Source organism: Pseudomonas sp. HMSC065H01, from assembly GCF_001815235.1.
GTDB classification, from domain to species: Bacteria; Pseudomonadota; Gammaproteobacteria; order Pseudomonadales; family Pseudomonadaceae; genus Pseudomonas; species Pseudomonas aeruginosa.
In genome coordinates this window covers 117855-171957 of record NZ_KV819862.1, presented here as the reverse complement: position 1 = coordinate 171957, position 54103 = coordinate 117855, and the positions used below count along the sequence as shown (strand labels likewise).

Below are 54103 nucleotides of genomic sequence, written 5' to 3'. Positions count from 1 at the left end.
CGCTCGGCCTGCTCCGCCGGCAGGTTGCCAAGGGCGCTCAGCTCCGGGTCGGGGCGGTCGTCGCCGGGCACCGGGATCAGCAGCGCGCCGCGCTCGGCCAGCGCCACCAGTTGCTCCACGCCGTAGCGCCAGTAGCCGATGCCGCCGTGCAGCGAAAGCAGGATCACCCGCGCGTGCCGCAGCACTTCCTCGACGTAGAGGTCCACCGAGGCGTGGTTCTGCAACTGCATGGGGTTGGCCAGGCGCAGGCTCGGGTAGTCGTCCGGCAGCGCACGGGCGGCCTCGGCCAGCAATGCGAGGTGCGAATCGCCGCTGCAGAGGATCACCAGCTCGGCGGGAGTCTGGGCCAGGTGGGCGATGCCGTCGTCGGGAACGAAGCCGCCGGGTTGGGTGCGCAACAGGTGCATGGACGTTCTACCGGTAGGACGCAAGAAGCTGGGGCCGGCGAATCGCCATCGCCGGCCCCGGCCGGGGATCACGGATCAGGCAAGCGCTGTGCGCAGCTGGTTGGCAATGGCGGCCTGGTCCAGCTCCTGGCCGATCACCACCAGCCGGGTGCTGCGGACTTCGTCGGCCAGCCACTTGCGGTCGAAATGCCTGTCGAAGCGCTTGCCGACGCCCTGTACCAACAGGCGCATGGGCTTGCCCGGAATGGCGGCGAAACCCTTGATGCGAAGTATGTCGTGACGCTCCACCAGCTCGCCGAGGGCCTCGAGCAGCGCAGCTTCCTCCACCTCGGGGAGATCGACGTGGAAGGAGTCGAACTCGTCGTGGTCGTGGTCCTCGTGGCCTTCGTGGTCGTGGTGGGTCGGCCGGCCGTCGATGTGCAGCTCGGCCTCGGCGTTGAGTCCCAGCAAGACCGGCAGCGGCAGCTCGCCCCGGCTCGCCTCGACGATCTTCACCGCCGCCGGCAGCTCCCCGGCGATCTCCGCGCGGACCCGCGCCAGGGCCTCGGCGTCGAGCTGGTCGGCCTTGTTCAGGATCACCAGGTCGGCACTGGCCAACTGGTCCTCGAACAGTTCGTGCAGCGGCGATTCATGGTCGAGGTTGGGGTCCTGGCGGCGTTGCTGGTCCACCTGCTCGGGATGGGCGGCGAAGGTACCGGCCGCCACCGCCGGACTGTCGACCACGGTGATCACCGCGTCGACCGTGCAGGCGTTGCGGATTTCCGGCCACTGGAAAGCCTGCACCAGCGGCTTGGGCAGGGCCAGGCCGCTGGTCTCGATGAGGATCTGGTCAAGGTCGCCGCGGCGCGCCACCAGCTCGCGCATCACCGGGAAGAACTCTTCCTGCACGGTGCAGCACAGGCAACCGTTGGCCAGCTCGAAAACGCGGCCCTGCGCCTCTTCTTCGCTGCAGCCGATGGAACATTGCTTGAGGATCTCGCCGTCGATGCCGAGTTCGCCGAACTCGTTGACGATCACCGCGATGCGCCGGCCTTCGGCGTTGTCCAGCATGTGCCGGAGCAAGGTGGTCTTGCCGGCGCCGAGGAAGCCGGTGACGATGGTGACGGGGAGTTTCGCCAGGGTTTTCATGGGCAGCCCTTGTTCAGCTCGGCGGGCATGCGGACGAGTGGCGCGGACGCAGGGGCCGCGCAACGGATTCGCCACCGGATCACCCCGCCCGGTTGTATGGAAGTCTTGTCCCCGGGCATCGCGCCACGGGATCGACGAGGCAGGTCTCCTGGCTCACGGTCTGGCGTCTCCGCCGGTTCCCCGCCTTCCCGCGTCACGCAGTGGCATTGGGGAACGATCGCCGTTCACAGTTGCGGGGGCAGCCGCGGCATCGACCGCGTTCCCTCTTAGCCCCGCCGTCGCCGGCGAGGAACCTCGAACCGGCAAGGCTACGCAGTGCGCGGGCCAGGGTCAATCGGGCCGGTTGACGCCCGGCGGTCCTTCATGCTGTCCTAGGCGGGTTGTCCCAGGTGTCTCGTGCCGGCGCGCACGAGGTGAAACGGGAAGCCGGTGACGCTCTCCGAGCCAGTCCGGCGCTGCCCCCGCAACGGTAAGCGCATCGCGCGCGAGCCCGGAGACCGGCCTGGAACCTTTCGTTTGATTCACCCGCGGTGGGCGGGCGCAAGCGTGAAGCGGGCCGTCCGGGCCTGTTCCTCGTGCGTACTCCTCTGCCACGCCCATGCCAATCCAGAGGGAACGCACCATGTCCAGCAGCACCCTAGCGCACGCCAGCTCCACCACCTCCCTATCGAAGCGACTGAGCCTGGCCATCGGCGCCGGCCTGCTCGGCGCGCTGCTGGTCTATTTCGCCGGTTTCTCGCACATCGACGCGGTACACAACGCCGCCCACGATACCCGGCACAGCTCCGGCTTCCCCTGCCACTGAGTCGCGAGGGAACCAGAATGATCAAGCGCATCGCCCAGACCGCCGGCTTCGCCGGCCTGCTCGCCGCCCTGCTGCTGACCCTGCTGCAGATTCTCTGGGTCACCCCGCTGATCCTCGAGGCGGAGACCTACGAGAAGAGCGAGCCGGTCGCGGCCCAGCCCCACGAACACGCCCCCGGCGTCGCCGCCCATGTCCACGACGAGGAGGCCTGGGAGCCGGAGGACGGCTGGCAGCGTACCCTCTCCACCACCGGCGGCAACCTGGTGGTGGCGGTCGGCTTCGCCCTGATGCTCGCCGGCCTCTTCACCCTGCGCGCGCCGGGCCAGACCTGGCAGGGCCTGCTCTGGGGCCTGGCCGGCTACGCGGTGTTCTGCCTGGCGCCGTCGCTGGGCCTGCCGCCGGAGCTGCCGGGTACCGCCGCGGCCGACCTGGTGCAACGCCAGTACTGGTGGATCGCCACCGCCGCCGCCACCGCGGTGGGCCTGGCCCTGCTGGTGTTCGGCGGCAACTGGCCGCTGAAGCTGGTCGGCGCCGTCCTGCTGGCGCTGCCGCACCTGTTCGGCGCGCCGCAGCCCGAGGTCCATGCCAGCCTGGCGCCGGAAGCCCTGGCCCAGCGTTTCGTGGTCGCCTCGCTGGTCAGCAATGCGCTGTTCTGGGCCGCCCTCGGCCTGGCCGCTGCCTGGCTGTTCCGGCGCAACAGGGGCGGCGTCGACGCCTGACCGCCTGCCACCCGCGACCCTTGCCGGTCGCGGGTCCATAGTGCCTCTCCTTCCATTTCCTCCGGTGCGCGCATGCCCCTGCCCATCCCCAGCCTGCTGATCGCCGGCATCGGCTGCCGCCGAGGCTGTAGCGCCGAGCATCTGCGCGCGCTGCTGGAGCGAACGCTGGGCGAACACGGGCGCAGCCTGGCCGAGCTGGACGCCCTCGCCAGCATCGACGGCAAACGCGACGAACCCGGCCTGCGGCAACTGGCCGCGCTGCTCGAACGCCCCGTGCATTTCCTCGCACCCGCCGTCCTGCACGACTACGAGCCGCGCCTGCTCAGCCCCTCCGCCGTCGCGCTGCGCGAAACCGGCTGCTCCAGCGTCGCCGAGGCCGCCGCCCTGGCCCTGGCCGAACGCCTGGGTGGCGGTCGCGCCGATCTGCTCGGCGCGAAACGCAGCGACGATCGGGCGAGCATCGCCCTGGCACGTCTTCTCACCGAACGAGAACTCCCATGACCGTCTATTTCATCGGCGCCGGTCCCGGCGACCCTGACCTGATCACCGTCAAGGGGCAGCGCCTGATCCGCCAGTGCCCGGTGATCCTCTACGCCGGCTCGCTGGTTCCGCAAGCGCTGCTCGAGGGGCACCAGGCCGGCCAGGTGGTGAACACCGCCGAGCTGGACCTCGAACAGATCGTCGAGCTACTCGCGCAAGCCCATCGCCGCGGCCTCGACGTAGCCCGCGTGCATTCCGGCGATCCCTCCCTGTACGGCGCCATCGGCGAGCAGATCCGCCACCTGCGCGAACTCGGCATCCCCTATGAGATCGTCCCCGGGGTCACCGCCACCGCCGCCTGCGCCGCCCTGCTCGGCTGCGAGCTGACCCTGCCCGAAGTGTCCCAGACGCTGATCCTGACCCGCTACGCCGCACGCACGAAGATGCCGGAAGGCGAGAGCCTGGGCGACCTGGCGCGCCACCGGGCGACCCTGGCGATCCACCTGGGCGTCGCCCACCTGGCGAAGATCGTCGAGGAACTGCTGCCGCACTACGGCGCCGACTGCCCGGTCGCGGTGATCCACCGGGCCAGTTGGCCCGACCAGGAACAGGTTCGCGGCACCCTCGGCGACATCCTGCCCAAGGTCGCCGCCAGGAATTTCCGCCGCACCGCGCTGATCCTGGTCGGCGAGGTGCTGGCCGCCGAAGGCTTCGCCGACTCTTCGCTGTACCGCGCCGAGCATCGACATCTCTATCGACCCGGCGAATGAACCGCCGTCCTTAGGTTCGGCGCCGACCACCGGCAGCACGCCTAGACTCGTCACAAGGCTTGCGACAGCGGGCCGGCACGGCTAGCGTTCAGCGCTGGCCCCTTTTTTCCTGAAGCCTTCGGACACCCATGAAACGATTCCTCCTCGGTCTGGTTCTGCTGCTGGCGGTCGCCGCCGGCGTCCTCTACTTCGTCCCGGCTACCCTCCTCGCCAGCGTACGCACCGTCGAGCGCGGTCTCGCCGGTCTCAGCGAGCACAGCGTGCAGGTCGACAACCTGGAGATCGCCTACCTGGAAGGTGGCTCGGAGAAGAACCCGACCCTGTTGCTGATCCACGGCTTCGGCGCCGACAAGGACAACTGGCTGCGCTTCGCCCGGCCGCTGACCGAGCGCTACCATGTGGTCGCCCTCGACCTGCCCGGCTTCGGCGACAGCAGCAAGCCGCAACAGGCCAGCTACGACGTCGGCACCCAGGCCGAGCGAGTCGCCAATTTCGCCGCCGCCATCGGCGGGCGCCGCCTGCACCTGGCCGGCAACTCCATGGGCGGGCACATCGCCGCGCTCTACGCGGCGCGCCATCCGGAACAGGTGCTATCGCTGGCGCTGATCGACAACGCCGGGGTGATGCCGGCGCGCAAGAGCGAACTGTTCGAGGACCTGGAGCGCGGCGAGAATCCCCTGGTGGTGCGCCAGCCGGAAGACTTCCAGAAGCTGCTCGACTTCGTGTTCGTCCAGCAACCGCCGCTGCCGGCGCCGCTCAAGCGCTACCTCGGCGAACGCGCGGTAGCCGCGTCGGCGTTCAACGCGCAGATATTCGAACAACTGCGCCAGCGCTACATCCCGCTGGAGCCGGAACTGCCGAAGATCGAGGCACCGACCCTGCTGCTGTGGGGCGACCGCGACCGCGTGCTGGACGTCTCCAGCATCGAGGTGATGCGTCCGCTGCTGAAGCGGCCCAGCGTGGTGATCATGGAAAACTGCGGACACGTGCCGATGGTCGAACGCCCGGAGGAAACCGCGCAGCACTACCAGGCCTTCCTCGACGGCGTACGGAACGCCCAGGTGGCCGGTCGCTGAAAACGCGAACCGGCGCCTGGGCGCCGGTGCGGGGGAGCGGGAGCCGTCGCGAGGACGGCTCGGATCCAGGCCTCAGGCCTGGATCAGGTTGGCGATCTGCACGTCCGGGTTGACGTCCTGCTCGTAGTCGACCCCAGCGACCTCGAAACCGAACAGGTTGAGGAACTCGCTCTTGTAGCCGGCGAAGTCGGTCAACTCGTAAAGGTTCTCGTTGGTTACCTTGTCCCACAGCTCCTCGACACGGGACTGCACTTCCGGCTGCAGTTCCTTGTAGTCGGCACGCAGGCGGCCTTCCTCGTCGAGGCGCGGCTCGGCGCCGTACAGGCTCTCCCGGTACAGGCCGTCGACCTGCTCGATGCAACCTTCGTGGGTGCCCTGCTCCTTCATCACCTTGAACAGCAGCGACAGGTACAGCGGCATCATCGGGATCGCCGAGCTGGCCTGGGTCACCACCGCCTTGAGCACCGAGACGCGCGCGTCGCCGCCCAGCGGGGCGAGCTTGTCGCGGATACCGAGGACCTTCTGGTCGAGATCCTTCTTGGCCGCGCCGATGGAACCGTTCCAGTAGATGTCGTGGGTGATCTTCTCGCCCAGGTAGGTGAACGCGGTGGTCTTCGCGCCGTCGGCCAGCACGTCGGCCTCCAGCAGCGCGTCGATCCACATCTGCCAGTCCTCGCCGCCCATCACCGCAACGGTATCGGCGACCTCCTGGTCGCTGGCCGCCTCCAGGACCACGTCCTTGATCACTTCCTTGTCGGTGTCCAGGCCACGGAAGCTGACCGACTTGCCGATCGGCTTGAGGGTCGAGGAGAACACTTCGCCGCTCTTCGGATGGGTACGGCGCGGCGCGGCCAGGCTGTAGACCACCAGGTCGACCTTGCCGAGATCGCGCTTGATGGTCTCGATGGTCAGCCGCTTCACCTCGTCGGAGAAAGCGTCGCCATTGATGCTGCGGGCATACAGGCCTTTCTCGTGGGCGAACTTCTCGAAGGCCGCCGAGTTGTACCAGCCGGCGGTGCCCGGCTTGCTCTCGCTGCCCGGACGCTCGAAGAACACCCCGAGGGTATCGGCGCCGGAACCGAACGCGGCGGTGATGCGGGCAGCCAGGCCATAGCCGGTGGAGGAACCGATGACCAGGACCTTCTTCGGTCCGTTGACGACGGGGCCCTTGGCCTCGACGTAGTCGATCTGTTGCTTGACGTTGGCCTCGCAGCCTGCCGGATGGGTAGTGACGCAGATGAAGCCACGCACGCGCGGTTTGATGATCATGAAAACCTCGGTTGCTAGATGCCGGAAAAGCACATTCAGGAGCTAGAGACGTCGCGCATTGTAAATGAGACACCTCCGCTTGGGCGGACCGAAGGCAGGAATCGTGACCAAAGGGTCACGCGTCGCAGCCCGGACATAAAAAAACCCGCTCCGGGGAGCGGGTCTTGTCGGCTTGGAATCGGGCTCAGACGGCCTTTTCCAGCTCCGGTACGGCGTCGAACAGGTCGGCGACCAGGCCGTAGTCGGCGACCTGGAAGATCGGAGCCTCTTCGTCCTTGTTGATCGCGACGATCACCTTCGAGTCCTTCATGCCCGCCAGGTGCTGGATGGCACCGGAGATGCCCACCGCGATGTACAGCTGCGGGGCGACGATCTTGCCGGTCTGGCCGACCTGCATGTCGTTCGGCACGAAACCGGCGTCGACCGCGGCGCGGGAAGCGCCGACTGCGGCACCCAGCTTGTCGGCCAGGGCGTAGAGGATCTTGAAGTTGTCGCCGTTCTGCATGCCGCGGCCGCCGGAGACCACGATCTTGGCAGCGGTCAGTTCCGGACGGTCGGACTTGGCCAGCTCTTCGCCGACGAAGGCGGACTTGCCGGCATCGGCCGGGCCGGAAACCTGCTCGACGGCAGCCGAACCGCCTTCGGCGGCGACGGCGTCGAAGCCGGTGGTACGCACGGTGATCACCTTGACCGCAGCCGAGGACTGCACGGTAGCGATGGCGTTACCGGCGTAGATCGGACGCTTGAAGGTGTCGGGGCTGACCACTTCGACGATCTCGGAGATCTGGTCGACGTCCAGCAGCGCGGCGACGCGCGGCAGGAAGTTCTTGCCGTTGGTGGTAGCCGGGGCCAGCACGTGGCTGTAGTTCTTGCCCAGCTCGGCGATCAGCGGTGCGACGTTTTCCGGCAGTTGGTGGGCGTAGGCGGCGTTGTCGGCGACCAGCACCTTGGAGACGCCCTCGACCTTGGCGGCGGCTTCGGCCACGGCGGCAACGTTCTGTCCGGCGACCAGCACGTGGATGTCGCCGCCAATGGCCTTGGCAGCGGCAACGGTGTTCAGGGTGGCAGCCGCCAGGGCCGCGTTGTTGTGCTCAGCGATAACCAGGATAGCCATTAGATTACCTTCGCCTCGTTCTTCAGTTTCTCTACCAGTTCAGCCACGGACTTGACCTTGATGCCAGCGGAGCGTGCAGCCGGCGCCTCGACCTTCAGGGTCTTCACGGTGGAAGCGGTGGAAACGCCCAGGGCGTCCGGGGTCACCACGTCCAGCGGCTTCTTCTTGGCTTTCATGATGTTCGGCAGCGACGCGTAGCGCGGCTCGTTCAGGCGCAGGTCGGTGGTGACGATGGCCGGCAGGTTCAGCGCGACGGTCTGCAGACCGCCATCGATCTCGCGGGTCACGTTGACCTTGTCGCCAGCGACCTCGACCTTGGAGGCGAAGGTGCCCTGGGCGTAGCCGGTCAGCGCGGCGAGCATCTGGCCGGTCTGGTTGTTGTCGCTGTCGATGGCCTGCTTGCCGAGGATCACCAGCTGCGGCTGCTCCTTGTCGACCACGGCCTTGAGCAGCTTGGCCACGGCCAGGGAGTTCAGCTCGTCGTTGCTCTCCACCAGGATCGCACGGTCAGCGCCCAGCGCCAGCGCGGTGCGCAGTTGCTCCTGGGCGGCGGTCGGGCCGACGGAGACAGCGACGATCTCGGTAGCCACGCCCTTCTCTTTCAGGCGCACGGCTTCTTCCACGGCGATTTCGCAGAAGGGGTTCATGGACATCTTGACGTTGGCGAGGTCGACGCCGGAGTTGTCCGCCTTGACGCGGACCTTGACGTTGTAGTCGACCACTCGTTTGACTGCTACAAGAACCTTCATGGATTCCTCGTTATTCTCCGGTGAATAAGGATGTCGCCAGACAGGCCTGGCCGGTGATGCTCGCCGGCCGGAAACCGACACTCTGCTAGACAGCGACCGCAAAACCGCCCGTATCTTGACCGGATCACCCTTTTCGGTCAATACGGCAAAAGGGTGGTTTCCCCCCCTCGAATGCCGATTCTATCAGGCTTCCAAAGAATTCAAACAAACGTTTGTATTGGACCTGCCCATGCAGCTATATATAATGCGCCCGCTCTGATCAGGGAAAGATCTCAGCCACCAATAAACAGATACCGTGAGCCTTGAGTAGGAGATCGATAGTGGAACGCGAATACATGGAATTCGACGTCGTCATCGTCGGCGCCGGCCCCGCCGGTCTGTCCGCCGCATGCCGACTGAAGCAGAAGGCCGCCGAAGCCGGTCAAGAGATCAGCGTCTGCGTGGTCGAGAAGGGTTCCGAAGTGGGCGCCCACATCCTCTCCGGCGCGGTGTTCGAGCCGCGCGCGCTGAACGAGCTGTTCCCCGACTGGAAGGAACTCGGCGCGCCGCTCAATACCCCGGTGACCGGCGACGACATCTACGTCCTGAAGAGCGCCGAGAGCGCTACCAAGGTGCCCAACTTCTTCGTGCCCAAGACCATGCACAACGAGGGCAACTATATCATCTCCCTGGGCAACCTCTGCCGCTGGCTGGCCCAGCAGGCCGAAGGACTGGGCGTGGAGATCTATCCGGGCTTCGCCGCCCAGGAAGCGCTGATCGACGAGAACGGCGTGGTCCGCGGCATCGTCACCGGCGACCTCGGCGTCGACCGCGAAGGCAACCCGAAAGAAGGCTACTACACCCCCGGCATGGAGCTGCGGGCCAAGTACACCCTGTTCGCCGAAGGCTGCCGCGGGCACATCGGCAAGCAACTGATCAAGAAATACAACCTGGACAGCGAGGCCGATGCCCAGCACTACGGTATCGGCATCAAGGAAATCTGGGACATCGACCCGTCCAAGCACAAGCCCGGCCTGGTGGTCCATACCGCCGGCTGGCCGCTGAACGACGAAAATACCGGCGGCTCGTTCCTCTACCACCTGGAGAACAACCAGGTGTTCGTCGGCCTGATCATCGACCTGTCCTACAGCAACCCGCACCTGTCGCCGTTCGACGAGTTCCAGCGCTACAAGCACCACCCGGTGGTCAAGCAGTACCTGGAAGGCGGCAAGCGCGTGGCCTACGGCGCCCGGGCCATCTGCAAGGGCGGCCTGAATTCGCTGCCGAAGATGGTCTTCCCCGGCGGCGCGCTGATCGGTTGTGACCTCGGCACCCTGAACTTCGCCAAGATCAAGGGCAGCCACACCGCGATGAAGTCCGGCATGCTCGCCGCCGACGCGATCGCCGAGGCCCTGGCCGCCGGCCGCGAAGGCGGCGACGAGCTGTCCAGCTACGTCGATGCGTTCAAGGCCAGCTGGTTGTACGACGAACTGTTCCGCAGCCGCAACTTCGGCGCGGCCATCCACAAGTTCGGCGCTATCGGCGGCGGCGCGTTCAACTTCATCGACCAGAACATCTTCGGCGGCAAGATCCCCGTCACCCTGCATGACGACAAGCCGGACTACGCCTGCCTGAAAAAGGCCAGCGAAGCGCCGAAGATCGACTACCCGAAGCCGGACGGCAAGCTCAGCTTCGACAAGCTGTCCTCGGTGTTCCTCTCCAATACCAACCACGAGGAAGACCAGCCGATCCACCTCAAGCTGGCCGATGCGAGCATTCCGATCGAGAAGAACCTGCCGCTCTACGACGAGCCGGCCCAGCGCTACTGCCCGGCAGGCGTGTACGAAGTGGTGGCCAACGACGACGGCAGCAAGCGCTTCCAGATCAACGCGCAGAACTGCGTGCACTGCAAGACCTGCGACATCAAGGACCCGGCGCAGAACATCACCTGGGTGGCGCCGGAAGGTACCGGCGGGCCGAACTACCCCAACATGTAAGGCAAACGAAAAAGGCTCCCTCGGGAGCCTTTTTTCATGCTGCGCCTGTCAGTCCGGCTGCGGGCCGAGGGGAAAGAACTCGCCGTGGCTCCAGACGCCGAGCCATTCGATGCCGTCGATCCGGCGCGGCACCGCCAGCTCGACCAGCTGGTAGAACACGTTGCGATGCACCAGCGCCTCGAGGTTGTCGCGCACCCGCAGGTAGGGCGTGGGTTCCTGGGTGCGGGGGTCGATCTCGACGCGCAGCGGATGCCCGGCGTCCGCCTCGACCTCGTCCTCGACGTTGGTGGCGAAGCGCAGTACCTGCGCCCCGCCCTCGCCCTGCACCTGCAGGGTCACCGCGACGAAGGGCGCATCGTCGACGCGGATACCGACCTTTTCCACCGGAGTCACCAGGAAATAGTCGTCGCCGTCGCGGCGAATGATGCTGGAGAACAGCTTCACCATCGGCTTGCGTCCGATCGGCGTGCCCAGGTAGAACCAGGTGCCGTCGCGGGCTATGCGCATGTCGATGTCGCCGCAGAACGGCGGATTCCACAGGTGCACGGGCGGCAGGCCCTTCTTTTCGCCCCTGGGGATCTGCGCCAGCAGGTCGTTGGCCTTGCCGGTATCACTCATAGCCTGTTCCTCGACTGTTCAGGCCCAGCAATTCCTGGGCGTATTGCTCCAGCGGGGGACGCAGCAGGTCTTCCGGGGTGGCGTCGTAGAACGTCAGGAAACCGCCGCGGCTGCGGATGGTCGCGCTGTCCACCAGGAAACGGGTGCTGGTCTCGATCAGCATGACCTGGATGACACTGCGATCGCGCCCGACCCGGCCGAGTTCCTCTTCGTCTTCCCACTCCTCCCAGTTGCCGATCCTGTTGTCGCCCCGGGCGAAACGGCAGTACAGCAGGTAGTGAGCGCCGGCGGCACGCGCCTCGCGCATCGCGTCGTCCAGACCGAGCGGCGCCTTGGCGCGGCGCACCAGCGGGAAATACTCGACGAAACCTTCGAAGGCCTGCTCGGCCACCACGTTCGGCCGCGCGTACCGGTAGCCCGGCGGCACGAACGGGCCCTGGCCGATGTAGATGAAGGAGTCGGCCTGGATCCGCCGGTTGTTGCTGCGCTGGCTGGCGCTGTGATCGAGCACCCCGGCGTCGCGCAGGTAGTAGTCGGCGCCGTCGGCCAGGTCGCTGGGCTTCATGCAGGCGGACAGGCTGCCCAGGAGGAGCATCGCCAGGGCGATACGGAACAGGTGCGACATCGGTCATCTCCCCTGCCGGCGTCGGAAAACCGGCGAATGACGAGCCGATGCAGCTTCCGCGCCATCACGGGCCACGCTGCCACTCCTGGCGCAGGGCAGCGTGCTGCGGCTGCTCGATGGCCTGGCGGACCTCGGCCAGCAGGCGCGCCTTGTCGGCACCCAGTTCGCCCTTGAGCACCAGATAGTTGGAAGCGTGGTCGCTGCGAAATACCGTGTCTTCGAGCTCCAAACCCTGCAACAGGCGTTCGACCTCGACGAACAGGGCACGCCGATCCAGCGCCTCGAAATCGGCGAAGCCAGCACGGAAACGCTGCTCGCCGGTAGGGAAACTCACCACCAGGGTCGACAGGTACTCCGGCTGGGCGGCGTTCATCAGGCGCGCGGAGTTGTCCGCGTGCTGCGCGCTCAGGGTCATTCCGCCCAGACCGTTGAGGATCATCACCGAACGACTGATCCCCGCCTCGCCAAGCTTTTCCAGCGCATCCAGGGTAGAGGAATAGGTCTCGCCCTTGTTGACCCGCGCCAGCACTTCGTCGTCGCCGGACTCGGCGCCGACATAGGCCATTCGCAGCCCGGCGTCGGCCAGTTCGCGCAACTCGTCGACCGACTTCCTGCGCAGGTTGCGCGGCAGGCAGTAGCTGGATACCCGCTCCACCTCCGGCAAGTGCTCGCGAATCGCCTGCAGCACCGCGAGCAGCCGGCGGGTCGGCAATACCAGGGCGTCGCCATCGGCGAGAAACACCCGCTTGACGATCAGGCGCTCGCCGCAGCGGCGGATCTCCTCCAGTACCTCGTTCTCGTCGCGGGCGCGAAATTTCTTTTGCGGCTGGGTATACATCTCGCAAAAGCCGCATTTGTTCCAGGAACAGCCATTGGTCACCGGGAGGATCAGCGAATGCGCCTCGCTCGGGGGCCGGAACACCGGTTCGATGTAGTGGATGGGGAATTCACGGACACTCATCGGAGAACTCCTGAACGAACGTGGAGCCGCCACCGGGACGGTGCCACCGGCGGATTCGCCGGAAATGGGCAGCCGACGTCCCGCCGGCGGATCGATGGGCGACGAGTATATCCCTGCCGGCAAAGAGTGCGCGGGGCGCAGTGACTGCGTCCCGGCACCACAGGTATCAGGCGCTGGGAGCGTCGCCTTCGCGCTTGCGCTTGTTGCCCATGCGCACGCCGATATCCATCAGGAAGTGGAAGAAACCTTCCTGGTCTTCCAGCACCTCGCGCCAGAACGGCGAGTGGTACAGCGCCACGGCGCCATGCACCAACGCCCAGGCAGCGCAATAATGGAAGTACGGCGGAACGTTCTCCAGCTTGCCGTCGGCGATACGCTCCTTGATCAGTTGGGTCAGGCGTTCGAAGTTGGAGGCGCGGATCTTGTGCAGCTCCTCGACCATCTCCGGCACCTGGCTGGTCTTCACCACCTTCTCTTCCAGGCGGTCGAACAGGCGGTAGCGCTGCGGATCGCGCATGCGGAACTCGAAGTAGGCGCGCGACAGGGCCTCCTTGTCGCGGGCTACGTCTTCGGAATGGAACAGGGCGGCGAGATCGCGCTCGTAGTCCAGCATCAGGCGCAGGTAGATCTCCGCCTTGGACTTGAAGTGCTTGTAGATCGTGCCTTTGCCGATGCCGACGGCATCCGCGATCATCTCGACCGTTACGCTGTCTTCCCCCTGTTCGAGGAACAGCTTGAGGGCGGTATCGAGAATCTCCTGTTCACGGCGACGAAATTCACGAACTTTGCGAGGCTCTTTCTGCATAAAAAGACTGTCAGGTCAAAATGAGTCAAAAATCGAAGCCGCGTATTATGCCTATTCAGCACGAAAATGCACGGAACATCCGACGATGAATTGTTACCAGGACGAATTCGACCAGACCAACGGTCTGCGCTACCTCAACCACGCAGCGGTCGCACCCTGGCCTAGACGCGCCGCCGACGCGGTGAGCGCCTTCGCCCGGGAGAACGTCGCCCACGGCGCCAGCGACTATCCGGAATGGCTGAAGATAGAACATCGCCTGCGCGAGCGCCTTGCCCGACTGCTCAATGCGCGCGCCGGCAGCGACCTCGCCCTGGTCAAGAACACCTCCGAGGCGCTTTCCTTCGTAGCCTTCGGCCTGGATTGGCGAGAGGGCGACCAGGTCGTCATCGGCAACGAGGAGTTCCCCTCCAATAGAGTGGTCTGGGAAGCCTTGCGCCCGCGCGGCGTCGAAGTGGTCGAGGTCGGTCTCGCCGGCGACGATCCCGAGAGCGCCCTGCTCGCCGCCTGCGGCCCGCGCACCCGCCTGCTGTCGATCAGCGCGGTGCAGTACGCCAGCGGCCTGCGCCTTGACCTGGAGCGCATCGGCGCGGGATGTCGCCGCCGCGGGGTGCTGTTCTGCATCGACGCGATCCAGCAGCTCGGCGCCCTGCCCTTCGACGTACAGGCCTACGATTGTGCCTTCGCCATGGCCGATGGGCACAAGTGGATGCTCGGCCCCGAAGGGCTGGGCGTCTTCTATTGCCATCCCGAGCAGCGCGAGCGCCTGGCGCTGCACGAATATGGCTGGCACATGCTGGAACATGCCCTCGATTACGAGCGTCGCGACTGGCAGCCGGCGCGCAGCGCCCGGCGCTTCGAATGCGGCAGCCCGAACATGCTCGGCGCGATGGCCCTGGAGGCCAGCCTGGGGCTGTTGGAGGAGGTCGGCATGGAGCGGGTCGGCAGAGACATCGCCGAGCGCGTCCAGTGGCTACAGGACGGTCTGTCGGGAATTCCCGGGGTACGCCTGCACAGCCCGCGGAACCCGAGCCGACGCGCGGGCATCCTGACCTTCAGCCTGGACGGCCAGGACAATCGGACACTCTTCGAAACGCTTCGCCAGGAACGGGTCATTTGTGCCCAGCGTGGCGGAGGTATCCGTTTTTCCCCGCACTTCTACACGAGTTCGACGGTGATCGACGATACCCTGGCGATCTTGCGCCAGGTCGCAGGCACCTAGGTACTCAAGGACGGCAAGGGTATTCCAAATCTGTTTAAAAAACCGCCAGCCCTGTCTGGACGCCCCACGAACATGACCAATACTGAAAGGTACTGGCGCGCGGTATCTCCCCCCAAGTACCCAGCCAGTGAAGGTACCGAGGAATGCGTACCTTTGTTCCACTCCTAATGGTCTTGACCCGGATTCATCCCCCAGAACCCGGGTTTTTTTTATCCGTGCGCCGGCCTAGCGGGCCAACGGAAACAGCCGATGGAAATTGGCGGTAGTCTGCTCCGCCAGGGTTTCCAGGCTGACGCCACGCAACGTCGCGAGGAATTCGGCGACATCGCGCACGTATTCCGGCAGGTTCGGCTTGCCGCGATGGGGAATCGGCGCCAGGTAGGGCGAGTCGGTCTCCACCAGCAGCCGGTCGGCTGGTACCTGGCGAGCCACCTCGCGCAGGGCATCGGCATTGCGGAAGGTGACGATGCCGGACAGGGAAATGTAGAAGCCCAGGTCCAGCGCCGATCGCGCCATCTCCCAGTCCTCGGTGAAGCAATGCAGCACGCCGGCCTGCGGCAACGCCGCCTCGCGCAGCAGCGCCAGCGTATCGGCGCGCGCCTCGCGGGTGTGCACGATCACTGGCTTGGCGGTGATCCGCGCGGCTTCCAGGTGCAGGCGAAACGCCTCCTGCTGCAACTCGGCGGCTTCCGGTTCGTAGTGGTAGTCGAGGCCGGTCTCGCCGATCGCCACCACCCGCGGATGCGCCAGTTCGCCCAGCAGCCAGTCCAGCGCTGGCGCGCTTCCGGGCTCCAGGTCCAGCGGGTGCACGCCCACCGAACAGTGCACGTCGGCATAGCGCTCGGCCAGGGCCTTCACCGCCTGGGCATTGTCGGCGCTGACGCCGATGCAGAGGAATTGACCGACGCCACGCGCTCGCGCGGCATCCAGCGCCGCATCGAGCGAGCCGCCATGGGCGGCCAGGTCGAGGCGATCGAGGTGGCAGTGGGAATCGACCAGCATGATCCTGTCTAGCGTTACATCGTGTGGGTCGGCCGGTCCGACTTCAGCGCCCCGGCCAGGTAGGTTTCGATCTTGTTGCGGGCGGTGTTGTCACCGTCGTTGAACTGCACGCCGATGCCAGCCGCACGGTTGCCCTGGGCGCCCTTCGGGGTGATCCAGACGACCTTGCCGGCCACCGGGATCTTCTCCGGCTCTTCCATCAGGTTGAGCAGCATGAAGACTTCGTCGCCGAGCTTGTAGTTCTTGTTGGTGGGAATGAACAGCCCGCCGTTCCTGATGAACGGCATGTAGGCGGCGTACAGCACGGACTTGTCCTTGATGGTCAAGGACAGGATGCCGTTACGCGGCCCCAGATTGGGTGGCAAACTCATGCAGGTTCCTGCCAGTCGAATATCAGCGGGATTCTAGCCCGGCCCGGGCAGGCTTGCCCACTGCACCAGCAGGGCTTCGAGAAGCAGGACACGGTTGAGGTTGGCCTTGTTCAACACTTTCTGCCGCTGTTGCAGCAGCCAGTCCTGCATGGCCAGCACCTTGGCCTGCCCGGATTTGTCGCCCAGGTACTGGATCACCTTGCGCATGTCGGCCAACCCCAGCCCCTCCTCGTCGTGGGTCAACTGGTAGCGCAGGATGCCCAGCGTCCAGTCGCAGAACCAGTCGAAGAGCAATGGCAACGGCACGCTGTTCCAGCTTTCGGCCAGTGGGCTGGCGGCGATCTGCTGCTTGAGCAGCTTCTTCACCCCCTCGACCACCTGCGCGCGCTGCTCGCGCACGCCCTGGCCGTGCAGGCGCTGGGCGGTGAGCGGCGAGCCGCCGGAAAGCGCCAACAGTTCCTCCAGGGCCTCGGCCGGCTCGTCGGGCAGGGCCCGCGCCAGCCATTCCAGACTCGCCGCCGCGCCCGGCAAAGGGCAGGCCTGCTGCACGCAGCGGCTCTTGATGGTCGGCAACAGGCGGCTGGGCTGGTGGCTGATCAGCAGCAGCACGGTATCGCCCGACGGCTCTTCAAGGCTTTTCAACAGGGCGTTGGCGGCGTTCACGTTCATCGCCTCGGCGGGTTCGAGCAACACGACCTTGCGCCCGCCCAGTTGCGCGGTCTGCACCACGAAGCCAACCAGGTCGCGGACCTGGTCGACCCGGATCGGTTTCTCCGCCTCCTCCGGCTCCAGCACGAAGTAGTCCGGATGGGTACCGGCGGCCAGCAACTGGCAGGCCTTGCACTCGCCGCATGCGCCAGCGGCGGCAGGCCGCTGGCAGAGCAGTTGGGCGGCCCAATGCTCGGCCAGGGCACGCTTGCCGATCCCGGCGGGACCGTAGAGCAGATAGGCGTGGGCGTGCTGGGCGCGGCCGCCCAGTTGGCTCCAGAGCGCCTGCTGCCAGGGATAGATATCAGCCATTCAGACGCTCCAGCAGATTCGGCAGCAGCCGATCCAGGCCAGCCTGCACCTCGGCCAGCGGCAACCCGGCATCGAGCACCTGGTAACGCTCCGGGGCCTGCGCGGCGCGCTGCAGGTAGGTCTGACGCACGGCCTCGAAGAAGCGTCGGTCCTCCTGCTCGAAACGGTCGAGCCGGCCACGCGCCGCCGCCCGCGCCAGGCCGATTTCCACCGGCAGGTCGAAGACCAGCGTGAGGTCGGGCCGCAGGTCGCCCTGGACGAAGCTTTCCAGCGCGGCGATGCGCGCCTCCGGCAAACCGCGCCCGCCGCCCTGGTAGGCATAGGTGGCATCGGTGAAGCGATCGCAGAGCACCACGGCCCCGCGCGCCAGCGCCGGGCGGATGACCCCGGCGAGATGCTGGGCCCGCGCGGCGAACATCAGCAACAGCTCGGTATCGGCGGCCATCGGCTCGTCGCTGGGCGCCAGCAGCAGTTCACGGATGCGCTCGGCGAGAGGCGTGCCGCCAGGCTCGCGGGTCAACTGCACCTCGATGCCGCGCTCGCGCAGGCGCTCGGCCAGGTAGTCGCGGTTGGTGCTCTTGCCGGCCCCTTCCGGGCCCTCCAGGGTGACGAACAGGCCGGTCACACGGCACTCCTTATCTTGGCTGCGCCGCTCATTGTGGCGGCGGGGTGATGGGCGCGGGGCTGGAGCGATAGTCCGAGCGACGCTTCAACTGGTACTCGCGGACCGCCTTGTTGTGTTCGTCCAGGCTGCTGGAGAACACATGGCTGCCATCGCCGCGCGCCACGAAATACAGGGTCTCACCCTCGGCCGGATGCAGCGCGGCGCGAATCGCCTCGCGCCCGGCCAGGGCGATCGGGGTCGGCGGCATGCCCGGCACCACATAGGTATTGTAAGGGGTCGGTTCGCGCAGGTCGGCGCGGGTGATCTTGCCGTTGTAGCGCTCGCCCATGCCATAGATCACCGTCGGATCGGTCTGCAACAGCATGCCGCGCTGCAGGCGGCGGACGAAGACGCCGGCGATCTGCGAACGCTCTTCCGGCACGCCGGTTTCCTTTTCCACCAGCGAGGCCATGATCAGCGCCTGGTAGGCGTCGCGATAAGGCAGGTCCTGGCTGCGGCCATCCCATTCCTTGGCGAGGATGGTCTGCATGCGCTGGTAGGCCTTGCGCAGTATGTCGATGTCGCGCATGCCACGGGTGTAGCGGTAGGTATCGGGGAAGAAGCGCCCTTCGGCCACTTCGTCGGGCTTGCCGAGGCGTTGCATGATCTCGCCGTCGCTCAGGCCGGCCAGGGTCTGCTCCAGCTTGCCCTGCCTGGCGAGCGCTTCGCGCACCTGGCGGAAACTCCAGCCCTCGACCAGGGTCAGGCTGTACTGCACCACCTCGCCTTCACGCCAGAGTTCCAGCAGGTCGGCGCCCTTCATCCCCGGCAAGAGGCGGTATTCGCCGCTGTGCAGGGCCTGGCCCGGCAGGTTGAAACGCCAGTAGAGGCGCAGCCAGAACGCGCCATGGAGCACCTTTTCCTGCTCCAGACGCGCGAGCATGCCGCCCGGCGTGGAGCCCGAGGAAACGTCCAGCAGGCGCTCCTCGGTCAATTGCAGGGGCTGCTCCAGCGCCCGCTGCTGCTGCCATGCAGCCAGGCCGACGCAGAGGCCAACGAACAACAGGCCACTCTCCAGCAGCACCAGCAGTTTGCGCATCAAAGTCAGAAATCCAGGTCGTCGCGAAGTTGGTCTTGCAGTTTACGGGTCAGCTTGCCGACCGGCCAGACGTGCTCGTCCAATGCCCGGACCGGCCAGATGCCGAACTGGCTGTTGCACAGAAAGACCTCGTCGGCCGTCGCCAGTTCAGCCATGGAAACATCCCGTATCGCCAGCGGGACGCCGATTCCTTCGGCGCGCTCGAGCAATTCCGCGCGCATCACTCCAGCGACGCCGCAGCGCCACAGGTCAGGCGCTACGAGGGTGCCGTCGAGAACCAGCAGCAGGTTGCTGAACACCCCCTCCACCACCCGCTCGTGCACGTCCAGCATGAGCCCTTCGGCATGCCCGGCGTCGCTCCACTCGGCACGGGCGAGGACCTGCTCCAGGCGATTGAGGTGCTTGAGGCCGGCCAGCAGGGGCTGCTCGGCCAGGCGCGTGCGGCAGGCGAACAGGCGCACGCCTTGCTGCCAGTGGCGCTCGGGATAGGCCGGACGCGGCGATCCGGAGAGGATTCGCCGCGGCGAGGCCTCGGCAGGCGGCGCGTAGCCACGCAAACCCTCGCCGCGGGTGACGATCAGCTTGGCGACACCGTCGCCCAGCGCCGCGCAGAACGCCAGCAACTCCTGGCGCAACGCCGCGGTGTCGAGAGGGATCGCCAGGCGCCGACCCCCCTCTTCCAGGCGCGCCAGGTGGCGCTCCAGAAGACGCGGCGTGCCGGCGCGCACCGCCAGGGTCTCGAACAGCCCGTCGCCATAGGCCAGTCCGCGATCGCGCACGGACAGCTCGGCGGCGGGCCGGCCGTCGACCCAGTCCAGCATCAGTCGGCGAACCTGCGGAACACCAGGGTGCCGTTGGTCCCGCCGAAACCGAACGAGTTCGACAGGGCCACGTCGATCTTGCGCGGCTTGGCTTCATGGGCCACCAGGTCGAGGTCGCAACCTTCGTCCGGGTTGTCCAGGTTGATGGTCGGCGGGGCAACCTGGTCGCGCAGGGCCAGCACGCTGAAGATCGCCTCCACCGCACCGGCGGCACCCAACAGGTGGCCGGTCATCGACTTGGTCGAACTCATCGACAGCGCATGGGCATGCTCGCCGAACACGCTCTTCACCGCGGCGATCTCGGCGATGTCGCCGGCCGGGGTGGAGGTGCCATGGGCGTTGATGTAATCGACCTGGCGAGGATCCAGGCCGGCATCGCGCAGCGCGTTCTTCATGCAGCGGGCGGCACCGGCGCCGTCTTCCGGCGGCGCGGTCATGTGGAAGGCGTCGCCGCTCATGCCGAAGCCAACCAGCTCGGCATAGATCCGCGCGCCGCGGGCACGGGCGTGCTCCAGTTCTTCGAGCACCAGGGCGCCGGAACCGTCGGACAGGACGAAGCCGTCGCGATCCCGGTCCCACGGACGGCTGGCACGGGTCGGCTCGTCGTTGCGAGTGGAGAGCGCGCGAGCCGCGCCGAAACCACCCAGGCCGAGACCGCAGGCAGCCATTTCGGAACCGCCGGCGACCATCACGTCGGCCTCGCCATAGGCGATGTTGCGAGCAGCCATGCCGATGCTGTGGGTACCGGTGGTGCAGGCGGTGGTGAGGGCGTAGTTGGGCCCCTGCAGACCCAGGTGGATCGACAAGAAGCCGGAAACCATGTTGATGATCGAACCGGGCACGAAGAACGGCGAGATGCGCCGCGGCCCCTGCTCGAACAGGGATCGGCAGTTGTTCTCGATATTGGTCAGGCCGCCGATACCGGAACCCATGGATACGCCGATACGCTCACGATTGGCGTCGGTGACCTCCAGGCCGGAATCGCGAACGGCCTGGAAGCTGGCGGCGAGACCGTACTGGATGAACAGGTCGAGCTTGCGGGCTTCCTTGGCGGACAGGTATTCCTCGACATTGAAACCCTTGACCGAACCACCGAAGCGGGTGGAATAGGCGGACAGGTCCATATGCTCGATCGGGGCGATCCCGCTGCGACCGGCGAGAATACCTTCCCAACTGCTCGGGACATCCAGGCCCAGCGGCGACAGCATGCCCATGCCAGTAATGACGACGCGTCTACGCGACACTACGACTTCCTCTTTCTCATTTCACGGGGTTGCGCCGACAGACTACCAGAGTAGGTAAGGCGCTAAAGAAAAGCCGCACGCCCTTACAGGCTGTGCGGCTTTTCCACGTCGGAAAATCCGACGACTACTTATTGCTGGTGAGCAACGATGTAGTCGATGGCTTCCTGAACGGTGGTGATCTTTTCAGCTTTCTCGTCAGGGATTTCGGTCTCGAATTCCTCTTCCAGAGCCATCACCAGCTCGACGGTGTCAAGGGAGTCGGCGCCCAGGTCTTCGACGAAGGAAGCGCTGTTGGTGACTTCTTCTTCCTTCACGCCGAGTTGTTCAGCGACGATCTTCTTAACGCGTTCTTCGATGGTGCTCATACCTTGTTTTCACTCCTATGGAAAATCCGAGCAGCTGGGCTGCGGGTAAGTGTATAGAAAGGGTTTTCTGCTTTTCAAGCTGAACGCCTCACCTTCCCACGGCCACTTCGATAATTCTATCTAATAACCCGGCTGCAATTCCGCAACGAATTCTAGACAGCGCTTATGACAGACCCGAGAAAGGTAACGTCACATTCAGCTCATGTACATCCCACCATTGACCGGCACGGTGGCCCCGGTCACATAGGCTGCGCCGTCCGAAGCGAGGAAGCCGACCACCTTGGCGATCTCTTCCGCCTGCCCCAGGCGACCCAGCGGAATCTGGCCCAGCAGCGCTTCGCGCTGGGCTTCCGGCAGCTCGCGGGTCATGTCGGTGTCGATGAAGCCCGGCGCCACCGCATTCACGGTAATGGCACGCGAACCGACTTCCCGGGCCAGCGCACGGGTGAAGCCCTCCAGGCCGGCCTTCGCCGCGGCATAGTTGGTTTGCCCGGCATTGCCCATGGCGCCGACCACGGAACCGATGTTGATGATGCGCCCCCAGCGGGCCTTGGTCATACCGCGCAGAACGGCTTTCGACAGACGGTAGAGACTGTTCAGGTTGGTGTTGACCACATCGAACCACTCGTCGTCTTTCATGCGCACCAGCAGATTATCGCGGGTGATGCCGGCGTTATTGACCACGATCAGCGGTTGGCCGAGATGCTGCTGGATGTGCTCCAGGGTCGTGGCTACGGATTCGTCGCTGGAAACGTCCAGGACCAGGCCCGCACCCTCGACGCCATTGGCCTTGAGGGTTTCGGCGATCTTCTCGGCGCCGGACGCGCTGGTCGCGGTGCCGATGACCACGGCACCCAGGCGCCCCAGTTCCAGCGCAATCGCCTGGCCGATGCCACGGCTGGCGCCGGTTACCAATGCGACCTTACCTTGCAGACTCATGGGATTCTCTCCTTTCTCTCTCTCAGGCCAGGGCGGCGCGCGTGGCGGCGAACGCCTCGACGCCATCCAGGCCATGGGTATTGATGCCCTTCGCGCAGCGCCTGTTGAGGCCTGCCAGGACCTTGCCCGGCCCGCACTCGACCAGCTCGGTGACGCCCTTTTCCGCCAGCAGCTGGATGCTCTCCACCCAGCGAACCGGGCTGTACAGCTGTGCCAGCAGGTCGCGGCGCAGCGTATCGAGATCAGCCGGCACGGCGGCGCTGACGTTCTGCACCAGCGCAATCTTCGGCGCCTGCCACTGCAGGCTTTCGACCGAGGCGGCGAACTGCTCGGCGGCCGGACGCATCAGTTCGCAATGCGACGGCACGCTGACTGGCAGCGCCACCGCGCGCTTGGCGCCGCGTGCCTTGCATGCCTCGATGGCACGCTCAACGGCAGCCGCAGCACCGGCGATCACTACCTGCCCCGGCGCGTTGAAGTTGACCGCGCTGACCACCTCGCCCTGGGCCGCCTCGGCACAGGCCGCCAATACATCGGCGTCTTCCAGGCCAAGGATCGCGGCCATGCCGCCCTGCCCCGCCGGAACCGCCTGCTGCATCAGTTGGCCCCTACGCTCGACCAGCTTGACCGCATCGGCGAACGCCAGGCTTTCGGCCGCGACCAGCGCGGAATATTCGCCCAGGCTGTGCCCGGCGACGAACGCTGGGCGCGCACCGCCCTCGGCCAGCCAGAGGCGCCAGAGCGCGATCGAAACCGTGAGGATGGCCGGCTGGGTCTTGTCGGTCTGGTTCAGGCGCTCTTCAGGACCATTCTGGACCAGCGCCCAAAGGTCGTAACCGAGCGCCTCAGAGGCCTCGGCGAAGGTATCGCGCACCAGCGCCTGCTGGGCGCCCAGCTCGGCCAGCATGCCGAGGGATTGCGAACCCTGGCCAGGGAAGACGAATGCGAGGGATGCAGACATTGAATAGGTCCCTTGTGGTCTTTTGCTCGTCGGAGATAACGCGCCAGCCGCGACTGGCGCAGGAAACTGAGTGTTGGATGGCTGCCTGGACCGCCCGGTCACACATTAGAGCAGCAGATGCTCGAGACGGCCATGCAATCGTTGCGGCAGGTTTTCCCGGACTTCCAGTGCCGCGCGACGCAAGGCGCTCTGGAAACCCTCCTCGGCGGCAGACCCATGGCTTTTCACCACTATCCCCTGCAATCCGAGGAAACTGGCGCCGTTATAGCGTGCCGGAGCGATATCGCCGCGCAGCCGGCGCAGCAGCGGCAACGCCAGCGCACCGACCAGCTTCGCCGCCAGTCCATCGCGGAAGCGCTGTTCGATCCGCGCCGACACCATGGCAGCCAGGCCTTCGCTGGCCTTCAGCAGGATGTTGCCGACGAAACCGTCGCAGACCACCACGTCGGCCTCGCCGCGATACAGGCCATCGCCCTCTATGTATCCGCTGAAATTCAACCCCTGCGCCTTCTGCAACAGACTCGCCGCCAGCTTGACCTGCTGGTTGCCCTTGATCTCCTCGGTCCCCACGTTGAGCAGGGCGACCCGGGGCGAGACGCAGCCCAAGGCCTCTGCCGCCACCGCGCCCATCACCGCGAACTGATAGAGATGCTCGGCACTGCAATCCACGTTGGCGCCGAGGTCGAGCAGATGACAATGCCCCTTCTCGGTCGGAACCGCCGTCACCATCGCAGGGCGGTCGATACCGGGCAGGGTCTTCAGCAGGTGCCGCGACAGCGCCATCAACGCCCCGGTATTGCCGGCGCTGACGCACGCGTGCGCCCGGCCGTCGCGGACCAGCTCCAGCGCCACGCGCATGGAAGCGTCCGGCTTGCCACGCAAGGCCTGGGAGGGACGTTCGTCTGAACCTATCACTTCGCTGGCCGCATGCACACGCAGGCGCTGCCGGTCGAGCGACGGATAGCGGGAAAGGAGTTCTTCGAGGAGGGCAGGCTGACCGACGAGGATCAGTTGCGAAGAGGAATTCTCGGCCAGGAAGGCAATAGAGGCCGGAACAACGCAGTGGGGACCGAAGTCCCCACCCATTGCATCAATCGCGATGATTGGTGCGGACAAGGATTACTCGTCGGAGCCCTTGTCTACTACCTTACGGCCGCGATAGAAGCCGTCCGGGGATACGTGGTGGCGCAGGTGGACTTCACCGGTGCTCTTTTCCACGGACAGAGCATTGGACTCGAGCGCATCGTGGGAACGACGCATGTCACGAGCGGAACGAGACTTTTTGTTCTGCTGAACAGCCATGATTGATTAACTCCTAAACGTTTGGGTCACGCTTCAACTGTGCCAGTACGCTGAACGGATTAGGACGCTTGTCCTCGACTTCGCTCGACTCCGGCTCGTCTTCGACGACGAATCCAGCCGGGTGCTGACATACTTCGGGGTCATGGGCCGGAACGATGGGTAAGGCGAGCAACAGCTCGTCCTCGACCAGCGCCAGCAGGTCCAGGGGTTCCTCCCCCACTTCCAGCGCATCGTACCCCTTCGGCAGACCGTCGGCGGACTGACCTTCCCGAAGAATGGCGTAGGTATATTCGCCATGCACGGGAATGGCCGCCGCATCCAGGCAGCGTTGGCATACCATGCTCACCTCGGTATCGAGCTGCATATGCATGACCGCCAGCTTCTGGTGGTCGCGCTCGAAGGAAACCTTCACGCGCACCTCACCGGCATCGCTGGTCAGTTGCTCGCATACACGCGGCATATCGGCGAGCGCGTACACACCCTCGAGGGTGGCGCCGCGGTCGACCAACTTGCGCGGATCGATATGAGGTGGAATCGGCCCATTCAACATAAGCGCGCCATTATAGGGACGCCCCCGCGCCTGTCAAAGGAAATTAGCCATAAACCGCTGTAAGGACGAGTCTTTTCGTTAAAATCGGCCGCTCGCCATGGAGAACCTCATGCCCGACCTGATCCTCGCCTCCAGCTCCCCCTACCGACGCGAACTCCTGACCCGCCTGCGCCTTCCCTTCGAAAGCGCCAGCCCCGATATCGACGAAAGCCATCGCGCCGGGGAAAGTGCCGAGGAACTGGTGTGCCGCCTTTCCGCCAGCAAGGCCGAAGCGCTGGCCGGACGCTATCCGCAACACCTGGTGATCGGCTCCGACCAGGTCGCCGTACTCGACGGCAACATCCTCGGCAAGCCGCACACCCCCGAACGCGCCATCCAGCAGCTACGGGACGCCAGCGGCAAGAGCGTGACCTTCCTCACCGGAGTGGCCCTCCTCAACAGCGCCAGCCGACGCATCCAGGTGGCATGCGTGCCGTTCACCGTGCACTTCCGCCACCTCGACGAGAGCCGCATCCGCCGCTACGTCGAAGCGGAACGCCCGCTGGACTGCGCCGGCAGCTTCAAGGCGGAAGGCCTGGGCGTCAGCCTGTTCCGCTCCACCGAAGGAGAGGACGCCACCAGCCTGGTGGGACTGCCCCTGATCCGCCTGGTCGACATGCTCCTCGAGGAAGGCGTCGAAATCCCCTGAGCCGGCATTCCATATAAAGAAGCCCGGCTTCGGCCGGGCTTCTTTATATAAGGAAGGGAAACACCCTCAGCGCAGTACCGGCCCCTGCCAGCCCATCCACAGCGCGAGGCGCTCCGCCACACTGGCACCGAACTTCTTGGCGAAGCGATCGAAAGGCGACTCCTGCACGGTGTAGTCCTCGATCTTCTTCTCCTTCACCACTTCGCGCGCCACATAGCTGGCATTGCCCAGGCCGTCGATCAAACCCAGCTGCAATGCCTGTTCGCCGGACCAGACCAGACCCGAGAACAGCTCCGGATGCCCCTCGACCTTGAGCCGGTCGCCGCGCCCTTTTTTCACGCTGTCGATGAACTGCTTGTGGGTGGTATCCAGCACCTGCTGCCAGAACTGGGTCTCCTCGGGCTTTTGCGGCTGGAAAGGATCGAGGAACGACTTGTGCTCGCCGGAGGTATAGACGCGCCGCTCGACACCGAGCTTCTCCATGGTGCCGACGAAACCGAAGCTGGCCGCCGTCACACCGATGGAGCCGACCAGGCTGGCCTTGTCGGCGTAGATCTGGTCGGCGGCGCTGGCGATGTAGTAGGCGCCGGAGGCACCCAGGTCGCTGATCACCGCATAGACCTTGACGTTCGGGTGCTCGCCGCGCAGGCGACGAATCTCGTCATAGATATAGCCCGACTGCACCGGACTGCCGCCCGGACTGTTGATCCGCAGGACGATCCCCTTGGTACCCTCATCCTTGAACGCCGCGCGCAGGGCCGTGACGATATTGTCGGCACTGGCCGGCTCATCGTCGGCGATCATGCCCTTCACCTCGATCAGTGCCGTGTGGCTACCGCTGCGCGAGGCCGATTTCTCCAGGCTGCCGAACGGACTGAAGGCCAGCAGCACGACAAAGAGATAGATGAAGGTCAGCGACTTGAAGAATATCCCCCAGCGCCGCGCCCGCCGCTGCTCCTGGACCCCGGCGAGGACCGCCTTTTCCAGCAGCTTCCAGCTCTTGTCGTCATTCGCCTTCGGCGTTTCCGACTTCCACTCGTCAGACATGCTCAACCACTCCTGAAACCGCCTCACGTCGAGCACCGCCCAACCAGGCGCGCAACTCGGTGAAATGCTCAACTTCCAGCCGCGGCGCATAAGGCCGCAACTGCTCCAGCGATTGGGCGCCATAGGCCACCGCAACCGAATCCATCCCCGCCCGTCGCGCCATTTCCAGGTCGAACGGCGAATCACCGATCATCAGCGCCCGCCCCGGCTCGACCCGGCAGTGCGCCAGGATCTCGTGGAGCATCAACGGGTCCGGCTTGCTGGCCGTTTCGTCGGCGCAGCGGGTGATATCGAAGAAATCGCTCCAGCCATGCCCCGCCAGCACCCGGTCCAGGCCGCGCCGACTCTTGCCGGTGGCGACCGCCAGGCGGAACCCGGCCTCGCGAAAATGCACCATGGCTTCGGCCACGCCGGGGAACAACCGCGACGGCTGCGCTTCCTGCGCCAGGTAATGCTCGCTGTAGGCACACCGGAAACGCTCGACCAGAGCAGGATCGCCAACCTCCGGATAGAGCGAAGCGATCGCCTCGGGCAAGCCGAGGCCGATGATGCCCTTGATCCGGGTATCGTCCCGCTCCGGCAGAGCGGTTTCCCGCGCCGCCGCCTTCATCGAATCGACGATGCGCGCGATCGAGTCGACCAGGGTGCCGTCCCAATCGAATACCAGCAACGCGTAGTCAGTCATTCAAACGCTCCAGCGAACGCTGCCACATCTCGTCCACCGGCGCCTCCAGCTCCAGCACCTGCCCGTCGGGCAGCGGCACGCGCAACTGCGCGGCATGCAGGAACAGGCGCTTGCCGCCCAGCTCGCGGATCTCGCGGGAGAAATCCTCGTCGCCATACTTCGGGTCGCCGGCGATGGCATGCCCGGCGTGCTTGGCATGCACGCGGATCTGGTGGGTCCGCCCGGTGATCGGGCGTGCTTCCACCAGGGTGGCGAAATCGCCGAAGCGACGCAGCACCCGGAACTCGGTCAGCGCGTCCTTGCCCTCGACGTTCACCTCTACCATTCGCTCACCCGAACGCAGGTTGTTCTTCAGCAGCGGCGCGCGCACGTTCTTCTTGCCAGCCGGCCAGTGGCCACGGACCAGGGCGTGATAGCGCTTGTCGACAATCTTCTCGCCCCGCAGGGCCTCATGCAGGTGACGCAACATGCTGCGCTTCTTGGCGATCATCAGCAGGCCGGAGGTATCGCGATCGAGACGATGCACCAATTCGATATCCTTGGCATCGGGGCGCAACTGGCGAAACACCTCGATGACCCCGGCGCTCACGCCGCTGCCGCCATGCACGGCGAGCCCGGCGGGCTTGTTGACCACGATCAGCGCCTTGTCCTCGTAGACGATCGCCGCCTCCATCCGCTCCAGCAGCCCCTGCGCCAGCGGCGCCGGCTCATCACGCTCGGCCAGGCGCAGCGGCGGCACGCGCACCTGGTCTCCGGCCTGGAGCCGATAGTCGGGCTTGATCCGCCCCTTGTTCACGCGCACTTCGCCCTTTCGCAGGATGCGATAGATCAGGGTCTTGGGCGCACCCTTGAGACGGGCGATAAGGAAATTGTCGATACGTTGACCAGCCAGTTCCGGCGGCACATCGAGCAGCTGGACACCGGTGGTCGGAGAGGCGGGAGTAGTCATCCGTACATCATAACAATTTTTCATTCAATTGAAGCACTTAATCATTGCTGCTATAGTCGGGAAGCCGCCATAAGCGGCCTGGCCTGCGGATGATTGCCAACCTGCATTTCCCCCTCGCCTGCAAACACTTTGAACGGACGTCAGGCCGTCCTACAGAGGCGTTTCAGCGGAAATACGAAAATTTCCAACCCGCTAACGACTCGAAACCAAAGCCTTGAAACATGAGCCGCGACCACTTCGGTGAGCGCGAGATGCCAACCCGCTCCGGATACTGCGAGCGGCGCCCGATTCTTAAGGAACATGTGTAGGGTGGAGATGTACGGCTGTTGGACTGCGTAGCTTCTAGCTTGATCCAGACGCATTTTTCGTCCGCCTCCGACAGCCGATTCCTCCTCCTGACTCAAGTGCTTCTGAAACACAGGAAGCAGGAGACGTAGTCGCGGACCGGCACCCAGTGCCGAGCGCCGCTGGACACGGGAATGGCCCGCCATTCCTGAATACGCGCCCGAGCACCGACCGTGAGAGTCGTGTGTGCCGATCGCCGTTTCCGGTAGCCCCGGAAACCATTGGTACTACATGAAAAGAATGCTGATCAACGCGACTCAACCCGAGGAGTTGCGTGTTGCACTGGTCGACGGCCAACGCCTGTTCGACCTCGACATCGAGTCGGGCGCCCGCGAGCAGAAGAAGGCCAACATCTACAAAGGCCGCATCACTCGCGTCGAACCCAGCCTCGAAGCCGCCTTCGTCGACTTCGGCGCCGAACGCCACGGCTTCCTCCCCCTCAAAGAAATCTCCCGCGAATACTTCAAGAAATCCCCCGAAGGCCGGATCAACATCAAGGAAGTCCTGAGCGAAGGCCAGGAAGTCATCGTCCAGGTCGAGAAGGAAGAGCGCGGCAACAAGGGCGCCGCCCTGACCACCTTCATCAGCCTGGCCGGCCGTTACCTGGTGCTGATGCCGAACAACCCGCGCGCCGGCGGCATCTCCCGCCGTATCGAAGGCGAAGAGCGCAACGAGCTGCGCGAGGCCCTGAACGGCCTCAACGCACCGGCCGACATGGGCCTGATCGTGCGCACCGCCGGCCTCGGCCGCAGCACCGAGGAACTGCAGTGGGACCTCGACTACCTGCTGCAACTGTGGAGCGCGATCAAGGAAGCGTCCGGCGAACGTGGCGCGCCCTTCCTGATCTACCAGGAAAGCAACGTCATCATCCGCGCCATCCGCGACTACCTGCGCCAGGACATCGGCGAAGTGCTGATCGACAGCATCGACGCCCAGGAAGAAGCCCTGAACTTCATCCGCCAGGTGATGCCGCAGTACGCCAGCAAGGTGAAGCTGTACCAGGACAGCGTTCCGCTGTTCAATCGCTTCCAGATCGAGAGCCAGATCGAGACCGCTTTCCAGCGCGAAGTGAAGCTGCCGTCCGGCGGCTCCATCGTCATCGACCCGACCGAGGCCCTGGTTTCCATCGACATCAACTCGGCGCGCGCCACCAAGGGCGGCGACATCGAGGAAACCGCCCTGCAGACCAACCTGGAAGCGGCCGAGGAAATCGCCCGCCAGCTGCGCCTGCGTGACATCGGCGGCCTGATCGTCATCGACTTCATCGACATGACCCCGGCGAAGAACCAGCGCGCCGTGGAAGAGCGTGTCCGCGAAGCCCTCGAGGCCGACCGCGCGCGCGTCCAGGTCGGTCGCATCTCGCGCTTCGGCCTGCTGGAAATGTCCCGCCAGCGCCTGCGTCCGTCCCTCGGCGAGACCAGCGGCATCGTCTGCCCGCGCTGCAACGGCCAGGGCATCATCCGCGACGTCGAGTCGCTGTCGCTGGCCATCCTGCGCCTGATCGAGGAAGAAGCCCTGAAGGACCGCACCGCGGAAGTCCGCGCCCGCGTGCCCTTCCAGGTCGCCGCCTTCCTGCTCAACGAGAAGCGCAACGCCATCACCAAGATCGAACTGCGTACCCGCGCGCGCATCTTCATCCTGCCGGACGATCATCTGGAAACCCCGCATTTCGAAGTGCAGCGTCTGCGCGATGACAGCCCCGAACTGGTTGCCGGCCAGACCAGCTACGAAATGGCCACCGTCGAGCACGAAGAAGCCCAGCCGGTCAGCTCGACCCGCACCCTGGTCCGCCAGGAAGCAGCAGTCAAGACCGTCGCTCCCCAGCAGCCCGCACCGCAACACACCGAAGCACCGGTCGAGCCGGCCAAGCCGATGCCCGAGCCGAGCCTGTTCCAGGGCCTGGTGAAGTCCCTGGTCGGCCTGTTCGCAGGCAAGGATCAACCTGCCGCCAAGCCTGCTGAAACCAGCAAGCCGGCTGCCGAGCGCCAAACCCGCCAGGACGAGCGTCGCAACGGCCGCCAGCAGAACCGCCGCCGCGATGGCCGCGATGGCAATCGCCGCGACGAAGAGCGCAAACCCCGCGAGGAGCGTGCAGAGCGTCAACCGCGCGAAGAGCGCGCCGAACGCCCGAACCGCGAAGAGCGCAGCGAACGCCGCCGCGAAGAGCGCGCCGAGCGTCCGGCTCGCGAGGAGCGCCAGCCGCGCGAAGGCCGTGAAGAGCGCGCCGAGCGGACACCCCGCGAAGAGCGCCAGCCGCGCGAAGGCCGCGAAGGTCGCGAGGAACGCAGCGAACGCCGCCGCGAAGAGCGCGCCGAACGCCCGGCCCGCGAAGAGCGCCAACCCCGCGAAGGCCGTGAAGAACGCGCCGAGCGCCCGGCCCGCGAAGAGCGCCAGCCGCGCGAGGATCACCAGGCTCGCGACGCCGCGGCCCTGGAAGCCGAGGCGCTGCCGAACGACGAGAGCCTGGAGCAGGACGAGCAGGACGATACCGATGGCGAGCGCCCGCGCCGCCGCTCCCGCGGCCAGCGTCGTCGCAGCAACCGCCGCGAACGCCAGCGCGAGGTCAGCGGCGAGCTGGAAGGCAGCGAGGCGACCGATAACGCCGCCGCGCCGCTGAACACCGTCGCAGCCGCCGCTGCTGCCGGTATCGCTGTCGCCAGCGAAGCCGTAGAAGCAAACGTGGAGCAAGCCCCGGCCACTACCAGCGAGGCTGCCAGCGAAACCACGGCAAGCGATGAAACCGACGCACCGACCAGCGAAGCCGTCGAAACCCAGGGCGCGGACAGCGAGGCCAATGCCGACGAAACCGCCGACATCGAAGCGCCGGTGACCGTCAGCGTGGTCCGGGACGAAGCCGACCAGAGCACCCTGCTGGTCGCGCAAGTCACTGAAGAAGCTCCCTTCGCCAGCGAAAGCGTGGAAAGCCGCGAAGACGCCGAGAGCGCCGTGCAACCGGCAACGGAAGCGGCCGAAGAAGTTGCCGCCCCGGTGCCCGTCGAAGCAGCAGCCCCTAGCGAGCCCGCAACCACCGAGGAGCCGACCCCGGCCATCGCGGCGGTGCCGGCCAACGCGACCGGCCGTGCCCTCAACGACCCACGGGAAAAACGTCGCCTGCAACGCGAAGCCGAGCGTCTGGCACGCGAAGCCGCAGCAGCAGCCGAAGCGGCAGCTCAGGCCGCTCCCGCCGTCGAGGAGGTCCCGGCTGTAGCGAGCGAGGAAGCGTCGGCCCAGGAGGAACCTGCTGCACCCCAGGCTGAAGAAATCGCCCAGGCCGACGTTCCGTCCCAGGCGGACGAAGCCCAGGAAGCGGTACAGGCCGAGCCTGAAGCTTCCGGCGAAGACGCCACCGACACGGAGCACGCGAAAAAGACCGAGGAAAGCGAAACCTCGCGCCCGCATGCCTGAGTGACAGACTGAAAAAAGGGGATGCCATGGCATCCCCTTTTTTTTGCGTGTCATTCCGCGGCACTCCGGCATACCGCCCGTCATGACCAGAGCCGCCGAACACGCACAATGAAAAAGGGATGCCGCCGGCATCCCTTTTTCATTCTCCAGCCGCACCCTCAGTAGAGATTGGGTTCAGGCTCCAATTCGACGCCGAAACGCCGACGGACGTCCTCCTGGATACGCTCCGCCAATGCCTGGACTTGGGCACCGGTGGCACCGCCATGGTTGACCAGAACCAGCGCCTGCTGCGCGTGTACCCCCACCGGGCCATCGCGAAAGCCCTTCCAGCCGCCCTTGTCGATGAGCCAGCCTGCAGCCAGCTTCAGCCGACCGTCCGCCTGCGGATAGCCAACCAGATCCGGGAAGGCCTGACACAAGCGTTCGGCCTGCGCCGCATCCACCAGCGGGTTCTTGAAGAAGCTGCCGGCATTGCCCAATACGGCGGGGTCGGGCAGCTTTTCCCGGCGAATGGCGCAGATTACCCGGCTTACGTCCCTGGCCGTCGGACTGGCGATGCCCTCCTCCTCCAGGCGCTGGCGTACCGGCCCGTAGTCCAGGTGCAGCCTCTCCCGCCGTGTCAGGCGCAGGCGCACGCGGAGGATCAGCCAGCGATCAGGCTCCTGCTTGAACAGGCTGTCGCGGTAGCCGAAACGGCAGGCCTGGCGATCGAACTCACGCAGGGTTCCATCCTGGCGATCCAGCGCCGTCAGGCTGTCGAAGACATCCTTCAGCTCCACGCCATAGGCGCCGATGTTCTGCATCGGCGCCGCACCCACGGTGCCGGGAATCAGGCTGAGATTTTCCAGACCGGCCAGGCCCCGCTCCAGGCTCCATTGTACGAATGGGTCCCAGGCCTCGCCCGCCTCCGCCTCGACCAACACCGAATCCGCGGCATCGGAAACAATTCGCCGCCCCTGGCTGGCCATGCGCAAAACCAGCGCCTCGACGTCACGGGTCAGCAGCAGGTTGCTGCCACCACCGATCACCAGCAGCGGCAATCCACGCTCCCGAGCCAGGGCCAGGGCCTCGCGCACATCAGCCTCGTCCCGGGCGTGGGCCAGCAGGCGGGCGCGCACGTCGATGCCGAAGGTGTTATAGGGCTTCAGCGAGCAATGCTCTTGCAGTTCCAGGCTCACAGTCGCCCCTTGGCTTCGATCAACAGACGGTCGCAGGCATGTTCGATCAGGTCGAGGACCTGCTCGAAGCCTTCTTCGCCGCCATAGTAGGGATCGGGCACTTCGTCCCGCTCGGATCCGTAGCGACGCAGGAACAGATCCAGTTCGGCGGCACCGCGCCCGGCACGCAGGGTCTCGAGGTCAGCCAGGTTGGACAGGTCCATGGCCAGGATCAGGTCATGGCGGGAGAAATCCTCGATGCCGACCTGGCGTCCACGCAGTGCCGACAGGTCGTAGCCACGCCTTTGCGCGGCCAGGCGGGTGCGCTGGTCAGGCGCCTTGCCGACATGCCAGCCGGCGGTACCGGCGGAATCGACATGGATGCGGGAAGCCAGCCCGGCCTCCTCGACCTTGCGCCGGAACACGCCTTCGGCGGTGGGCGACCGGCAGATGTTGCCCAGGCAGACGAACAGGACGCGCATCAGCCCCCCAGTACGCGGCGAACGCGTTCGAGGTCTTCCGGCGTATCCACGCCCGGAAGCATGGTTTCGCGGGCATCGGCCACATGGATTCGCACCCCGTGCCAGAGCGCGCGCAATTGCTCGAGGCTTTCGGCGTTCTCCAGCCAGCACGGTCCCCAGGCGACGAAATCGGCAAGGAAACCCACGCGATAGGCGTAGATGCCGATGTGGCGACGATAGGGCACGCCCTCCGGCAGGCTGTCGCGATCGCGGGCGAAGGCGTCACGAGCCCAGGGCAAGGGCGCACGACTGAAAGTCAGGGCCAGGCCGTCGATGTCGGTGGCGACCTTGACCACGTTCGGATTGAACAGCGCGGAGACCTCATGGATCGGCTCGGCCAGGGTAGCGATGGCAGCTTCCGGGTGCGCCGCCAGGTTGGCCGCCACCTGGTCGATGAGCGCCGGGGGGATCAGCGGTTCGTCGCCCTGGACGTTGACCACGATGGCATCGCTGGCCAGGCCGAGCCGGGAAGCGACTTCCTCCAGGCGATCGGTGCCGGAGTTGTGCTCGGCACGCGTCAGCAGCGCCTCGGCGCCGAACCCCTGGCACGCCGCCAGGATGCGTTCGTCGTCGGTGGCGACGACCACGCGGCTGGCGGCGCTCTTGCGGGCCTGGTTCCAGACGCGCTGGATCATTGGCTGGCCGGCGATATCCTGCAATGGCTTGCCGGGCAGGCGAGTGGAGGCGTAGCGGGCGGGAATGACGACAGTGAACGCCTGGGTCATTACTTGTCCAGCCGCTCGTCCACGTTCAGGGAGCGAGCCTCGCTCTCCAGCATCACCGGGATGCCGTCGCGGATCGGATAGGCCAGGCCGGCCTGCTTGCTGATCAGTTCGGTCTTGTCTTCGCTGAGCACCAGCGGGCCCTTGGTCAACGGGCAGGCAAGGATATCGAGGAGTTTCGGGTCCATGGCGGAGTCCTTCATACAATGGCGGCACGGCCGCCGGTCAGCGCGCCAGGAGATGCTCGAGTCGGGCGTCGAACCAGGCGACGAATGCTGGGGAAGGCACCGCATCGACCGCCAGGTACCACCAGTCGGCCGCTGCGAAAGCCCGGCATTTAACGGCATCCTTCTCGGTCATCAGCAGCGGCAGCGGCGGGCTGAACGCCAGTTCGGCCGCCGTGTAGGTCGCGTGATCCGGGAAGGCATGCGGAATCGCCCGCCAGTGTAGCGCCTCGAGCGTCCTGAAGAAACGCTGCGGATTGCCGATCCCGGCCAGGGCATGGACCTCCTGGCCCGCGGGAAAATGCTCCAGCGGTCGGCGCTCGCCGCTCTGCAGGTTGATCAGCGCAGTAGGCTGCAAGCGGAATGCGTAACCGCCGTCAGGATCCTCGTCGGCGCCGTTGTAAAGCAGCGCGTCGACGCTTTCCAGACGCTCCGCCGGTTCGCGCAACGGACCGGCCGGCAGGCAACGACCATTGCCGAGACCGCGCGCGGCATCGATCAGCACCAGTTCCAGATCGCGCGCCAGGCGATAGTGCTGCAAGCCATCGTCGCAGAGGACCAGGTCCAACTGCTCTTCGGCGAGCAGCGCCTGCAGGGCGCGCGGACGATCCGGGTCGATCATCAGCGGCACGCCGCTGCGCCGGACGATCATCAGCGGTTCGTCGCCGGCCTCCGCGGCGTCCTGCTCGGCCCGCACCCGCCACGGCGTGGTGGGCGGCCGGGCACCATAGCCGCGGCTGATCACGCCAACCCGCAAGCCGCGAGCCCTGCAGTGCTCGATCATCCAGAGGATCATCGGCGTCTTGCCGGTTCCGCCGACGGTGATGTTGCCTACCACCAGCACCGGCAGCGGTGCCCGGTAGGCGGGCTTGCGCCCGGACAGGAAGTCCGCCCGGCGGCCGTTCGCCACCCGACGATAGAGAGCCTCCAGCGGACGCAGCAGCGCCAGCGCCGGATGCCCCTGGTACCAGGCGGCGAGCAGTCGCTCGGAGAACGACATCAGGGCTTGGCCGCCGTGTTCTCGACCGTGGTGATGCGCAGGTGGACGAAGCCCAGCTTGCCCGCTGCGTCCATCGCCGTGACCACCGACTGGTGGGTGGACTTGGCATCGGCGCTGATCACCACCGGCAGGTTGTTGTCGCCCGCCGATTCACGCTGCATCGCCGCCATCAGGGTGGCCAGGTCGCTCTTGGCCAGCGCCTGCCCGTTCAAGGCGTAGTGCCCCTCGGCATCCACCGAGAGTTCCAGTTGCTTCTGCTCGGTGCCGGCGGTTTCGCCGCTCTCCGCCGATGGCAGCTCGATGTTGAGCTGCTCGGGGCGGGTGAAGGTGGTACTGACCACGAAGAACAGCAGCAGGACGAAGATCACGTCGATCAGCGACGCCAGGTTGATGAAGACGTCTTCACGGGCGGCACCCGCCCGTCTGCGGCGGAATTTCACGCTTTGCCTTCCTCGACGTAGTCGACTTCACGATCGCCCTGCACCACTTCCACCAGCTTGATGGCCTCCTGCTCCATGGCGATCACCAGTTCGTCGACCCGCCGCAGCAGGTAGCGATGGAAGAACACCGCCGGAATCGCCACCAGCAGGCCGGCGGCGGTGGTGATCAATGCCTTGGAGATGCCCGCGGCGAGCATCGGCGAGTTGGCCATGCCGTTGTCCATGAAGGCGCCGAAGATCTGGATCATGCCGAACACCGTACCCAGCAGGCCCAGCAGCGGCGCCATCGCGGCGATGGTGCCGAGGGCGTTGAGGTAGCGCTCCAGCTCGTGGATGACACCGGAAGCAGCCTCCTCGATGCACTCCTTCATGATCTCGCGACCGTGCTTGGAGTTGGCCAGACCGGCGGCGAGGATCTCTCCCAGCGGCGAGTTGGCGCGCAGGTCCTTGAGCTTCTGGGCGCTCAGTTGCTTGCCCTTGATCTGCTTCCACACCTGGCCGAGCAGCTCGGGCGGCGCGACGCGGCTCTTGCGCAGCGTCCACAGGCGCTCCGCGACGATGGCGGTGGCGGCGATCGAACTCAGAATGATCGGCAGCATCATCCAGCCGCCGGCTTGAACCAGTTCCCACACAGTGGCATATCCCCGAAAAAAAAGTGGCGCCACTCTAGCACAGCGACCCTTTTCCGCCGACCGCCACGGTTCTCATTTTTCCCGCCAGAAGTGCGCCGAATCACGCTCCCGGCGTGCGCCGCCACGGCTTCCGAGGAGAAACGTCAGGGCACCGTCGCGTGCCGTGTCGTGGACCTGCGCGGCGACCCTCGCGTAACGCTCCATCACTTCGCCATGGGGATGGCCGAAGGCGTTGCGCCAACCTCGCGAGACCAGCACATGGCGAGGCCGCGTACGCAACACGAAGGCGACTCCGGAGGAACTGCGGCTGCCATGATGCGGCGCCAGCAACCAGTCGACCCGGGGATCGGCCTGTCGCGCCAGCCAGGCATGCTCGGCCGCACGCGAGATGTCCCCGGTCAGCAGCAGGACTTCGCCATCGGCCTCGACCCTCAGCACACAGGAGCGGTCGTTGCTGTCGCCGGCCTGTGCCCATGCCCACTGTTCGAAAACCACGCCATCCCAGGACCAGCTCCGCTCGTCGCAGCTGTCCGCGAACAACGGCGAAGGCAGGCGCGCGGGTTCGCCGCTGACCAGCCAAACCGGCGGGAATCGGGAAGCGACCGTAGGAGCACCGCCTGCATGGTCGTTGTCGGCATGGCTCAGCAACAGGCCGTCCAGGCGCCGCAGGTCCAGGCTGCGCAGCACCGGCACCACCACCCGCTCACCCATGTCGAACGCCCCCTGCCGCGCACCGCTGTCATAGAGCAAGACATGCTCTCGGGTACGCACCAGCACGGCCAGCCCCTGGCCGACGTCCAGCACCCGCACTTCCGCCCGCCCCCATTCGACAGGCGGCGATGACGGCAACAATGCCGGCAGTAGCAACGCGGCACCGAGGGCACGCAACGGCAAGCCAGCCGGCGCCAGCCAGCAGAGCGCGCCGAGCATGCCCAGCGCTACGCTCCAGGCCGCTGCGGCGGGTGGCTGCCAGGCCTCGGCCAGGCCCGCCAGCAGGCCAAGCGCACGAAACAGCAGGTCCAGCGAAACGCCAGCGGCGCGAAGCAGCCCCTCGCCCAGCCCGGGCACCCACAGCAGCAGGCTCCCCGCCAGGGCCGGGGGCACTACCAGCAGTTCGATCCAAGGCACCGCCAGCAGGTTGGCCGGCGCTCCGCTCAGGCTCAACGGCAGGCCCAGCGCCAGCAGCGGCATCGCCAGCCCCAGCGCCATCCCCCACTGCGCCCGCCCCCAGGCCGCCCACCAGCGCCAGCGCCCAAGGCGCCCGGCGAACAGCCAGAGCAGCAGGGCAACCGCCAGGAACGACAGCCAGAACCCCGCCTGCAGGCTGGCCAGCGGCTCGACCAGCAAGACCAGCACCAGCGTTGCCAGCAGCGGGGTCAGCAAGCCCAGGTGGCGGAAACGCAGGCGCCAGACCAGCGCCAGGCTGACCATCAGGCAGGCGCGCCGCACCGGGACCTCGAAACCCGCCATCAACCCGTAGCTCCAGGCACCAAGCAAACCCAGGGCGCAGGCACAGGGCAGCCAGGGCAGGCGCCGCGGCCAGCAGCCCAGGCGATGCAAGGCCGCCACCAGGCCATAGAGCATCCCCGCCAGCAACGAGATATGCGAACCGGAGATGACCATCAGATGCACGGTGCCGGTGTCCTGGAACATTCGCCACTCGGCCGCGCTCAACCCCGAGCCATCCCCCAGCACCAGCGCCGCCAGGGCGGCGCCGCGCCCCTGTGCGTCGACCGCCAGCAGGCGCTGCCGCCAGGCATCGCGCCAGGCATCCAGGCCGCTGGCCGGCTGCAGGCGCTGGCCCGCCTTCACCGTGCCCACAGCACCGACCCGCTGCGCCAACAACCAGGCCTCGTAGTCGAAACCCGCCGCGTTCACCAGGCCGCGGGGGCGTTTCAGGGTCACCGCCAGGCGCCAGCGTTCGCCGCCCATCAGCGGCGGCGCGCCGCGCCAGCTCAGGCGCAGACGCTCGGGAAGAAGCACGCCCCGCGCAGCGCTGACCTCCTCCAGCCGGAAGCGCGTGACGCCCTCGCCGCTCGCCGGCAGATCGACCACACGCCCCTCCAGCCAAAGGGTGCGACCATCCAGCTCGGCGGCCAGGCGTCCGTCCAGGGCGACTTGCGCCGAGCCGCAGGCCCAGGCGAACCCGAGCAGGAACAACCCCAGCCAGTACAGCCGGCCGAACAGCAGCAACAGTCCGGCGGCGGCCATGCCCAGCAGCCAGCCGACCGACGGCAATTCCGCCAGGAAGCGCAGGGCCAGCAGCCCCGCGGCGAGGGCTGGCAATCCCAGGCGCATGAACGGTTCCTCCCATCCCCGTGGCGTGCCCTCCGCTCCCCGACATGTCACATGGGGTCATACAATGGGCAACGAAATCCTGTCATCTTGCTTGGCATAATACGCAAGCCTATATCCACCGAGAGCCCACATGCCGCGTCGCCTGTTCAAGCGCTACATGCCCGATCCGGAAAGCATCCGCTCGCAGAAGTCGCTGCGCTTTCTCGGCAAGTTGACGCACGATCCCAACCTTTGGCATCTCAATCGCCACTCGGTATCGCGCGCCATGGCCGCCGGGCTGTTCGCCGCCTTCATCCCGATGCCGATGCAGATGCTGCTGGCGGCCGGTCTGGCGGTGTGGATTCGGAGCAATCTGCCAATCTCCGTCGGATTGGTCTGGCTGACCAATCCGATCACGATGCCCCCGGTCTTCTATTGCACCTACAAGCTGGGCGCCTGGTTGATGCAGGTGCCGCCGCGCACCCTGCCGGACCATCTCACCTGGGAATGGATCAGCCAGGAGCTGTCCAGCCTCTGGCAGCCCTTCCTGCTCGGTTCGGTGGTGTGCGGCATCATCGCCGCCATCCTCGGCTACGCGCTGACGATGCTCTACTGGCGCTGGTGGGTGCAGCGCAGTTGGAGCCGACGCTGCCGGCAACGTCGCGAACGGGTCGCCGCGAAGTGATCCGCCGGACATGAAAAAGCCGCCTCGAAGGCGGCTTTTTCGTGGGCCTTGTCCGCCCCGTGCTGGGACTGGCGCAGGCCTTCTCGCTCACTCGTAGCGCAGCGACTCGGCCGGTTGTGTCCGCGCCGCGCGCCAGGATGGGTACAGGGTGGCGAGGAAGCTCATCAGCAATGCAGCGCTGCAGATCAGCACCACGTCCAGCACCTGCAGATCGGAAGGCAGGTAGTTGATGAAGTACACATCCGAGCTGAAGACCTTGTGTCCGACCAACCGCTCGATGCGGTCGATCATCCCGGTGATGTTCAACGCCGCGAACACCCCGAGTACCCCGCCGATGACCGTCCCGATCACGCCGATGACGGTGCCCTGGACCATGAAGATCGCCATGATCTGCCGCGGCGTGGCGCCGAGGGTACGAAGAATCGCGATGTCGGTGCGCTTGTCGGCGACCACCATGATCAGGGTGGCAATGATGTTGAAGGCGGCGACCGCGATGATCAGCAGCAGGAGCAGGCCGATCATGGTCTTTTCCATCTTCATCGCGTTGAACAGGCTGCCCTGGGTCCTGGTCCAGTCGCTGGACCTGAAGCCCTGCCCCAACTCCTTGACCACCTTGGCGGCGACCTGCGGCGACTGGTAGAGATCCTTCAGCTCCAGGCGCACGCTCGGCACCTGGCCCGGTTGCAGGCGCAGCAACTGGCCGGCATCGGCGATGTCGATCAGCGCCAGCGAGTTGTCCAGTTCGGCACCGACCTTGAACAGGGCGACGATGGTGAAGCGCTGCATGCGCGGAGTGATGCCGCCCGGCGCGCTGGTGGCTTCCGGGACGATCAGGGTCAGCTTGTCGCCGACATTGACATGGAAGCGCCGCGCGGTGATCTCGCCGAGGACGATGCCGAACTCGCCAGGCTTGAGGTCGTCCAGGCTGCCCTGGACGATGTGCTCACCGACGATGGAAACCTTGCGCTCCTCCTGCGGGTCGATGCCGTTGACCAGCACCGGCAGCATATTGCCCTTGTACGACAGCATGCCCTGCAGTTCGGCGAACGGCGCCGCGCCGACCACCTCGCGGTGCCGCAGCGCCGCGTTGGCGACGGTCTGCCAGTCGTCCAGCGGCTGCGCCGCGCTGATGGTGGCATGCGGCACCATGCCGAGGATCCGCGTGCGCATTTCCTTCTGGAAGCCGTTCATCACCGAGAGCACGATGATCATCGCCAGCACGCCCAGCGCCAGGCCGATCATCGAGGTCAGCGAGATGAACGAGATGTAGTGGTTGCGGCGTTTGGCGCGGGTGTAGCGCAGGCCTATGAAGAACGGTAACGGTCTGAACATGTCGCGGATGCACCGAGTCGATGGGGGATTCGCCGGACGGGAGCGGACGGCGGGCACGCCGTCGCCCCGCTACGCGGCGATCAGTCGGCCTTCTTCCAGGCGCAGGATGCGATCCATGTGCCCGGCCAGCTGGAGATCGTGGGTTACCACCAGGAACGAGGTCTGCAACGAACGGCTCAGTTCCAGCATCAGCTCCTGGATACCCTGGGCGGTATGCTGGTCAAGGTTGCCGGTGGGCTCGTCGAGCAGTACCAGCTGCGGACGGTTGACCAGCGCGCGGGCGATCGCCACCCGCTGGCGCTCGCCGCCGGACAGCTCGGCCGGCTTGTGCGACAGGCGATGACCCAGCCCGACCCGCTCCAGCAGCTCGGCCGCCCGCTGGCGGGCTTCCGCGATCGGCGTGCGGCCGATCAACAGCGGCATGCAGACGTTCTCCAGGGCGGTGAACTCCGGCAACAGGTGGTGGAACTGGTAGACGAAGCCCAGCGCGCGGTTGCGCAGCAGCCCGCGGGCCGTCTCGTTCAGCGCCGAGAGTTCCTCGCCGGCGAGCCAGACGCTGCCGGCGGAGGGCGTGTCCAGGCCGCCGAGCATGTTCAGCAAGGTGCTCTTGCCCGAACCGGAGCTGCCGACGATAGCCACCCGCTCCCCAGGCAGCAGGTTCAACTCGACGCCGGACAGCACCTGCACCGATTGCGGCCCCTCGTCGTAGCTCTTGCTCAGGTTGCGGCAACTCAGCACCGACTTGTCATTCATAACGCAAAGCCTCCGCAGGCTGGGTGCGCGCCGCACGCCAGGCTGGATACAAAGTGGCGAAGAAGCTGAGGACCAGGGCCGCGCCGCAGACCAGCACGACATCGTCGAGCATCAGTTGCGACGGCAGGTAATCGATGAAGTACACGTCGGACGCGAGGAACTGGTGGCCCAGCAGCTTTTCCAGGGCGGAAATCCAGGCGCTGACGTTGAGCGCCGCGACCACCCCGAGGACCCCGCCGACCAGCGTGCCGATCACCCCGATCACCGTGCCCTGGACCATGAAGGTAGCCATGATCTGCCCCGGCGTGGCGCCGAGGGTACGAAGGATGGCGATGTCCGACTTCTTGTCGGTGACCACCATCACCAGGGTGGAAATGATGTTGAACGCGGCGACCGCGACGATCAGCAGCAGCAACAGGCCGATCATGGTCTTTTCCATGCGGATGGCCTGGTACAGGTTGCCGTGGCTGCGCGTCCAGTCGCGGGCGTAGAAGTCATTGTCGGTCAGGGTCCGGGCGATCTCCCAGGCCACCCGCGGCGCCTGGAACAGGTCGTCGAGCTTCAGGCGCAGCCCCTGTACCTGGTTGGTCTTCCAGCGCTGCAGGCGCGCGGCGTCTTCCAGGTGGATCAGCGACAGGCCGCCATCCAGTTCGCCGGCGCCGACGCGGAAGGTGCCGACCACGGTGAAACGCTTCATCCGCGGGAATACCCCGGCCGGGGTGACCGCCACCTCGGGGAGGATCAGGGTGACCTTGTCGCCGATGCCGACGCCGAGCTTCTGCGCCGCCAGTTGGCCGATGACGATACCGAAGCCGCCGGCCTTGAGTTCCGCCAGCGAGCCCTGCTTGAAGAAATCGGGAATGATCGAGACCTTGGCCTCTTCCAGCGGATCGACCGCATCGACCATCACCGTCTGCACCGCGCCATTGGCGCTGAGCATGCCCTGCATCTGGGTGAACGGCGCTACCGCGGTGACATGCTCGTGGGCCTTGACCTTCTCGGCCAGGGCGCGCCAGTCATCGATGGGCTGGTACGACTCGACGGTGGCCTGCGGCACCATGCCGAGGATGCGGGTACGCATTTCGCGATCGAAGCCGTTCATCACCGAGAGCACCACGATCATCACCAGCACGCCCAGTGCCAGGCCGATCATCGAGGTCAGCGAAATGAAGGAGACGAAATGACTGCGACGTTTGGCCCGCGTATAGCGCGTGCCGATGAAAACGGACAGGGGTCTGAACATGTCGCCCTTAGCTGGCAGAAAATGGATGCGTCGGGATGGCGAAGTGGCGAGGCATCGCCGGCGGCCTTACACTCTGACCATCACTGCCGCCGTGGGTTCGCCATGTCCACTCGTGACGCGGATGACCGCCGCGAATACTACCGTATCGAAGATACCCTCGCACTGGAATTTCGCCCTGCCGGGGCCGTCGAAGACGGCCTGGAGAGCGAGCCGGGGGCCACCCTGTTCAGCCTGCTCAGCGACCTCCACCTGATGGATTACGAGTCGCAGCACCTTCTGCGCCACATCAGCGAACGCGACCGCACGCTGGCCAACTACCTGAAGGTGATGAACAAGCGCATCGACCTGCTTGGCCAGGTCATGGTGCAGAGCCTGCTCAAGGAGATCGGCGAACCGCGCAAGGTCAGCCTGTCCGAGGGGGGAGTCAGCTTCCGCCACGACCGCGCATTGCCGGTCGGCCAGTTGCTCGTCCTGCGCATGGTCCTGTTGCCGCAGGGGTTCGGCCTCGAACTGCGGGCCCGGGTAATCCACGCCCAGCCACACGACGACGAATTCGAGATCGGCACCGAGTTCGAAGCGTTGAGCGACGCACAGCGCCAGTTGCTGGCCCGGCATATCCTCCAGAAGCAGGCCCAGCAGCGCCGCCTGGCACGGGCCGGACAGGGCCCGCTCGGCGAGCCGGGCCAACCTTCTTCGACCTGAAACCTTCTTCGACCTGAGATGTGCCGATGCTCCGTTCGCTACTGCTGTGCTCCCTCCTCCTCGCCCCGCCGCTGTTCGCCGACACCCTGAGCATTCCGCTGGGCGCCCAGGGCGATACCCGGGTCGCCCTGCCCGCGCACGGCGAAAGCCGCGAAGCCGTGCTGCAACGCTTCGGCCTGGCCGACGAGGAACATCCCGCGGTCGGCCAGCCGCCCATCGTGCGCTGGGATTACCGCGACTTCTCGGTATATTTCGAAAGCGGCCGGGTGCTCGACAGCGTTCGCCATCATCGGCCGCGGAATCCCGCGCAACCCTCGAACAAGGAGCCACAGTGACTCTCATCTATGGACATCGCGGCGCCAAGGGCGAAGCGCCGGAAAACACCCTGGCCAGCTTCCAGCGCTGCCTGGAGCATGGCGTCAACCGTTGCGAACTGGACCTGCACCTGTCCCGCGACGGCGAACTGATGGTGATCCACGACCCGACCCTGAAGCGCACCACCGGCCGCCGCGGCAAGGTCGCCGAACACGACGCGGCCACCCTGGTCACCTACGACGCGCGCAAGGGCGGCCCCGGCTGGGTACGGCCGACGCCGATCCCGCAGCTGGAGGAGTTGTTCGAGAAGTGCCCGTTCGAGCACTGGCAACTGGAAGTGAAGAGCGCCTCGCGCGAACGCGCGGCGCGGACGGTAACGCGGATCAGGGAGCTGACCGAGCGCTTCGGCAACCGCGACAAGGTCACCGTCACCAGCGGTTCGCGGACCGTGCTCAAGGCCCTCAACGAACTGACCCCAGAGCTGTCGCGCGGGCTGGTCGCCGAATACGCCTGGCTCGACCCGCTGAAGGTCGCCCAGCACTATGGCTGTGCCCTGCTCGCCCTGAACTGGACCCTATGCACCCCGGAACGCCTGCTCAAGGCCCAGCGCCAGGGGCTTCACGTCTCGGTGTGGACGGTCAACGAACCGGCGCTGATGCGCCGGCTCGCCGACTTCGGCGTGGACAGCCTGATCACAGACTTTCCCGGTTTGGCCAGCGCCACCCTCGGGAATCGCTGAGCACATCCCCTCCGGCCGGCTCAGGCCGCCGGCCGGAGTCCTTCAAAAAAGCCGGTTGAGGCCGTCGAACGCCGCTACCCGATAGGCTTCCGCCATGGTCGGGTAGTTGAAGGTGGTGTTGACGAAGTACTTCAGGGTATTCAGCTCGCCCGGCTGGTTCATGATCGCCTGACCGATGTGGACGATTTCCGAAGCCTGGTCGCCGAAGCAGTGCACGCCGAGAATCTCCAGGGTCTCGCGATGGAACAGGATCTTCAGCATGCCCACCGGCTCGTTGGAAATCTGCGCCCGGGCCATGCCCTTGAAGAACGCCTTGCCCACTTCGTAGGGAATCTTCGCCGCGGTCAGTTCGCTTTCGTTCTTGCCGATCGAGCTGATCTCCGGAATGGTGTAGATGCCGGTCGGCACATCGTTGACGAAGCGCCAGCTGTCGCTCTCGACGATGTTGCCGGCGGCCGAGCGGCCCTGGTCGTAGGCAGCGCTGGCCAGGCTCGGCCAGCCGATCACGTCGCCGGCGGCGAAGATGTTGCTCACCGAAGTGCGGTAGTTCTCGTCCACCTCGATCTGGCCACGGCTGTTGACCTTGATGCCGACGTTCTCCAGGCCGAGCTTGTCGGTGTTGCCGGTCCGGCCGTTGCACCAGAGCAGCGCGTCCGCCTTGATCTTCTTGCCCGACTTCAGGTGCAGGATGACACCGTTGTCCAGCCCCTCGACGCGCTCGTACTCCTCGTTGTGGCGGATCAGCACGTTGTTGTTGCGCAGGTGGTAGCTCAGCGCATCGGAAATCTCGTCATCGAGGAAGCTGAGCAACTGGTCGCGCGTATCGATCAGGTCCACCAGCACGCCCAGGCCGCTGAAGATCGACGCGTATTCGCAGCCGATCACCCCGGCTCCGTAGATGATCAGCCGGCGCGGGGTGTGGCTCAGGGACAGGATGGTGTCGCTGTCGTAGACCCGCGGGTGGTTGAAATTGATGTCCGAAGGACGATACGGGCGCGAGCCGGTGGCGATCACGAACTGGTCGGCGACCAGGCGCTCCACCGCGCCGCTCGGCGTCACCACTTCGACGGTGCGTTCGTCGACGAAGCTGGCGGTGCCGGTGAACATGTCGATGCGATTGCGCGCGTAGTAGCCGGTACGCGAAGCGACCTGCTTGGAGATCACCCGGTCGGCGCTCTTCAGCACGTCGGGGAAGGAGAACCAGCGCGGCTCGCCGATCTGGCGGAACATCGGGTTGGTGTTGAACTCGATGATCTGCTTCACCGAGTGGCGCAGGGCCTTGGAAGGAATGGTGCCGAGGTGCGTGCAGTTGCCTCCGACCACGCGACGGCTGTCGACTACCGCCAGCTTGCGTCCGTACTTGGAGGCGTTCATCGCCGCCCCTTCGCCCGCCGGACCCGTGCCCAAAATCACCACGTCGTAGTTGTAGACAGCCATGCGTACTCCTCAGAACAGGCCGAGGCGCCCACTGGCGCCTCCGGCAAAGCCGCTGCACAACATGTGCGCGGCGGATCGATTCGATCATCGGGTCGGTGCGAACGACGGCATTCGCCGGGCAAGGCTCGGTCCGACCTCGAGGCGGGCATATGTTACGCCCTGTGCGAAATGTCGCACATTAGCGTTTGGTCGCGTCGTAGGCGAATTTTCCGGGCACTACAGATTCGTCGCGGTTGGCTTCCTCGCATTTCTGCCGGTCGCCGCCGCAGATCGAGCATTCCTTCTCGATCCCCAGGTTGGCGATGCCGCCGCAGGAACCGGCGATCGGCTTGCGGCCCATGATGACGCCGATGGACATGCCGAAGACCACCAGCAGCATGATGACGAAGACCAGTAGCCAGGTCATGGACGTTCTCCTTGGTTGCCGAACAGTTGCTCGTAGCGTGGCGTGGTGCGGCTGTCGAAACCGTTGCCCTGGCGACTGACGAACAGCGCCGCCAGTCGGTGCTTCTCGGCGAAACGGTAGCCCTCCTCCGGACCGAGCGCCATCAGCAGGGTCGACAGGCCGTCGGCGTTGCGCGTCGACGGATCGATCACCGTGACCGAAGCCAGGTGATGGTCGATCGGCGCGCCGGTGCGCGGGTCGAAGGTGTGCGAATAGCGCTGGCCGTTCTCTTCGAAATAGTTGCGGTAATCGCCCGAGGTCGAGACGCCGTAGCCGTCCAGCGCCAGTACCTGCTGGGCGACCCGCTGGCCCTCGCGCGGCGCTTCGATAGCGATGCGCCAGGGCGTGCCGTCCGGCTTGCGCCCTTCGGCTTTCAACTCGCCGGTGATTTCCGCCAGGTAGCTGCGCACGCCAAGCTCCTTCAGGCGTTCGCCTACCGCGTCCACCGTATAGCCAGCGGCGATGCTGTCGAAGTCCAATTGTACGGCGGCGTCCTTGCACAGGCGCTGGCCGTCGATGCGCAGGTGTCGATGGCCGACGTCACGGCGCACCGCGGCGATCTGCTCGGCGCTGGGAACCTTCTCTACCCGCGCCTGCGGACCGAAGCCCCAGAGGTTCATCAGCGGCTCGACGGTCATGTCGAAGGCGCCCTGGCTCTGCTCCGACAACTCGCCGCCGTAGCGCAGCAACTCCAGCATCGGTGGCGGCAGCTCCATGCAGGACTGCGCCGGCAGCGCATTGAAACGCGAGACCAGGGAGTCGTCGCGGTAGGTGGACATCTGCCGGTCGACCTCGGCGAGGATCGCCTCCACCGCGGCTTTCGCCGTCTGGACGTCGGGCGCCGAGGCGCCGCGTACGTACTTGATCGAATAGGTGCTGCCCATGGTCGGGCCGCCGAAGCTTTCCAGGGTGTCGCCGCAACCGGCCAGGACCAGCGCCAGCGCTGCCAGTCCGGCCATGGCAAGCGGACGGAAACGCTCAGCCACCGAAATCGTCCAGCAGGATATTCTCGCGCTCCACGCCCAGGTCGGTGAGCATCTTGATCACCGCGGCATTCATCATCGGCGGGCCGCACATGTAGAACTCGCAGTCCTCGGGCGCCGGGTGGTCCTTCAGGTAGTTCTCGAACAGCACGTTGTGGATGAAACCGGTCAGGCCGGTCCAGTTGTCCTCCGGCTGCGGGTCGGACAGCGCCAGGTGCCACTGGAAGTTGGGGTTCTCCGCCTGCAGCTGGTCGTACTCCTCGGTATAGAAGGCCTCGCGCAGCGAGCGCGCGCCGTACCAGAAGCTGATCTTGCGGTTCGACTTGAGCCGGCGCAACTGGTCGAAGATGTGCGAACGCATCGGCGCCATGCCGGCGCCGCCGCCGATGAAGACCATCTCGGCCTCGGTGTCCTTGGCGAAGAACTCGCCGAACGGCCCGTACACGGTGACCTTGTCGCCCGGCTTGAGGTTGAACACCCAGGACGACATCTGCCCCGGCGGCAGGTCGCTGCCTGGCGGTGGCGAGGCGATGCGGATGTTGAACTTGACCACGCCCTTCTCTTCCGGGTAGTTGGCCATCGAGTAGGCGCGGATCACCGTCTCGTCGACCTTCGACACGTAGCGCCACATGTTGAACTTGTCCCAGTCGCCGCGATATTCCGACTGGATATCGAAGTCCTTGTACTCGACCACGTGCGGCGGGCATTCCAGCTGCACGTAGCCGCCGGCACGAAAGTCCACGCTCTCGCCGTCCGGCAGGCGCAGGGTGAGTTCCTTGATGAAGGTGGCGACGTTGGGGTTGGACTCCACCGTACACTCCCATTTCTTCACCCCGAAGACCTCTTCAGGCACGCGGATCTGCATATCCTGCTTGACCGGCGTCTGGCACGACAGGCGCCAGCCTTCCTTCGCCTGGCGCCGGGTGAAGTGCGACTCCTCGGTGGGCAGCATCTCGCCGCCGCCCTCGACCACCACGCATTTGCACTGCGCGCAGGTGCCGCCGCCGCCGCAGGCGGAAGACAGGAACACGTTGTTCGCCGCCAGGGTTTGCAGCAGCTTGCCGCCGGCCGGCACGGTCAGGCTGTGCTCGCCGTTGATCTGGATGGTCACGTCGCCACTCGACACCAGCTTGGCGCGGGCGACCAGGATGATCGCCACCAGGCCCAGGACGATGGCGGTGAACATGCCGATGGCCAGGAAAATCTCGAATCCGATCACGGGCCTCTCCTTACAACTGCACGCCGGAGAACGACATGAAGCCCAACGACATCAGGCCGATGGTGATGAAGGTGATCCCCAGGCCCTGCAGGCCCTCGGGGACGTCGCTGTACTTGAGCTTCTCGCGGATACCCGCCAGCGCGGCGATCGCCAGCGCCCAGGAAAAGCCCGAGCCGACGCCGTACACCGTGCTCTCGGCAAGGTTGTAGTCGCGCTCGACCATGAACAGCGAGCCGGCCATGATCGCGCAGTTCACCGTGATCAGCGGCAGGAACACGCCCAGCGCGTTGTAGAGGCTGGGTACGTACTTGTCGAGGAGCATCTCGAGGATCTGCACGATGGCGGCGATCACCCCGATGTAGCTGAGCAGGCCGAGGAAACTCAGGTCCACCTCGGGCAGCCCGGCCCAGGCCAGCGCGCCGTCCTTGAGCAGGTAGGTGTAGATCAGGTTGTTGGCCGGCACGGTGATGGTCTGCACCACGATCACCGCGATACCCAGGCCGATGGCGGTCTCCACCTTCTTCGAGATGGCGATGAAGGTACACATGCCGAGGAAGAACGCCAGCGCCATGTTCTCGACGAACACGGCCTTCACGAACAGGCTGATGTAGTGCTCCATCAGTAAGCCTCCTTGCTGGATACCTGCGGGGCCATCTTGTAGGTCGGGGCCTCGACCTGGTCTTTCTTCCAGGTCCGCAGGGCCCAGATGATCAGGCCGATCAGGAAGAACGCCGAAGGCGGCAGCAGGAGCAGGCCGTTCGGCTGGTACCAGCCGCCATCGTTGACCGTCGGCAACACGCTGATGCCGTAGAGCTTGCCGGCGCCGAACAGCTCGCGGACGAAGCCCAGCACCAGCAGCATGGCGCTGTAGCCGAGACCGTTGCCGATGCCGTCGAAGAACGACACGAGCGGCGGGTTGGCCATGGCGAAGGCTTCGGCGCGGCCCATCACGATGCAGTTGGTGATGATCAGCCCGACGAACACCGAGAGCTGCTTGCTCAGGCTATAGGCATAGGCCTTGAGCACCTGGTCGACGACGATCACCAGCGAGGCGATGATCACCATCTGCACGATCATCCGGATCGAGCTGGGAATCTGCCGGCGGATCATCGAGATGAACAGGTTGGAGAAGCCGGTCACCAGGGTCAGGGCGATGGCCATGACGGTAGCGGTCTTCAGGTTCGAGGTTACCGCCAGCGCCGAGCAGATCCCGAGGATCTGCAGGCCGATCGGATTGTTTTGGAAGACCGGATTGAACAGGACTTCGCGGATCGTGGGTTGAGCAGCCATCACGCCTCCCCTTTGCGCAGATTGGCGAGGAAGGCGTCGAAACCGTCCTTGCCGAGCCAGAAATGCAGCAGGTTGTCGACACCCTTGCTGGTCAGGGTGGCGCCGGCCAGGCCGTCGACCTGGTGGGTCGCCTTCGCCGATTGCGGGTCCACCGAGCCCTTGATGATCTGTACGGCAAGATCGCCCTGGGCGTCGTAGAGGGTCTTGCCGACCCACAGCGCCTTCCATTTCGGATTGTCGACCTCGCCGCCGAGACCGGGGGTCTCGCCATGCTGGTAGAAGCCGAAGCCGGCGACCGTATTGAGGTCGCCCTTGAGCGCCAGGAAGCCGTAGAGGGTCGACCACAGACCGTAGCCGCGCACCGGCAGGATCAGGGTGTCGAGCTTGCCGTCGGTCTCCACCAGGTAGACCGTGGTATAGCGCTCGCGGCGCTTGATCGAGGCGATGTCCTCGGCGGCGGGCAGCGCATCCGACAGCGCCGGGTCCTTGGCCGCTTTCAGCGGGTCGTAGCCGAGCGGGTCCTGGGCATCGCTGAAGGTGCCGCTCTGGAGGTCGACCACCTTGGCGGTGATGCGACTGTCGAACAGCGCCTTGACCTCTTTGCCGGACATGCCCGGCTCGCCGAGACCAGCGATGGCGAGGATGCTGCGCTGCTTGTCGAGCAGGCGGTTTTCCGCCTGGGTCGGCTTCAGCGCCACCGCCGCGCCAGCGACGAACACCGAGCTGACCAGGCACACCACCAGGGCTACCAGCAGTGTGCGGGTGGTGGATTCTTGATTAGCCATTGCGCGCCAGCCTCCGCTTGATGTTGGCCTGAACGACGAAATGGTCGATCAGCGGTGCGAACAGGTTGGCGAACAGGATCGCCAGCATCATGCCTTCCGGGAACGCCGGGTTGACCACCCGGATCAGCATGACCATCACTCCGATCAGGGCGCCGAACAGCCACTTGCCGGTATCGGTCATGGACGCCGAGACCGGGTCGGTGGCCATGAAGATCATGCCGAAGGCGAAGCCGCCGGTGACCAGGTGCCAATACCAGGGCATGGCGAACATCGGGTTGCTGGCCGAGCCGATGGCGTTGAACAGGTAGCTCATGGCGACCATCCCCAGCATCACCCCGGCGACGATGCGCCAGGAGGCGATGCGGGTCAGCAGCAGCACGGCGCCGCCGATGAAGATCGCCAGGGTGCTGGTCTCGCCCATCGAACCCTGCATGTGGCCGAGGAAGGCATCCATCCAGGTCAAGCCGTGGCCGAGGATGTTGTCCACGCCGCCGGCGGCGGCCAGGCTCAGCGAGGTGGCGCCGGCGAAGCCGTCCACCGAGGTCCATACCGCATCGCCGGACATCTGCGCCGGGTAGGCGAAGAACAGGAAGGCCCGGCCGACCAGTGCCGGATTGAGGAAGTTCTTCCCGGTGCCGCCGAACACTTCCTTGCCCAGCACCACGCCGAAGCTGATCCCCAGGGCTACCTGCCACAACGGGACGGACGGAGGCAGGGTCAGGGCGAACAGCACCGAGGTGACGAAGAAGCCTTCGTTGACCTCGTGGCGGCGGATGCTGGCGAACAGCACCTCCCAGAAACCGCCGACGATGAAGGTGGTCAGGTACACCGGCAGGAAGTACGCGGCGCCCTGGACCAGGCAATCCCACAAGCTGTTCGGGTCGAACCCGGCCAGCGCGCCGATCAGGGCGAAGCGCCAGCCATCCTGGGCGCTCAACAGGTCGGGGCTCTGGGCGAAGATCAGGTTGGCCTGGTGGCCGACGTTGTACATGCCGAAGAACATCGCCGGGAAGGTGCATAGCCAGACGATGATCATCATGCGCTTCAGGTCGATGCCGTCGCGCACGTGCGCAGTGGTGCGGGTGACGCTGCCGGGACGATAGAGGAAGGTGTCCACGGCTTCGTACAGCGGGTACCACTTCTCGTAGCGCCCGCCCTTCTCGAAATGATGCTCGACCTTGTCGAGCAGGTTACGCAAACCCATGGCTCAGCCCTCCTGCTCGATGCGTGCCAGATTGTCCCGCAGAATCGGGCCGTATTCGTACTTGCCGGCGCAGACGTAGCTGCACAGCGCCAGGTCCTCTTCGTCGAGTTCCAGGGCGCCGAGCTTCTGGGCCATTTCCGTGTCGCCGACGATCAGGTAGCGCAGCAGTTGAGTCGGCAGGATATCCAGCGGCATCACCGCCTCGTAGTTACCTACCGGCACCATCGCCCGTGGGCTGCCGTTGGTGCTGGTGGTGAAGGCGAAGCGCTTGCCGCCGAGCAGCCTGGAGACGAACACGTTGAGCAGCGAATGCTTTTCCACCCCGGCGCGCAGGTAGTGGAGGAACTCGCGCTGGTCGCCCTCCTTGAGACAGGACAACTGCAGGTGGTAGCGCCCCAGGTAGGCGTAGGCGCCATGGGCGGTGCGACCGCCCAGCACGGAGCCGGAGATCAGCCGGTTGTTGCCCGGCTGCAACTGGCCGGCGGCCAGTTCGTCGAGGTTGGCGCCCAAGCGGGTGCGCACCAGACGCGGCTTTTCCACCACCGGACCGGCCAGGGCGATCACCCGCTCGGTCCACAATTGCCCGGTCGTGAACAGCTTGCCGATGGCGATCACGTCCTGGTAGTTCAGGTTCCACACGCTCTTGCCGGCACCCACCGGGTCAAGGAAGTGGATATGGGTGCCGGGCAGGCCCGCCGGATGCGGACCGGAGAATGCTTGCGCGGTCACGCCGGAGAGCGCCTCGCCGGGTAGCGAAACGCCTTCCGCCTTGCACAGGAACACCCGGGCCAGGCGCCCGAGCACCGTCAGCCCGGCCTGGAAGGCCTCGCCCTGCTCCGCGATAACCACCTGCGGATCGGCGGCCAGCGGCTGGGTATCGATGGCAGTGACGAAAATCGAACTGGGGCTGGACTCGGGATCGGGCACCTTGCTGAACGGCCGGGTCCGCAGCGCGGTCCACAGGCCCGACTGCAACAGGTTGTCGCGAACCTGCTCGGCGCTCAGCGTGGCGAGTTTGTCAGCGGGATAACGGGCGAACTCCAGTTGCTCGTCGCCGTCGAGATCGATGACCACCGATTGCAGGACGCGCTTCTCGCCACGATGGATGGCACTGACCACACCGGCGCCGGGTGCGGTATAGCTGACGGAGGGATTCTTCTTGTCGGTGAACAGCGCCTGCCCCAGCTTCACCCGGTCGCCTACCTGCACCGCCATGGTCGGCTTCATGCCGTGGTAGTCGAAACCGATCAACGCCACGCTGCGTACCGGGCGTGCTGCCTCGATGCGCTGTTCGGGGGCGCCGCTGATGGGCAGGTCCAGGCCACGTTTTATCTTGATCATGTCTAGTGCCTAGTGGTCGTGGACAGAAAAGACGAGGCCCAAGTCAGAAAATGACCATCATCGCGCGCAACGTACTGAATTGGCACGATTGATGAATGGCCCCGCAAGGTAACCACGGGATTATAAAGAGCCACCTCCCCGGGAGCCACCCAAGCCGCACACCGGGTCTTGAAACGCGTAACAGAAAACGACAGAAAAACATGCCCGTGCGAAATGAAAAACGGGAGCCGAAGCTCCCGTCCTGCGCCACCCGCAGGCTCAGGCCTGCTGGCCGAGCCCGCGCCTTTCCGCCAGCGACAGCTTGACCCGGTAGCACAACCACATCAGCAGCAGCCAGAATGGAATGGCGTACACCGAGATGTTGATCCCGGGGATCATCAGCATGATGCCAAGGATGAACACCACGAAGGCCAGGCACAGGTAGTTGCTGAACGGCGACCAGAGCGCCTTGAAGAAGGTGTCCACGCCCTGGCGCTTCATCGCCGCGCGGAACTTCAGGTGCGACAGGCTGATCATCGCCCAGTTGATCACCAGCGCCG

General features: G+C 65.8%; 58 protein-coding genes, 1 pseudogene and 2 riboswitches (1 of these 61 running past the window's edge). Of the genes and pseudogenes, 13 read left to right on the top strand and 46 right to left on the bottom strand.

Translation table 11 applies throughout. From position 1 onward, the window contains the following. Both cobN and cobW read right to left on the bottom strand, forming a co-directional pair. Positions 1-407 carry the start of a cobaltochelatase subunit CobN gene (gene cobN, locus HMPREF3014_RS10265; RefSeq protein ID WP_003113999.1) on the bottom strand. The gene continues 3340 nt to the left of window position 1, outside the view, so only the first 407 of its 3747 coding nucleotides appear in the window; the start codon lies at positions 405-407; its stop codon lies beyond the left edge, outside the window. A 75-nt stretch (positions 408-482) separates the two neighbouring features. Beyond that, positions 483-1535, bottom strand: coding sequence for a cobalamin biosynthesis protein CobW (gene cobW, locus HMPREF3014_RS10260; protein ID WP_003102922.1), 1053 nt, complete (start codon positions 1533-1535; stop codon positions 483-485). A 120-nt stretch (positions 1536-1655) separates the two neighbouring features. After that, positions 1656-1847: riboswitch (cobalamin riboswitch) on the bottom strand. Between the two features lie 58 nt (positions 1848-1905). Then, a riboswitch (cobalamin riboswitch) is annotated at positions 1906-2056 on the top strand. 101 nt (positions 2057-2157) lie between these two features. Between cobW and HMPREF3014_RS10255 the strand changes: the two genes are divergently transcribed. The 5 genes from HMPREF3014_RS10255 to HMPREF3014_RS10235 all read left to right on the top strand — a co-directional run bounded on the left by HMPREF3014_RS10255 (position 2158) and on the right by HMPREF3014_RS10235 (position 5385). Continuing rightward, a complete protein-coding gene (locus tag HMPREF3014_RS10255) occupies positions 2158-2340 on the top strand; it encodes a CbtB domain-containing protein (RefSeq protein WP_003091059.1) in 183 nt (60 codons plus the stop codon). A gap of 17 nt (positions 2341-2357) precedes the next feature. Then, positions 2358-3059, top strand: coding sequence for a CbtA family protein (locus HMPREF3014_RS10250; RefSeq protein WP_003091061.1), 702 nt, complete (start codon positions 2358-2360; stop codon positions 3057-3059). Positions 3060-3131: 72 nt separating this feature from the next. Further along, positions 3132-3560 (top strand): cobalamin biosynthesis protein, encoded by a 429-nt coding sequence (locus HMPREF3014_RS10245; RefSeq protein ID WP_003102924.1) that lies wholly within the window; start codon positions 3132-3134, stop codon positions 3558-3560. Further along, positions 3557-4309: a precorrin-4 C(11)-methyltransferase gene (gene cobM, locus HMPREF3014_RS10240; protein ID WP_003102926.1), complete on the top strand. Its 753-nt coding sequence runs from the start codon at positions 3557-3559 to the stop codon at positions 4307-4309. Before HMPREF3014_RS10245 ends, cobM begins: the two co-directional genes overlap by 4 nt. Positions 4310-4437: 128 nt before the next feature. Beyond that, a complete protein-coding gene (locus HMPREF3014_RS10235; protein WP_023087172.1) occupies positions 4438-5385 on the top strand; it encodes an alpha/beta fold hydrolase in 948 nt (315 codons plus the stop codon). 72 nt (positions 5386-5457) lie between these two features. On the opposite strand, the gene fabV is transcribed toward HMPREF3014_RS10235, so the two are convergent. The 3 genes from fabV to HMPREF3014_RS10220 all read right to left on the bottom strand — a co-directional run bounded on the left by fabV (position 5458) and on the right by HMPREF3014_RS10220 (position 8517). Further along, on the bottom strand, positions 5458-6654 hold the full coding sequence (gene fabV, locus HMPREF3014_RS10230; protein ID WP_003102929.1) for an enoyl-ACP reductase FabV: 1197 nt from the start codon (positions 6652-6654) through the stop codon (positions 5458-5460). 184 nt (positions 6655-6838) lie between these two features. Beyond that, complete coding sequence (locus HMPREF3014_RS10225) at positions 6839-7768, bottom strand: electron transfer flavoprotein subunit alpha/FixB family protein (protein WP_003091099.1); 930 nt, start codon at positions 7766-7768, stop codon at positions 6839-6841. After that, on the bottom strand, positions 7768-8517 hold the full coding sequence (locus HMPREF3014_RS10220; RefSeq protein WP_003091107.1) for an electron transfer flavoprotein subunit beta/FixA family protein: 750 nt from the start codon (positions 8515-8517) through the stop codon (positions 7768-7770). Before HMPREF3014_RS10220 ends, HMPREF3014_RS10225 begins: the two co-directional genes overlap by 1 nt. 320 nt (positions 8518-8837) lie before the next feature. On the opposite strand from HMPREF3014_RS10220, the gene HMPREF3014_RS10215 reads away from it, so the two are divergent. Continuing rightward, on the top strand, positions 8838-10493 hold the full coding sequence (locus HMPREF3014_RS10215; RefSeq protein ID WP_003102932.1) for an electron transfer flavoprotein-ubiquinone oxidoreductase: 1656 nt from the start codon (positions 8838-8840) through the stop codon (positions 10491-10493). Positions 10494-10541: 48 nt separating this feature from the next. On the opposite strand, the gene HMPREF3014_RS10210 is transcribed toward HMPREF3014_RS10215, so the two are convergent. The 4 genes from HMPREF3014_RS10210 to HMPREF3014_RS10195 all read right to left on the bottom strand — a co-directional run bounded on the left by HMPREF3014_RS10210 (position 10542) and on the right by HMPREF3014_RS10195 (position 13502). Further along, positions 10542-11111 (bottom strand): DUF1285 domain-containing protein, encoded by a 570-nt coding sequence (locus tag HMPREF3014_RS10210; protein ID WP_004350889.1) that lies wholly within the window; start codon positions 11109-11111, stop codon positions 10542-10544. After that, complete coding sequence (locus tag HMPREF3014_RS10205) at positions 11104-11736, bottom strand: DUF4823 domain-containing protein (RefSeq protein WP_023087171.1); 633 nt, start codon at positions 11734-11736, stop codon at positions 11104-11106. The genes HMPREF3014_RS10210 and HMPREF3014_RS10205 overlap by 8 nt, the downstream gene beginning before the upstream one ends. A 64-nt stretch (positions 11737-11800) precedes the next feature. Continuing rightward, positions 11801-12697, bottom strand: a complete 897-nt coding sequence (locus tag HMPREF3014_RS10200) for a radical SAM protein (RefSeq protein WP_023087170.1) — start codon at positions 12695-12697, stop codon at positions 11801-11803. Positions 12698-12863: 166 nt separating this feature from the next. After that, the gene (locus HMPREF3014_RS10195) at positions 12864-13502 is read right to left on the bottom strand and encodes a TetR/AcrR family transcriptional regulator (RefSeq protein WP_003091114.1); all 639 of its coding nucleotides are present in this window, start codon (positions 13500-13502) and stop codon (positions 12864-12866) included. Positions 13503-13587: 85 nt separating this feature from the next. Between HMPREF3014_RS10195 and HMPREF3014_RS10190 the strand changes: the two genes are divergently transcribed. Further along, on the top strand, positions 13588-14721 hold the full coding sequence (locus HMPREF3014_RS10190; protein WP_003104119.1) for an aminotransferase class V-fold PLP-dependent enzyme: 1134 nt from the start codon (positions 13588-13590) through the stop codon (positions 14719-14721). A gap of 225 nt (positions 14722-14946) precedes the next feature. Here the strand turns inward: HMPREF3014_RS10190 and HMPREF3014_RS10185 are convergent, their stop codons facing one another. From HMPREF3014_RS10185 to HMPREF3014_RS10125, 13 genes are all read right to left on the bottom strand, one after another. Continuing rightward, entirely contained in the window at positions 14947-15723 is a 777-nt protein-coding gene (locus tag HMPREF3014_RS10185) for a TatD family hydrolase (RefSeq protein WP_003091117.1), read from the bottom strand. 14 nt (positions 15724-15737) lie between these two features. Then, positions 15738-16094: a PilZ domain-containing protein gene (locus HMPREF3014_RS10180; protein ID WP_003091119.1), complete on the bottom strand. Its 357-nt coding sequence runs from the start codon at positions 16092-16094 to the stop codon at positions 15738-15740. A gap of 33 nt (positions 16095-16127) precedes the next feature. After that, complete coding sequence (locus tag HMPREF3014_RS10175; RefSeq protein WP_003104126.1) at positions 16128-17114, bottom strand: DNA polymerase III subunit delta'; 987 nt, start codon at positions 17112-17114, stop codon at positions 16128-16130. Beyond that, entirely contained in the window at positions 17107-17739 is a 633-nt protein-coding gene (tmk, locus tag HMPREF3014_RS10170; RefSeq protein WP_003091125.1) for a dTMP kinase, read from the bottom strand. Before tmk ends, HMPREF3014_RS10175 begins: the two co-directional genes overlap by 8 nt. A gap of 28 nt (positions 17740-17767) precedes the next feature. Next, positions 17768-18817: an endolytic transglycosylase MltG gene (gene mltG, locus HMPREF3014_RS10165; protein WP_003104128.1), complete on the bottom strand. Its 1050-nt coding sequence runs from the start codon at positions 18815-18817 to the stop codon at positions 17768-17770. A gap of 5 nt (positions 18818-18822) precedes the next feature. Then, entirely contained in the window at positions 18823-19638 is an 816-nt protein-coding gene (gene pabC, locus HMPREF3014_RS10160; protein ID WP_023087169.1) for an aminodeoxychorismate lyase, read from the bottom strand. After that, positions 19638-20882, bottom strand: a complete 1245-nt coding sequence (gene fabF, locus HMPREF3014_RS10155) for a beta-ketoacyl-ACP synthase II (RefSeq protein ID WP_003104132.1) — start codon at positions 20880-20882, stop codon at positions 19638-19640. The genes pabC and fabF overlap by 1 nt, the downstream gene beginning before the upstream one ends. Before the next feature lie 128 nt (positions 20883-21010). Continuing rightward, positions 21011-21247, bottom strand: coding sequence for an acyl carrier protein (acpP, locus tag HMPREF3014_RS10150; RefSeq protein WP_003091135.1), 237 nt, complete (start codon positions 21245-21247; stop codon positions 21011-21013). 195 nt (positions 21248-21442) lie between these two features. Continuing rightward, positions 21443-22186: a 3-oxoacyl-ACP reductase FabG gene (fabG, locus tag HMPREF3014_RS10145; RefSeq protein WP_023087168.1), complete on the bottom strand. Its 744-nt coding sequence runs from the start codon at positions 22184-22186 to the stop codon at positions 21443-21445. 22 nt (positions 22187-22208) lie between these two features. Next, the gene (gene fabD / locus HMPREF3014_RS10140; RefSeq protein ID WP_003091139.1) at positions 22209-23147 is read right to left on the bottom strand and encodes an ACP S-malonyltransferase; all 939 of its coding nucleotides are present in this window, start codon (positions 23145-23147) and stop codon (positions 22209-22211) included. Between the two features lie 105 nt (positions 23148-23252). Next, positions 23253-24263: a phosphate acyltransferase PlsX gene (gene plsX, locus HMPREF3014_RS10135; protein ID WP_071533934.1), complete on the bottom strand. Its 1011-nt coding sequence runs from the start codon at positions 24261-24263 to the stop codon at positions 23253-23255. Between the two features lie 3 nt (positions 24264-24266). Continuing rightward, the gene (gene rpmF, locus HMPREF3014_RS10130; protein ID WP_003091143.1) at positions 24267-24449 is read right to left on the bottom strand and encodes a 50S ribosomal protein L32; all 183 of its coding nucleotides are present in this window, start codon (positions 24447-24449) and stop codon (positions 24267-24269) included. A 13-nt stretch (positions 24450-24462) separates the two neighbouring features. Further along, positions 24463-24999, bottom strand: a complete 537-nt coding sequence (locus HMPREF3014_RS10125; RefSeq protein WP_003091144.1) for a YceD family protein — start codon at positions 24997-24999, stop codon at positions 24463-24465. Positions 25000-25108: 109 nt separating this feature from the next. Between HMPREF3014_RS10125 and HMPREF3014_RS10120 the strand changes: the two genes are divergently transcribed. Further along, on the top strand, positions 25109-25687 hold the full coding sequence (locus HMPREF3014_RS10120; RefSeq protein ID WP_023086059.1) for a Maf family protein: 579 nt from the start codon (positions 25109-25111) through the stop codon (positions 25685-25687). A 66-nt stretch (positions 25688-25753) separates the two neighbouring features. Here HMPREF3014_RS10120 and sppA read toward each other — a convergent pair whose 3' ends face one another. From sppA to rluC, 3 genes are read right to left on the bottom strand one after another with little or no spacing between them, the layout of a single operon-like run. Further along, positions 25754-26734 (bottom strand): signal peptide peptidase SppA, encoded by a 981-nt coding sequence (gene sppA, locus HMPREF3014_RS10115; RefSeq protein ID WP_003091146.1) that lies wholly within the window; start codon positions 26732-26734, stop codon positions 25754-25756. Beyond that, entirely contained in the window at positions 26727-27419 is a 693-nt protein-coding gene (locus HMPREF3014_RS10110; protein WP_003104140.1) for an HAD-IA family hydrolase, read from the bottom strand. Before HMPREF3014_RS10110 ends, sppA begins: the two co-directional genes overlap by 8 nt. Next, a complete protein-coding gene (rluC, locus tag HMPREF3014_RS10105; protein ID WP_023086058.1) occupies positions 27412-28368 on the bottom strand; it encodes a 23S rRNA pseudouridine(955/2504/2580) synthase RluC in 957 nt (318 codons plus the stop codon). Before rluC ends, HMPREF3014_RS10110 begins: the two co-directional genes overlap by 8 nt. Positions 28369-28944: 576 nt before the next feature. Here rluC and rne point away from each other — a divergent pair. Beyond that, positions 28945-32118, top strand: a complete 3174-nt coding sequence (gene rne, locus HMPREF3014_RS10100) for a ribonuclease E (RefSeq protein WP_070734524.1) — start codon at positions 28945-28947, stop codon at positions 32116-32118. A gap of 158 nt (positions 32119-32276) precedes the next feature. On the opposite strand, the gene murB is transcribed toward rne, so the two are convergent. From murB to HMPREF3014_RS10060, 8 genes are all read right to left on the bottom strand, one after another. Continuing rightward, positions 32277-33296: a UDP-N-acetylmuramate dehydrogenase gene (gene murB / locus HMPREF3014_RS10095; protein WP_009876758.1), complete on the bottom strand. Its 1020-nt coding sequence runs from the start codon at positions 33294-33296 to the stop codon at positions 32277-32279. Continuing rightward, entirely contained in the window at positions 33293-33757 is a 465-nt protein-coding gene (locus HMPREF3014_RS10090) for a low molecular weight protein-tyrosine-phosphatase (protein ID WP_003106924.1), read from the bottom strand. Before HMPREF3014_RS10090 ends, murB begins: the two co-directional genes overlap by 4 nt. Further along, entirely contained in the window at positions 33757-34521 is a 765-nt protein-coding gene (gene kdsB / locus HMPREF3014_RS10085) for a 3-deoxy-manno-octulosonate cytidylyltransferase (RefSeq protein WP_003091155.1), read from the bottom strand. The genes HMPREF3014_RS10090 and kdsB overlap by 1 nt, the downstream gene beginning before the upstream one ends. Further along, positions 34521-34706 (bottom strand): Trm112 family protein, encoded by a 186-nt coding sequence (locus HMPREF3014_RS10080; RefSeq protein ID WP_003091157.1) that lies wholly within the window; start codon positions 34704-34706, stop codon positions 34521-34523. Before HMPREF3014_RS10080 ends, kdsB begins: the two co-directional genes overlap by 1 nt. Before the next feature lie 37 nt (positions 34707-34743). After that, the gene (gene lpxK / locus HMPREF3014_RS10075) at positions 34744-35742 is read right to left on the bottom strand and encodes a tetraacyldisaccharide 4'-kinase (RefSeq protein WP_003091159.1); all 999 of its coding nucleotides are present in this window, start codon (positions 35740-35742) and stop codon (positions 34744-34746) included. Further along, complete coding sequence (locus HMPREF3014_RS10070) at positions 35742-36182, bottom strand: ExbD/TolR family protein (protein ID WP_003091161.1); 441 nt, start codon at positions 36180-36182, stop codon at positions 35742-35744. The genes lpxK and HMPREF3014_RS10070 overlap by 1 nt, the downstream gene beginning before the upstream one ends. After that, positions 36179-36814 (bottom strand): MotA/TolQ/ExbB proton channel family protein, encoded by a 636-nt coding sequence (locus tag HMPREF3014_RS10065; protein ID WP_003091163.1) that lies wholly within the window; start codon positions 36812-36814, stop codon positions 36179-36181. Before HMPREF3014_RS10065 ends, HMPREF3014_RS10070 begins: the two co-directional genes overlap by 4 nt. Positions 36815-36886: 72 nt before the next feature. Then, positions 36887-39112 carry a DNA internalization-related competence protein ComEC/Rec2 gene (locus tag HMPREF3014_RS10060; RefSeq protein ID WP_003113988.1) on the bottom strand — a complete coding sequence of 742 codons (2226 nt, stop codon included), beginning with the start codon at positions 39110-39112 and terminating at the stop codon, positions 36887-36889. Between the two features lie 130 nt (positions 39113-39242). On the opposite strand from HMPREF3014_RS10060, the gene HMPREF3014_RS10055 reads away from it, so the two are divergent. Further along, positions 39243-39776, top strand: coding sequence for a DUF2062 domain-containing protein (locus HMPREF3014_RS10055; RefSeq protein ID WP_003091165.1), 534 nt, complete (start codon positions 39243-39245; stop codon positions 39774-39776). A gap of 87 nt (positions 39777-39863) precedes the next feature. On the opposite strand, the gene HMPREF3014_RS10050 is transcribed toward HMPREF3014_RS10055, so the two are convergent. The 3 genes from HMPREF3014_RS10050 to HMPREF3014_RS10040 all read right to left on the bottom strand — a co-directional run bounded on the left by HMPREF3014_RS10050 (position 39864) and on the right by HMPREF3014_RS10040 (position 43104). Continuing rightward, positions 39864-41108, bottom strand: a complete 1245-nt coding sequence (locus HMPREF3014_RS10050) for a lipoprotein-releasing ABC transporter permease subunit (protein ID WP_003113987.1) — start codon at positions 41106-41108, stop codon at positions 39864-39866. 69 nt (positions 41109-41177) lie between these two features. Further along, positions 41178-41861, bottom strand: coding sequence for a lipoprotein-releasing ABC transporter ATP-binding protein LolD (gene lolD, locus HMPREF3014_RS10045; RefSeq protein WP_003091168.1), 684 nt, complete (start codon positions 41859-41861; stop codon positions 41178-41180). Further along, entirely contained in the window at positions 41854-43104 is a 1251-nt protein-coding gene (locus HMPREF3014_RS10040) for a lipoprotein-releasing ABC transporter permease subunit (protein WP_003091170.1), read from the bottom strand. Before HMPREF3014_RS10040 ends, lolD begins: the two co-directional genes overlap by 8 nt. Positions 43105-43206: 102 nt before the next feature. Between HMPREF3014_RS10040 and HMPREF3014_RS10035 the strand changes: the two genes are divergently transcribed. Genes HMPREF3014_RS10035 through HMPREF3014_RS10025 form a run of 3 tightly spaced genes read left to right on the top strand, consistent with a single transcriptional unit; the run spans position 43207 to position 44860 of the window. Beyond that, on the top strand, positions 43207-43806 hold the full coding sequence (locus HMPREF3014_RS10035) for a PilZ domain-containing protein (RefSeq protein WP_003105196.1): 600 nt from the start codon (positions 43207-43209) through the stop codon (positions 43804-43806). A 26-nt stretch (positions 43807-43832) separates the two neighbouring features. After that, complete coding sequence (locus HMPREF3014_RS10030; RefSeq protein ID WP_003105194.1) at positions 43833-44141, top strand: hypothetical protein; 309 nt, start codon at positions 43833-43835, stop codon at positions 44139-44141. Beyond that, a complete protein-coding gene (locus HMPREF3014_RS10025; protein ID WP_009876761.1) occupies positions 44138-44860 on the top strand; it encodes a glycerophosphodiester phosphodiesterase in 723 nt (240 codons plus the stop codon). Before HMPREF3014_RS10030 ends, HMPREF3014_RS10025 begins: the two co-directional genes overlap by 4 nt. Positions 44861-44902: 42 nt before the next feature. On the opposite strand, the gene sthA is transcribed toward HMPREF3014_RS10025, so the two are convergent. The 10 genes and pseudogenes from sthA to HMPREF3014_RS09975 form a co-directional block, all read right to left on the bottom strand. Continuing rightward, positions 44903-46297, bottom strand: a complete 1395-nt coding sequence (sthA, locus tag HMPREF3014_RS10020) for a Si-specific NAD(P)(+) transhydrogenase (protein ID WP_003091177.1) — start codon at positions 46295-46297, stop codon at positions 44903-44905. Between the two features lie 178 nt (positions 46298-46475). Continuing rightward, entirely contained in the window at positions 46476-46703 is a 228-nt protein-coding gene (nqrM, locus tag HMPREF3014_RS10015) for a (Na+)-NQR maturation NqrM (protein WP_023087167.1), read from the bottom strand. Further along, on the bottom strand, positions 46700-47728 hold the full coding sequence (locus tag HMPREF3014_RS10010) for an FAD:protein FMN transferase (protein WP_003162488.1): 1029 nt from the start codon (positions 47726-47728) through the stop codon (positions 46700-46702). Before HMPREF3014_RS10010 ends, nqrM begins: the two co-directional genes overlap by 4 nt. Then, the gene (nqrF, locus tag HMPREF3014_RS10005; RefSeq protein WP_003143659.1) at positions 47721-48944 is read right to left on the bottom strand and encodes an NADH:ubiquinone reductase (Na(+)-transporting) subunit F; all 1224 of its coding nucleotides are present in this window, start codon (positions 48942-48944) and stop codon (positions 47721-47723) included. The genes HMPREF3014_RS10010 and nqrF overlap by 8 nt, the downstream gene beginning before the upstream one ends. A gap of 10 nt (positions 48945-48954) precedes the next feature. Next, positions 48955-49563, bottom strand: coding sequence for an NADH:ubiquinone reductase (Na(+)-transporting) subunit E (nqrE, locus tag HMPREF3014_RS10000; protein WP_003091182.1), 609 nt, complete (start codon positions 49561-49563; stop codon positions 48955-48957). Next, complete coding sequence (gene nqrD / locus HMPREF3014_RS09995) at positions 49563-50237, bottom strand: NADH:ubiquinone reductase (Na(+)-transporting) subunit D (protein WP_003119802.1); 675 nt, start codon at positions 50235-50237, stop codon at positions 49563-49565. Before nqrD ends, nqrE begins: the two co-directional genes overlap by 1 nt. Further along, a complete protein-coding gene (locus tag HMPREF3014_RS09990) occupies positions 50234-51019 on the bottom strand; it encodes a Na(+)-translocating NADH-quinone reductase subunit C (protein WP_003105182.1) in 786 nt (261 codons plus the stop codon). Before HMPREF3014_RS09990 ends, nqrD begins: the two co-directional genes overlap by 4 nt. Further along, positions 51012-52223, bottom strand: coding sequence for an NADH:ubiquinone reductase (Na(+)-transporting) subunit B (locus tag HMPREF3014_RS09985; RefSeq protein WP_003109478.1), 1212 nt, complete (start codon positions 52221-52223; stop codon positions 51012-51014). Before HMPREF3014_RS09985 ends, HMPREF3014_RS09990 begins: the two co-directional genes overlap by 8 nt. Positions 52224-52226: 3 nt before the next feature. After that, positions 52227-53564, bottom strand: a complete 1338-nt coding sequence (locus HMPREF3014_RS09980) for a Na(+)-translocating NADH-quinone reductase subunit A (RefSeq protein ID WP_003105177.1) — start codon at positions 53562-53564, stop codon at positions 52227-52229. A gap of 258 nt (positions 53565-53822) precedes the next feature. Continuing rightward, positions 53823-54103: pseudogene (locus HMPREF3014_RS09975) on the bottom strand (aromatic amino acid transporter AroP); the annotation flags it as partial.

What these genes read in the sequence shown, in the direction of transcription:
- cobW (WP_003102922.1), bottom strand. Translation starts at nt 1,535, where the DNA reads ATGAAAACCCTGGCGAAACTCCCCGTCACCATCGTCACCGGCTTCCTC.
- HMPREF3014_RS10255 (WP_003091059.1), top strand. Translation starts at nt 2,158, where the DNA reads ATGTCCAGCAGCACCCTAGCGCACGCCAGCTCCACCACCTCCCTATCG.
- HMPREF3014_RS10250 (WP_003091061.1), top strand. Translation starts at nt 2,358, where the DNA reads ATGATCAAGCGCATCGCCCAGACCGCCGGCTTCGCCGGCCTGCTCGCC.
- HMPREF3014_RS10245 (WP_003102924.1), top strand. Translation starts at nt 3,132, where the DNA reads ATGCCCCTGCCCATCCCCAGCCTGCTGATCGCCGGCATCGGCTGCCGC.
- cobM (WP_003102926.1), top strand. Translation starts at nt 3,557, where the DNA reads ATGACCGTCTATTTCATCGGCGCCGGTCCCGGCGACCCTGACCTGATC.
- HMPREF3014_RS10235 (WP_023087172.1), top strand. Translation starts at nt 4,438, where the DNA reads ATGAAACGATTCCTCCTCGGTCTGGTTCTGCTGCTGGCGGTCGCCGCC.
- fabV (WP_003102929.1), bottom strand. Translation starts at nt 6,654, where the DNA reads ATGATCATCAAACCGCGCGTGCGTGGCTTCATCTGCGTCACTACCCAT.
- HMPREF3014_RS10225 (WP_003091099.1), bottom strand. Translation starts at nt 7,768, where the DNA reads ATGGCTATCCTGGTTATCGCTGAGCACAACAACGCGGCCCTGGCGGCT.
- HMPREF3014_RS10220 (WP_003091107.1), bottom strand. Translation starts at nt 8,517, where the DNA reads ATGAAGGTTCTTGTAGCAGTCAAACGAGTGGTCGACTACAACGTCAAG.
- HMPREF3014_RS10210 (WP_004350889.1), bottom strand. Translation starts at nt 11,111, where the DNA reads ATGAGTGATACCGGCAAGGCCAACGACCTGCTGGCGCAGATCCCCAGG.
- HMPREF3014_RS10205 (WP_023087171.1), bottom strand. Translation starts at nt 11,736, where the DNA reads ATGTCGCACCTGTTCCGTATCGCCCTGGCGATGCTCCTCCTGGGCAGC.
- HMPREF3014_RS10200 (WP_023087170.1), bottom strand. Translation starts at nt 12,697, where the DNA reads ATGAGTGTCCGTGAATTCCCCATCCACTACATCGAACCGGTGTTCCGG.
- HMPREF3014_RS10195 (WP_003091114.1), bottom strand. Translation starts at nt 13,502, where the DNA reads ATGCAGAAAGAGCCTCGCAAAGTTCGTGAATTTCGTCGCCGTGAACAG.
- HMPREF3014_RS10190 (WP_003104119.1), top strand. Translation starts at nt 13,588, where the DNA reads ATGAATTGTTACCAGGACGAATTCGACCAGACCAACGGTCTGCGCTAC.
- HMPREF3014_RS10185 (WP_003091117.1), bottom strand. Translation starts at nt 15,723, where the DNA reads ATGCTGGTCGATTCCCACTGCCACCTCGATCGCCTCGACCTGGCCGCC.
- HMPREF3014_RS10180 (WP_003091119.1), bottom strand. Translation starts at nt 16,094, where the DNA reads ATGAGTTTGCCACCCAATCTGGGGCCGCGTAACGGCATCCTGTCCTTG.
- HMPREF3014_RS10175 (WP_003104126.1), bottom strand. Translation starts at nt 17,114, where the DNA reads ATGGCTGATATCTATCCCTGGCAGCAGGCGCTCTGGAGCCAACTGGGC.
- mltG (WP_003104128.1), bottom strand. Translation starts at nt 18,817, where the DNA reads ATGCGCAAACTGCTGGTGCTGCTGGAGAGTGGCCTGTTGTTCGTTGGC.
- pabC (WP_023087169.1), bottom strand. Translation starts at nt 19,638, where the DNA reads ATGCTGGACTGGGTCGACGGCCGGCCCGCCGCCGAGCTGTCCGTGCGC.
- acpP (WP_003091135.1), bottom strand. Translation starts at nt 21,247, where the DNA reads ATGAGCACCATCGAAGAACGCGTTAAGAAGATCGTCGCTGAACAACTC.
- fabG (WP_023087168.1), bottom strand. Translation starts at nt 22,186, where the DNA reads ATGAGTCTGCAAGGTAAGGTCGCATTGGTAACCGGCGCCAGCCGTGGC.
- fabD (WP_003091139.1), bottom strand. Translation starts at nt 23,147, where the DNA reads ATGTCTGCATCCCTCGCATTCGTCTTCCCTGGCCAGGGTTCGCAATCC.
- rpmF (WP_003091143.1), bottom strand. Translation starts at nt 24,449, where the DNA reads ATGGCTGTTCAGCAGAACAAAAAGTCTCGTTCCGCTCGTGACATGCGT.
- HMPREF3014_RS10125 (WP_003091144.1), bottom strand. Translation starts at nt 24,999, where the DNA reads ATGTTGAATGGGCCGATTCCACCTCATATCGATCCGCGCAAGTTGGTC.
- HMPREF3014_RS10120 (WP_023086059.1), top strand. Translation starts at nt 25,109, where the DNA reads ATGCCCGACCTGATCCTCGCCTCCAGCTCCCCCTACCGACGCGAACTC.
- sppA (WP_003091146.1), bottom strand. Translation starts at nt 26,734, where the DNA reads ATGTCTGACGAGTGGAAGTCGGAAACGCCGAAGGCGAATGACGACAAG.
- HMPREF3014_RS10110 (WP_003104140.1), bottom strand. Translation starts at nt 27,419, where the DNA reads ATGACTGACTACGCGTTGCTGGTATTCGATTGGGACGGCACCCTGGTC.
- rluC (WP_023086058.1), bottom strand. Translation starts at nt 28,368, where the DNA reads ATGACTACTCCCGCCTCTCCGACCACCGGTGTCCAGCTGCTCGATGTG.
- rne (WP_070734524.1), top strand. Translation starts at nt 28,945, where the DNA reads ATGAAAAGAATGCTGATCAACGCGACTCAACCCGAGGAGTTGCGTGTT.
- HMPREF3014_RS10090 (WP_003106924.1), bottom strand. Translation starts at nt 33,757, where the DNA reads ATGCGCGTCCTGTTCGTCTGCCTGGGCAACATCTGCCGGTCGCCCACC.
- kdsB (WP_003091155.1), bottom strand. Translation starts at nt 34,521, where the DNA reads ATGACCCAGGCGTTCACTGTCGTCATTCCCGCCCGCTACGCCTCCACT.
- HMPREF3014_RS10080 (WP_003091157.1), bottom strand. Translation starts at nt 34,706, where the DNA reads ATGGACCCGAAACTCCTCGATATCCTTGCCTGCCCGTTGACCAAGGGC.
- lpxK (WP_003091159.1), bottom strand. Translation starts at nt 35,742, where the DNA reads ATGTCGTTCTCCGAGCGACTGCTCGCCGCCTGGTACCAGGGGCATCCG.
- HMPREF3014_RS10060 (WP_003113988.1), bottom strand. Translation starts at nt 39,112, where the DNA reads ATGCGCCTGGGATTGCCAGCCCTCGCCGCGGGGCTGCTGGCCCTGCGC.
- HMPREF3014_RS10055 (WP_003091165.1), top strand. Translation starts at nt 39,243, where the DNA reads ATGCCGCGTCGCCTGTTCAAGCGCTACATGCCCGATCCGGAAAGCATC.
- HMPREF3014_RS10050 (WP_003113987.1), bottom strand. Translation starts at nt 41,108, where the DNA reads ATGTTCAGACCGTTACCGTTCTTCATAGGCCTGCGCTACACCCGCGCC.
- lolD (WP_003091168.1), bottom strand. Translation starts at nt 41,861, where the DNA reads ATGAATGACAAGTCGGTGCTGAGTTGCCGCAACCTGAGCAAGAGCTAC.
- HMPREF3014_RS10040 (WP_003091170.1), bottom strand. Translation starts at nt 43,104, where the DNA reads ATGTTCAGACCCCTGTCCGTTTTCATCGGCACGCGCTATACGCGGGCC.
- HMPREF3014_RS10035 (WP_003105196.1), top strand. Translation starts at nt 43,207, where the DNA reads ATGTCCACTCGTGACGCGGATGACCGCCGCGAATACTACCGTATCGAA.
- HMPREF3014_RS10030 (WP_003105194.1), top strand. Translation starts at nt 43,833, where the DNA reads ATGCTCCGTTCGCTACTGCTGTGCTCCCTCCTCCTCGCCCCGCCGCTG.
- sthA (WP_003091177.1), bottom strand. Translation starts at nt 46,297, where the DNA reads ATGGCTGTCTACAACTACGACGTGGTGATTTTGGGCACGGGTCCGGCG.
- nqrM (WP_023087167.1), bottom strand. Translation starts at nt 46,703, where the DNA reads ATGACCTGGCTACTGGTCTTCGTCATCATGCTGCTGGTGGTCTTCGGC.
- nqrE (WP_003091182.1), bottom strand. Translation starts at nt 49,563, where the DNA reads ATGGAGCACTACATCAGCCTGTTCGTGAAGGCCGTGTTCGTCGAGAAC.
- HMPREF3014_RS09990 (WP_003105182.1), bottom strand. Translation starts at nt 51,019, where the DNA reads ATGGCTAATCAAGAATCCACCACCCGCACACTGCTGGTAGCCCTGGTG.
- HMPREF3014_RS09985 (WP_003109478.1), bottom strand. Translation starts at nt 52,223, where the DNA reads ATGGGTTTGCGTAACCTGCTCGACAAGGTCGAGCATCATTTCGAGAAG.
- HMPREF3014_RS09980 (WP_003105177.1), bottom strand. Translation starts at nt 53,564, where the DNA reads ATGATCAAGATAAAACGTGGCCTGGACCTGCCCATCAGCGGCGCCCCC.